Below are 55,151 nucleotides of genomic sequence, written 5' to 3'. Positions count from 1 at the left end.
CGCTGCGGCATGCGCCCTCCCATAGCCAGCATGAAGGCGACGGTGTGCGCCTGACCTACCAGCCCCTGCGCAAGGTGGGCGACGCCATCCAGCTGACCAACTCCAACAAGGATTACCTGGGCGTGCTGCGCGGCAGCGGTCCGGATACCACGGGCCTTGCCGCCGCGGTGGAGCTGGCCAGCAGCAAGCTCGCATGGGAGATCGCACAATGACCGCCCGCCTGCCTGACCAACCGGGCCTGTCCGCCGCGACGGTGGATCTCGATGCCACCTATATCTGCGTCCGTGTCGTCGACACCTTGCTGCGCGAAGATGTCCGCGCGTGCGCCAGTCGCGGCGAGCTGCACGGCGCCGATGCCGTACCGGCCGCCACGGCGCATGGTTTCGACGCCGGCCAGCAGTGGCTGCGCGTGGCGCACCTTGGCGCCGGCACGCTCTGGATTCCGGTGACGCCCACCCGCTACATGCAGGAATGGCGCCTGACCCGCCTGCCGCTGCTGCGCGAAGACGCCGGCGCGCTCGCCGACGCTTTCTCCCCGCTGCATGACATCGACACCATCCTGGCAGCCTTTGCCGGCAACCTTCCCGCGGAGGAGGCACGCCCGTTCACCGCCTACGCCGACGAATGCCGCGCGGCGGTCGAGCATCGCAAGGCGTCGATGGCCGAGCGCGCGCGCTGGTTCGCGCAGCCCGATAGTGCCAACGGCCACGCCTTGCCGGCATGGGACCGGCGCATGCTGCACTACGACCGCGCCGCGGGCTTCCTCGACCATCCCTACTACCCCACCGCGCGCGCCAAGCTCGGTTTCGCCGCCAACGATCTCGCCCACTACGCGCCCGAATTCCAGCCGGCATTCACGCTGAACTGGCTGGCGGTCCCGCGCGAGCGCCATCATCCCAGCGCCGACACGCTGCCGCCGAACTGGCCGGATTTCGCCGATGTCGGTCTCGATCCCGCGCTCGCACGCTCGCATGCGCTGGTGCCCGTGCATCCGTTCGTGTGGCAGCATCACCTGGACGGCTTCCTGGCCGAAGCCGGACTCGACGGCCAGGTCATCCGCGCCCCGCGCGCGTACCTGCGCGTGTCGCCTACCTTGTCGGTGCGCTCGCTGAGCCTGCTCGATGCGCCCGAATGGCACGTCAAGCTGCCGCTCACGATCCGCACCCTGGGCGCCAAGAACATCCGCACCATCAAGCCCAGCACCATCGGCGACGGGCACCGCATCCAGTCGCTGCTTGGCGATATCGTCCGGCGTGAACCGGGCCTCAACGGGCAGGTGCTGTTCACCGATGAGGCCAACGGCGCCCATGTGGACCAGCGCCCGTTCCTGGGCTACATCCTGCGCCGCTACCCCGAACAGCAACTGGCGCACGCCACGGTGGTATCGGTTGCCGGCCTGCTGGCCGAAACCGCCGGTGGCCTGTGCGTGGCCGAGGAACTCGCCGGTCGCTACCACGGCGGCGATCTCGATGCCTGGTTTGATGCCTACCTGGCGCTCACGCTGCAGCTGCACCTCACGCTGTGGCTGCGCTACGGCATTGCCCTGGAGTCGAACCAGCAGAATTCGATGCTGGTCTACGGCGACGACGGGCTGCGCCTGCTGCTGAAGGACAACGATGCCGCGCGCATCGACCGCGGCACGCTCGCGCGCCGCTGGCCGGCACTGGCGGCCCGCCTCGACGGGCTGGAAGACCAGCGCATTGGCGTGGCGGATGCGCTGCCGTTGGCGCAGATGTTCGTCACCATCACGCTGCAGCTGAACATTGCGGCTCTGGTGGAAGGCCTCGCGCAGCGCCGCCGGTCCGATCCCGCCACCGGCTACGCGCGCGTGCGGTGCCACGTGGAGGCCGTGCTTGCCAACCTGGCCGCCGCCGGAGAGGACACCGGCTTCGCACGCCAGGTGTTGCTCGACGACGACCGCCTGCACCTCAAGTACCTGCTGACCGCGGCGTCGCTGGTGGAGAAGGCGCAGACCGGCGCGACCGACGTCAACAAGTTCTACGGCAAGCGCGCGCCCAACTTCCTCCGGGTGCCTTCATGAGTACCGGCACGCGACAGGTGGTCGCGGTGGTCATGCTGTGCCATTTCATCGCGGCGTTCGCGGCACTGGGCATGCCGCCGTTCTTCGCGCTGATCCTGCAGCGTTCGCTGCACAACGACGTGCCGTGGCTCGCGGGTGCGTTCTACGTGGTGCCGACGCTGCTGGCAGCGGTGTCGGCGCCATGGTGGGGCCGGCTCGCGGACCGCTTCGGCAAGAAGCCGCTGCTGATGCGCGCGCAACTGGGCCTGGCGGCAAGCTTCCTGCTTGCCAGCTACGCGACCAACTCCTTTACCTTCCTGGCGGCGCTCGTGCTGCAGGGCGTGCTGGGCGGCACCTTCTCGGCATCCAATGCCTACCTGGCAACTGTCGCCAGCGGCACCACGCTCACACGCAGCCTGACGGCGATGCAGTGGTCGGCGCGCGCCGCGCTGGTGGCGGCACCCGCCTGCCTCGGCCTGTGGATGGGGGCGGAGTCGCCAATCGTGCTGTACCGCTGGCTGGCGTTGCTGCCGCTGGTCGCCGCGGCACTGATCGCATGGTTGCCCGCGGGCGATGCCGCCAGCGCCGCAAAGCGCCCGGCTGCACGCGCCGCCGGCACAAGCGCCGCGGCACCAGCCACGCCCCGGCAGATCTACGTGCTGCAGATCGCGTTCGTGTTCGCCACCGTCGTGACGTTCCCGTACTTCATCCCCGACATGCAGCAGCGCATGCCTGCCATATCCGCGGCGACGGCCGGGCTGCTGTTCGGCCTGCCACACCTGGTGTATCTGGCCGCGGCGCCATTGCTGTCACGGCGGCTGGGACTGGCCCCGTCGCTGGGGCTGCTCGCCACCGCCTACGGCACGCTGGTGATCACCCTGCTGGCGCAGGCGGCGCCGCTCGGCCTGCCGGCGCTGGTGGCCTGGCGCCTGCTGATGGGCACCGCCATGACGGTCGGCTTCATCGCGCTGCATGCGCTGGTGGCAAGCGTCGTGCACGCCGGCAACGCCGGCCGGACCTTCGGCTGGTTCGAGAGCAGTTCGAAATGGGGTGGCGTCGTGGCCGGGCTTGCCGCCGGTGCGGCAGTCAGCATGTCCGGCCAGCGTGCGCCTTACCTCCTGGGCGCCGCGCTGCTTTCGCCGGCCGTCACTTACCTGATCCTTACCGCCAGACAGCGGATGAGCACACTCTGATCGCTCCCGAGAACGAAGTCACAAGACAATGCAAGTGCAAACCAAGATGGAAGATACCGGCGCGCGCCGCCTGCTGGCGGAACTGGCTGCCGCGCGTCGCTGCCAGGAAGCGCTGTTGAACTGCTACTGCCGCGAGGTCGCGGCGCCCGCCGGCCAGCTACGCGTCGGCCCGCACGCAGGGCAGAACGACTGGCCCGCGACGATCGCCATGACGCTGCAGCGCGAGCCTGCCCAGGTCCTGGAAGTGCAGCTGCCGCATATCCATGACCGTCTGCTGGCCGTGGTCGGCGGTGCCTGGCTGACCGGCAACTACCGCTATCTGTCGCCGGTGTTCCACAAGGCCGAGAACAAGCCGTGGGCACTGCTCGACTGGGAATCGCTGGCCGCGCTGCTGTTGCGCGAGATGGCGCAGCAGCACGAACTGCCGCCCAATACCGAGCTGATGGAGCAGATCCGCAACAGCGTGGCCGTCAGCACGGAAGTGCTGTCCGTGCCGGTGTCCGCCACGATTCCGGCCGATCCGGTGGAGGCCTACATCGATTCCGAGCAGTCGCTGACCTTCGGCCATCCGTTCCACCCCACGCCGAAGAGCCGGCAGGGCTTCTCCGACGATGACCTGCTGCGCTACTCGCCGGAACTGCGCACCCGCTTTCCGCTCGCGTGGTTCGCGGTGCCGCGCGAAGACATCGCGCAGCAGTCCCTGCTCGACGCCAGCTGCGACCAGCTGATTGCGGCGAATACCCCGGCAGTCTCCGCCGACCGCGTGGCGGTGCCGGTCCACCCCTGGCAGGCGGGCTACCTGCGCGAGCATCCGCTCGTGCGCGATGCGCTGGCGAGCGGCCGCATGCAGGACCTGGGCACGCAGGGCGCGGACTTTTTTCCCACCTCGTCGATCCGCACCCTGTACCAGCCCGGCAATCCGTACTTCTACAAGCTGTCGCTGAACATCCGCATTACCAACTGCGTGCGCAAGAATGCATGGTACGAGCTGGAGAGCGCCATGCACGTCAACCGCGTGCTGCTTCCGCTACTGCCGGATCTCGGGCGACTGTTCCCGGGCCTGGCGCTGATGGAGGAGCCGGCGTTCCAGTCGGTCGACCTCAAGGACGCCGATATCGACCAGAATCGCCAGGTCATCGAAGGCTTCGGCCTGATCCTGCGCCAGAGCGTGGATACGCTGCGCACGCCGGACTGCGTGCCCCTGCTGGCCGGCTCGCTGTTCGGCAACCATTACTACGGCGAAGCCCGCATGCAGCGGCTCCTGACGGAGCTCGCCGCGCAGACGGGGACGCCTGTGGATGTCATGACGGAACGCTGGTTCTCCGCCTACGTGTCGCAACTGGTCTATCCGGTCTTCCACCTCTTCTTCGCGCACGGCGTCATCTTCGAGCCGCACCTGCAGAACGTGGTGCTCGGCCTGCGCCAGGGCCTGCCCGCGCAGCTCTTCCTGCGCGACTTCGAGGGTGTGAAGCTGACGCCCTCTCGCCATCCCGCCGCATCAATGCCAGAGCTCAGCGAGCGCGCGCAGGCCTCCCTCTGGTACGACGAAGAGCAAGGCTGGAACCGCGTGGCCTATTGCCTGTTCGTCAACAACCTGTGCGAAGTCATCGCCCAGCTGGGTGCCGGCAGGCCATCCCTGACCACGCGGCTGTGGTCCGTGGTGCGCCATCACCTGCATACCTACCAGCATCGCCATGGCAATGCGGCATCGGCCCGGCGCATCAACGGACTGCTGGGCGGCAGCCCGTTCCCGGCCAAGACCAATTTCAGCAACCGCTTTTTCCAGCGCGCCGACCGCGCTTCCACCTACGTGCCCGTCACCAATCCCATTCCTTTCGCTGGCGTGGAGGCCGCATGGCAATGACTGCCCCTGAACTGCGCTGGACGCGCGTCGCCGCCCACCTGCACGACGCGCTTGCCAAAGCCAGCGCCCCGCTGTGCACCTACGTCTACGACCTGGAAGCGCTGCGACGCCACGCCGCGGCCACGGCACGCAGCCTGCCACCCGGCTTCGAACTGTTCTACGCGATCAAGGCCAACTCCGACCTGCCGATCCTGCAGACACTGGCGCCGCTCGCGCATGGCTTCGAGATCTCCTCCGGCGGCGAGCTGGCCTGGGTGCGCGAACACTTTGCCGATGTGCCGCTGATCTTCAGCGGCCCCGGCAAGACCGATGCGGAACTGGCTAGCGCGCTCGATCTCGGCGTCGAGGCACTGCATGTGGAAAGCCTGCATGAACTCGAACGGCTGGCATGGCTCGCGCGGGAGCGCGGCGTCACTGCCCCGGTGCTGCTGCGTGTCAACCTTGCCATCGAAGGACTGCAGGCCACCACGCTGATGATGGGCGGCAGGCCCACGCCATTCGGCATCGCCGGCGACCAGCTGCCGGCCTGCCTGGCGTGGCTGGGCGCGCACCCGGAAATCCGGCTGCGCGGCTTCCATTTCCACCTGATGTCGCACCAGCTCGACGCCGCCGCCCACCTGCGCCTGCTCGACGCCTATCTGCAGCAGGTCAGGCGCTGGCGCGCGGAGTATGGGCTCGAGACGCTGGACCAGGTCAACGTCGGCGGTGGCATCGGCGTCAACTACCGCGAGCCCGAACGGCAGTTCGACTGGGCCGCCTTTGCCGACGGCCTGCCGGCGCTGTCGGCGCAGCGCGACGGGCTGACCGTGCGCTTTGAATGCGGGCGCTATATCACCGCGTTCTGCGGCTACTACGCGATGGAAGTCATCGACGTGAAACACGCCTTCGATCGCGCCTTCGTCGTGGCCTGCGGCGGCACGCACCACTTCCGCACGCCCTATGCGCAGGGGCACAGCCACCCGTTCCGCGTGCTGCCCGTGGAATCGTGGCGCTACCCGTTTGCGCGCCCCGGCGTAAGCCACGCGCGCGTCAGTGTGGTCGGGCAGCTCTGCACGCCGAAGGACATCCTCGCGCAGGACACGCCGGTGGACAGCGTGCGTGCCGGCGACATGGTGGTGTTCCCGTATGCCGGCGCCTACGCCTGGCATATCTCGCACCACGACTTCCTGCGCCACCCGCACCCGCGGCACTGCTACCTTCCGGCGGAGGATGCCAATGCTGCAGCCTAACCAGCTGAAGGCCGCGCTTGCGTCCGGGCGCGATGTGTTCGGCCTGATCAACTCGCTACCCTTGCCGCTGATGACAGAGATGATTGGCTACGCCGGCTTTGATTTCGTGATCCTGGACCTCGAGCACGTCGGCGTGAACCCCCAGACGCTGGAGAACATGATCCGCGCCGCGGAATGCGCCGGCACCACCGCCCTGGTACGCGTGCCATGCGCCGCGCCGGACATCATCCTGCGCGTGCTGGATGCCGGTGCGCAAGGCATCGTTGTACCGCATGTGCGCAGCCGGGCGGAGGCCGAGCTGGCGGTCGACAGCGCGCGCTACCACCCGCTCGGCTCGCGCGGCATCACCGGGGGCCGGACCACCGGCTTCGGCACGCTGACGTTGCCGGCCTATTTCGAGCGGGCGAACCGTGAGCTGATGGTGGTGGCCATGATCGAGGACCGCGAAGGCGTCGATGCCATCGAAGAGATCGTAGCCGTGCCTGGCATCGACATGGTGCTGGAAGGCGCGATCGACCTGTCGCAAAGCTTTGGCGTGCCCGCTGACGCGCAACATCCCTCGGTGCAGGCAGCAATCCGGCGCATCGCACAAGCCTGTCAGGCACGTGGGGTGCCGTTCTGTGCCATTCCCCGCGCCGCGGGGCAATGCGAGCACTGGCGCGAACAGGGTGTCCACGCCTTCCTGCTCGGCGACGACCGCGCCACCGCGTTCCGGGCCATGAAGCAGCTGGTGGCGGGCTATCGGCGTGAAACCTGAGCCGGATTGTGCGCGTGCCGGACCAGCCTAAGCCAGTAGTACTGCCGCGGATTGCGAATCACTATTGGGTGCACTATGCGGGTGGTGGCCGCGGACGGTGGGCCTGCGGCGGCATGCTGGGTGCGCCCCGGCCACGCGCTGCCGAGGGTTCCCCCCGCCGAACGTGTCAAGCTTTTCCAGCTTTGCACTGTCCGTACGTGGATCGGCCGTGCCAGTTCGCGTACCGTCGCTGAATGTATCGAAGTTCCATAGCTTCGCTGTTTCGCTATTGACATCGAATTTGCCGGGGCGCACAAGATCTACATAGACGTTGTGCTTCCCAACCTTGCTTCTTTAGTGAACCGCGTATTTCCTGGGAAACATAGCAAAATTCGCCGGCAATCCTCAGCCTATTGGCATGAGCATCGGGGGGAGCGCTCGCGCGCGCGGCCTTTCAACCGTCGGGGCGGGCACGCGGGGCCATTGCTCGCGGCGGCCTCGGTTGTCTCGGTGCCTGTCAGCGGATCCCAAAGCAGTGACGACGTAGCGCGATGGAAGCGAATGGGCCATAGAATGAAGGCGTCGCGCCTGGCGTTATGTAAGCACATGGACATGGGGCCGTCGGCGGTGACGACCTTGAACGCACAAGCGTCAATCCGGTCCTCTTCCAGTTTGCTCGCATCCATAAAATTGTGGATGACGAACGAGAGGGTGTGCACCCGCCCCCGACCCCTGACAACGTCCTTACTCATTGCCCAGGCCTTTCGCGTCAGCCATCCTACGACTGGCGCCCACAACGCCGGGTGCCCGCAGAACCAATGCGCCAGTCGGCAAGCGGTCGCGATGGGCCGGGTCCGCTCAAACACCACGCCGGCCGTCATGGTCTGCAGGGTAGCCACGAAGTGCAAGTCGTCAAACGCGTCGTAGAGGTTACCGTTCGCCGCCAGGCACATCCCATAGCGGCTACACGAAGGATGCCCGATCAGCGAGCTCGCAAACTGGAGCGCCGTTCCCGCCCCGCGCTCAATCTGAGCGGCCGTCGTATCGGGCGTGATGGCCGCACCACGCGCGCCTTGCACGCCCCGGCCAATGTCAGCTTGCAACTGGAACGACGCGGTACGGATCCGTCCCGCGCGCTCCCGGAAGAACGCGACGACGGTAGGAATCTCGTCGAAATTTCCATCGTGAACCGTCGTGTTAAACATCACTGATAGTGGCAGACCGGCGGCGCGCTCCAGGTAGCGCTGGCGAAGGGCATTCAGCTCCGTTTCGGTCTGGTAGCCCGGGCGCCGCTGGGTGGTATCGACATGAAAGGCGACGTCCGCCAGTCCGGCAGCCGCCAACTCGCCCAGCAGGGCGCGGGTCGCCCGAATGCCATTGGTCATCAGTGTGGCTCGCATTCCCAGCGCATGAATCCTGCGCACGATGGCGAGCAGATCGTCGCGCTTGCGCAGCGTTGGCTCGCCTCCGGTAACCTGGACGTCGGTGTTCCTCCCATAAGCATCTGAAGATGCGATCAACTCTGGCCATGACCTCTTCGAGGGGGATATCCTTGACCGCCTCCGAATTCTCGGACAGGTAGCACAACGTGCAGTCCAGATTGCAACGCTGGGTGATCTCCAGCGCCACGCAGCCGACCGGCCATCGCTGCCCCATTTGCTGGTTAGCTTGCGCAAGTCCTTGCTTGGCCATAACGGCCCGCGCGCGCGCCAGGGCGTCGGCTGGGGATCGTGGCCACGTCTCTGGCTTGTAAGCCTCAACATCCTTTCTAGACATCAAATGCATGACTTGTCCTCGTTGGGATCAGTCCGCCGGTCCTTCGCTTTGCCGGACGCAGCCGCGCCGCGGCGCATTTGGACTACCACTACTGGCTCTGTTCGCGCTATGCCCGTAAGAGTTGAAGCAACGCCCGTTTTTCCGCGGGAACGGCCTCCTCGGGGGTCAGCACCGCATCGCTTAGCGCGTGGCGACAGGGACAAGCGTCGTGGTCGGGCAATCCTGTCGACAGAATCCGGGTCAAAATCTGCCTGGCCTTGCCGACACTCTCCCCATAACGGGCGATCACCGCTGCCACGGTGGCATGCCACGCGGGATCCTCGAGCCAGCAGTCATAGTCGGTGACGATGCCCAAGGTGCAGTAGCAGATCTGGGCCTCTCGGGCGAGGAAGACTTCCGGCACGTTCGTCATGCCCACGACATCGCAGGCCATCGCGTCGCGCAGGAAATGGCTCTCGGCGCGTGTGCCAAGGCGCGGGCCGTCCACGCAGCCGTAAACCACTCTGGCATGCACAGGCAGTCGCAGCGCCCGGATGGTCGCTTCGAGTGTCGAGGCAAGCCGGGCACAAGTTGGCTCGGCCGAAGAAACATGCGCGACAAGCCCTTCCCCAAAGAAGGTCTTGGCTCGGTTGCCGCGCACCCAGTCCACATATTGGGTTGGGATGGCGAAGTCGCCAGGCGCGATCGCCTGCCGCAGGCTACCGACGGCGGACAGGCCGATGACCTGGCGGACCCCGAGTGCTTTCAGCGCGTAGATATTGGCACGGTAGTTGACCTCGTGCGGCAGCAGTTCATGTTGCCGACCATGGCGGGGCAGGAACATGACCTCCATGGCGCCGAGGCGGCCCTGGACCACGGGGGCCGACGGCGCGCCGAATGGCGTGTCGACCAGGTGCTCGTTGATCACGCTGAGCCCGTCGACGGCATAGATTCCGGTTCCGCCAATAATCCCTAGCATGGTGACTACTCCTCGTCAGTACGCAAGTTCGGCGCTGATGGAAGCAGCGCGATGGGGACATGTCGCAAATCGGCTGGTTCGTCAACGTCCGGCAGTGCAGGCAGTTCCGCCCAGCGCCAGCCAAGCTCAGTCAGGCGCTTGCGCGTTTCAGTCATGACGGTGGCAGTGCTCCAGCGAATTGCCGAGAACAGATGGGGATCAACGCGTCGCAGCCCCAGTAGGACGTACCCGCCATCGGTGGCGGGTACCAGCACCGCATCATGGCCGGCGTTCAGGATTCGCGCCGCAGCGCTGAGCTGCGTTGGCTCCAGCGCCGGACAGTCGGTGCCGATGATGAGCGCGCTGCCGGCACGTGCCAATGCCCGGCGGGCCGCCGTGGCCATTCTTTGACCGAGGTCGCCGTCGCACTGACGCGACAGCGCCACATTGAAGTCCCGCGCACAGGCCAGGAATGCCGGATGTCCAGTATCCGGCGTACAGCAGAGCTCGACCGGACCAATCTCGGCCGCACAGGCCGAGGCAAGCGTGTGCCGCAGCAAGCGCTCGGCCAGCGCCGCGGCCCCATAGGTACCCAGCGCCGGAATCAGCCGGGTCTTTGCATACCCCGGCTCGGGCGCTTTGGCGAAGACAATTACTTCGCACCGGGAGAGGCGCATGCGTGCTCCTTGCCTTCATAATGTCGCGCCAACGCTACGGCGCTGCGTCCAAAAAAGAACTGCAGCCGCAGCCACCACATCAGCAGTATCGTTCGCCAGGGTCCGCGCTGCTCCCACCGCCGCCCGGACGTGATCACGCGCTCATGTAGACACGCGGGCGGCCCGAGGCGCTTCAAGCGGCTCGATAGCACAATGTCTTCCATCAGCGGCAGATCCGGAAAGCCACCGACAGCGAAGAAGGCCTCGCGACGCACGAACATTGCGTGGTCCCCGGTGGCGATGCCGGTGAGCCGGGAGCGAAGGTTCATTGAGGCTGCGACAACGCGAAAGAGCCACAGCCCCCCCGCGATGCGGACATCGAACCGGCCCCACATCCGTTGTCCCGATTGCATGACGGCGCGGACAGCCAGGTCAGCCCCGGCTGGCAAGCGTGTGTCGGCATGGAGGAAAATCAGCAGTTCCCCGTGGGCCACAGCGGCGCCAGCATTCATCTGGCGGGCCCGGCCGCGGGCAGTGACGATGACCCGATCAGCCAGCGGCCCCGCCAGGCCAGCCGTGCCGTCCGCGCTGTCTGCGTCCACCACGATGATTTCCACGCCCTTGCGGCGCAGCGATTGCAGCGCGGCAAGGGCTTCTTCGAGATGCTCCGCTTCGTTCCAGGTCGGGATCACGATTGACAGGCGCATTAGCGTTCTCCCCGAAATCGGCCACTTGTCCTAATGAGTCGCACGGCCCCTCTCGCGGCAAAGGGCAGCACCCCGATCAGCGCGAACGAGCCGAGCAGCGCTGGCGACAAGATGTCTGCAACGTTGCTGATGCGTGCCAATTGGGTGCCGGCGTTCACGTAGACCACGGTACCGGCGAGCATGCCGACCTGGCTGACCCAGTAGAACGTGCTGGTCTTGATCGGTGTCAGCCCCATGGCCAGGTTGATCGCGAAGAACGGTACCAATGGGACCAGCCGGAGCGCGAACAGATAGAACGCACCGTCCTTCGCGAGCCCGGCATGGATCGCTGGAAGGCGATCAGCGAAGCGGCGTTGTACAGCGTCGCGGAATACGTAGCGCGAGGCGAGAAATGCCAGGGTGGCACCGATGGTTGAGGCGAACGACACGAGCAAGGTGCCGCCCCACAGACCGAAGATTGCGCCACCGGCCAGCGTCATGATCGCGGCGCCGGGCAGGGAGAGCCCGGTGACAGCGACATAGAGCAGGAAATAGCCCGACATCGCCACCGCCGGATGCGCCGCGTAGTAGGCTTGCCAAGCCGCCTGACCCGCTTTGAGCTGGGTCAGATTCAGGTAATGGCCGAGATCGAGGCCTAGATATGCCGCCACCAGCGCGACGATTGTCACCACGATCAGGACGCGGATACGGTTGACTTTCGAGGGGATTCCTGATGCCTTCATTTTCCAGGCTCCCCGCGCATTGCCACTATGCCACCGCGCCGCCAGGCATGAAAGCGTGCGAGCCATCTCAGCACCTGTTGCGGGGCGTGCGCCTGTTTCCACGCGCCGGCCGCGTACTTGTTGGCTTCGGCGAGCGTCGGATAGGTGTGGACGGTAGCGAGAATCTGATTGAGTCCCAGGCCGTGCTTCATCGCCAGCACGTATTCTGCAAGCAGCTCTCCGGCATGGTCGCCGACAATGGTGACCCCCAGGATCCTGTCCCGCCCCGCTACGGTCAGAACCTTGACGAAGCCACGGGCGCACTCGTCGGTGATCGCGCGATCCAGTTCGCCCAGGTCATAGCGGGTCACTTCATAGGGAATGCCTTGCTCCTTGCAGTCCCGCTCGCTCCGCCCCACACGGGCCACCTCCGGATCCGTAAAGGTGCACCATGGCATGACTGTGTAGTCGGCTTTGAAGCGTTTCACCCCGCCAAACAGCGCGTTGACCGTCGCGTACCACGCCTGATGGGCCGCAGCGTGGGTAAGCTGAAACGGCCCTGCGACATCGCCGCAGGCGTAGATGTTCGGGTAAAGCGTCTGCAGATAGGCGTTGGTCTCGATGGTGCGGGCCGGTGTCAGCGGGATACCCAGTGCCTCCAGGCCATAACCCGCGGTGCGCGGGCGACGCCCGACTGCGCACAACAGTGCGTCAAACTCCAGGACCATTTCCTGTTCGCCGCGGCTGACGATCAACCGCTTTAGACCACTGGCTTGCTCACAGCGCACCGCGCGGTGCTCAAGTAGAACCCGCACACCGTCCGCCGCCAGCGCCGCCGCGCTCAGTGCGCAGGCCTCTGGGTCCTCACGGACGAGGAGTCGCGGCGACCGCTGCACCAGCGTGACTTCCGCCCCAAAGCGGGCGAAAGCTTGCGCGAGCTCGCAGCCGGCCGGGCCACCGCCCAGCACAATCAGCCTTCGGGGTAGCGCACGGAGGGACCAGATTGTCTCGGTAGTGTAATAGCCGACCGCTTCCAGGCCCGGGATCGGCGGTACCTGGGGCTCCGCCCCGGCCGCGATGACGATGGCACGGGTGGCGAGCGTACGGCCGTTGACCTCCACTGTCCAGGGCGAGGTAATGGTGGCTCGCCCCTGGATAACGTCCACGCCGAGCTTGGCGTACCGCTCGGCCGAATCGTGTGGCGCGACCGTTGCAATCACCCGATGCACACGCGCCATCACCTCGGCAAAATCGAAGCTGAGCTCGGCGCTGGCAATGCCCAAGGCGGCCGCATGCTTGGCTTGCTTGACGAAACGCGCCGAGCGCAGCAGGGCTTTGGAGGGTACGCACCCGGAATTCAGGCATTCGCCCCCCATCTTGCCGCCTTCGACGAGTGTGACTTTCGCTTTCAGCGCCGCCCCAAGGTAAGCGGTGACGAGGCCGGCCGCGCCGGCACCGATGACGACCAGATTGCGGTCGAACGTCCTGGGCTTGGGCCAGCGGGCGATCAAGGGTCGGTTGGGCGGCATGGTTTGTTTCACGGATTCCGGCTCAGGCGGCCAACGCGCCACCGCAACTGCTGCCCTGACCTGCGGTGCAGCCGTAGCAATGGTCGGCCACGACGATAGGCTGACCGGCCAATTCGGCGCTCAGCAGATCGCGCAGGTGAGCCCGAGACGAAACGCCGAGCTTCAGCGGCAGGCCCAACATCTGGTTGAAATCGCAGTCGTGGAGATAGCCTTGCCAGTCAACGCTGACGAGGCTGCGGCACATCAGGCCGTCAAGATTGGCGGCGCTGAAATTAGCCTTCAACAGGCGCATGTAGTCCGCGAACTGCCCCTTCGAGACTAACGCGCTGCCAAAGCGCTGGATCGGCATGTTCGCAAGGACAAAAAGCCGGTTGAAGACAATGCCGAAATGCACATGCAACTCGCGCTTATAGTCCGCCTGGAGCTTCTCCTGATTGGGCGGCAAGGCCGGGCCTTGGGGGTTATACACGAGATGCAGCGCGAGCCCGGTATCAGGCTGGCCATAGCCGAGGCCGTTGAGGTGCCGTAGCGCCGATACGCTCTTGTCAAACGTGCCCGCGCCCCGCTGACGGTCGACGTTGTCCGCCGAATAGCACGGAAGGGAGGCCACGACTTCCACGCGTTCAGCGGCAAGGAATTCCGCGAGATCTTCCTGCCCCGGCTCGAACAGGATGGTGAGGTTGCAGCGATCGATGACGCGCGCACCAAGCGCTCTCGCACCCACCACAAGTCGGCGGAAGTGCGGGTTGAGTTCCGGGGCGCCGCCGGTGAGATCTAGGGTCGGAAGCCTGCGGGTGCGCAGCACCGCTAGCACCAGATCGACGGTGGCGCTGTCCATCATTTCCATGCGGTTCGGTCCGGCGTTGACGTGGCAATGCACGCAAGTCTGGTTGCAGCGATAGCCCAGGTTGACTTGCAAGGTCTCCAATGCCTTGCGTCGTATCGCCGGGAAGTCGGTCTCGCGTAGTAAAGGGAAGATGGCATGCATTAGCACTTCTCCTTGGGCTCGCTACTCGGCGATCTTTGCAACGCCTGTCTGGCCGCGTCGTCCGGTGGACCCGGCGGCATCCGGCAGAAGCCTTGGGCCGGAACGTGCAGCGCCGCGTTGAACTTGCTCGACAAATTCTGGAAGGCGATCAGCGCGGTGAGTTCGATGATGGCATCCTCGCTGAAATGCGCCTTGAGTTCACTCATCTGTGCGGCGTCCACGCCGCGACCGGTGGTAGTGACGGCCTCGGCATAGCGCAGGGCCGCTTTTTCGCGAGCGCTGTAGCGCGGGGAGTGGTCGAAGTCGGCCAGTTCCGAGAGTTTGGCCGCTTCCACGCTGCGCTCCAGCGCCGTCGCGGAATTGAGATCGACGCAAAACTCGCACCAGTTGATTTGCGAGATCCGCACCGTGATCAGCGAGCGCAGCGCAGGCTCGATGGGCGAAGACACCCGGTCGAGCGCGCGATAGAGCGCTGTCAAGGCGAGGAAGACTCTCGGGGAGCGGCCCCACAATCTGGCCGGCTCGAGTTCGGCACCATATTTCCTGCGTTGCAGCCACAAGATCAGGCGCACGTACCATGGATAGGTCGCGTCATCCGGCGTTGGGATCATGGACATGGCACAAGCCTCATTGCGTCAGCAGCATCCCGTACTGGGATCGCAGCAGGTGGCGCCCTGGTCGGCTGGAAGATGTAGCGCCCGCTTGCTTTCCGATGCAGATCGGCGAGTGCCAGGCGGCGCGCAGTACGGCTTGCCGGCCTGCTCGCTGACCGGTTCGATGCCAATGAAATGCGCCCGGTAGTCACCCTGCATCAGGAGCTGATAGGTCCGCTCACACACCGCCATACGCTCGCCGCGGGGAAACAGGTGACCTTCGTCGTCAGTCACCGAGGCGAATGGACCGCGGTAGATGACCGCGTGCCCCTTGTCGATACATGGTTGGCTCGACGGCTTTTGCGCCACCAGGGTGACCGCGCGGAACTCGATGCCATGGACTACCTGCCACGGCGTAGGCGCCCAGTTGTCGACCCCCACCGCGACAAAACCCGCCTGCACGAACGCTTGCAGGAACGCCGTTTCGGTGAACGCGCCGGAGATGCAGCCGCTCCATAGCTGCGGATCGGTCTTCAGTGCCGCGGGCACCGGCTCATCCGCAACGATATCGGAAATGGCCACCCGGCCATGGGGCCTGAGGACCCGGAAAATCTCCCGCACGACCGCCTGCTTCTCATGCTCGTCCACCAGATTCAAGACGCAGTTCGAGATCACCAGGTCCACCGAGTCGTCAGGCACCAGCGGTGCCCGGCGTTTCTGTTCGGCTTGCCAGGCGTGAAGCGCGGCCAGTCCGCGCGCGTCATGGACCGGGTTGCGGGCGAGCCAGGTGTCCATGGCAGCGACATCCAACGCCAGGTCCTGGATTCTCCCCTTGAGGAAGCGCACCCTGTCGCCGCCCAGTCGCTGCGCCATGTGCGGCCGGTACTTGCGCGCGAGCGCCAGCATGTCGTCGTTCATATCCACGCCAGTCACCTGGCCGGCCGCGCCGACGATCTGCGCGGCGATGTAGCAAATCTTGCCCCCGCCGGAACCAAGGTCGAGCACGGTGTCGCCGGGACGCACGTAGCGCGAGGGGTCGCCGCAGCCGTAATCCTTGTCGAGGATCTCGGGCGGGATTGCCGCCAGATAGCGGGGATCGTAGTTGACCGGACAACATAGCTGGGGTTCGGTGGCCCGGGCGCCCTCGCTATAGCGTTCGTAAACCGCGTCTTGCATCGACATGGTCGCATCCTCTCCAAGTTGCCCACTGTGAGGCCCGTCGTTAGTCCTGCTCGCCGTTGCCAAGAAATCGCACGAGCCCTACATCAGGCGCGACAGTGCCACGGCGCCTGCCGAAATCGCGCCAGCCACGGGGAAAGTGACCAGCCAGCCGTAAAGCACACCTTTGAGTGCGTCCACCCCCGCTGGCTGCCGACCGGTGTGCCAGCGGACCCCCAATAGGGCGCCGGTGCTCACATGGGTGGTGGACACCGGCAGGCCGAGCGGCGAGGCCAGCAAGACCAGCGACGAGGTGCACAGGTTGGCGGCTAGCCCCGTGTAGGCGTCGAGCGGCGCCACCCGATGCGCAAGCACGTTGAGCACCTTGCGTCCGCCCCATAACCCGCCCAGGCCCATTGCCACGGTAACTGCCACGATCGACCCGGCTGCGCCAGCCATTGGCAAGCCGGGCGGCGCTCCCGGCGACAGGGCCAGCCCCATGATCAGGATGGCCGCGATCTTGGGCACATCGTTGAGTGCCCGGGCGAAGCTGGTGGCCGCCGCGCTCATCCAGTGCAAGGCTGCCCACAGCCGGCGCACGCGCGCTGGCGTGGGGCGGCTTGCAGGGGCGGCGCAAAGGAAGGGGTCTGCCCGCCAAGCGTCGTGACTGCAGCAGTCCCCCTGCCTGACGGGCACCTTGCGCACCAGGCGATTGGCAAGCACGAGCACGCCACCGCATAGCAAGACTGCGATGAGCGGGCTCACCAGCAAAGGCAGCGCGACCTTGCCCAGGATCGAGCGCGCCAGCAGGCCCTGCGGGCCGGTGGCGGCCAGTGCCGCGCCGACCAGCCCGCCAAGCAATGCATGTGTGGTCGAGACCGGCAAGCCAAAGCGGGTGGCGCCCAGCACCCAGAGCACCGCGCCACTCAATGCCGCGAGCAGGAAGCTGAGGCTCAGGCGCATCTCGGGCCGTAACAGCCCGCTGCTGAAGGTGTGGACCATGGCAGCGCCCAGCACGACAGCGGTCAGCCCGCCCAGCACCGTCCACACCGTGCCCCACCAGAGCGCACGGCGAGCCTGTGCCACGCCTCCGCCGACCAGGCTGGCAATGCCCTTCGAGACATCGTTCGCACCGTTCGCCCAGGCCAGCAGGAGCACAACGGCCGCAATGAGTGTGATTGTCATCGAGAACCCCATTCACATCCCCCCCTGCCTGGTGGGTCAGCCGAAGCAAAGAACAGCGTGTCAGTCCGCGCCGAGGACACGCCGGCGAATCAGCCAGTCGATCGACAGCTTGCCCGGGCCGCGCGTCAGCAGCACCAGCAGCATGGCCGCCCACTGAATATGCGTGGGCCACGCCTGCGGATAGACGAACACCTGGATCACCGTCGTCATGCCCAGCAGCACTAGCGCCACAGGACGCGTCGCCAAGCCCAGCATGAGCAAGACTGGTGCGACCAGCTCGATCGAGACCGCCGCGTAGGCGGCCGGCTCGGGCGGGATCAGCGGGACGTTGTAGTCTTCCCGGAAGAGTTCCAGGGCCGACTCCCAGTTGGCGAGCTTGGCCATGGCCGAGTTCCAGAACACCGTGGCGACCGCGAGTCGCAACGGAATGGCGAGGATGGTGTGGGGAACACGATCTAGCCACGCCAGCGCTTGCCGCGCGCGCTCGGCCAGCGTCATGGATGAACCAGGAGAATGTGTGAGATTGCTCATGACGAAGGCTCCATGATTAGTCGAATGGCCGGCCGGACAGGCTGATGGCGGTGAAGCAGCCGGATGCCAGCAGCGTGGCAAGCCAGGCGTGCGTTTCGGACGAAGGGGCTTCCTGCAGCGCAGCATGTAACGGACGCCCCGCGAACAGTGCTGCCGCGAAGCGCCACTGCCATGCGCTCAGACGGTCGACTTCGACGCCGGACGGGGTCCGATTGACGAGCAGCCAGACCGGCCCGGCGCTCAGGTCGATGGCCTCCATCGCACCCTCGTCACGGCTTAGCACAGCCCGCCAGATCGCGTCGATCGGGAAGTCGGATTGCAATAGTCGCACGGCAGGATGCGGCGTGAAGCAGACATCCTCATGCTTGGCTTCCTCCCGGTGCGCGAGGCGAGCCAAGTCGAGCGGCATCGCGTCGGGCGCGTGCAGCACGGTATTGACCGCCCATTCGAGCCGGGCCGTGTCTGGTAGATAGGTCAGCGAGGCGGCCTGCGGCATCCCCGCCAGGAACTCCGGAAAGCCCTCACCATACCTGTCCAGCCATGCACTCCTTGGAGGCGATTCTTCCATGAACAGCCTGGCCGCGCCTTCGAAGAACTCGGGGCCAACCAAGGCGTGGATGGCCGGATAGGACAGGCGCAGCGCCGTCACCAGTGTGGCGATGGCGGTGTTCCGGTAGATGTCGAGCCGCGCCTGCGGCGCGAGGCCGTCCTCTGCGACGAGAGCGAGCAGGTCGCCGCCGGCCTCATGCAGCAGGCCCTGGCCGACGGCGCGCTGCAACTCAAGCAGCGTAGGGGGACGCGGATGCATGCTGTTGCCTCTCCAGAGCCGTTTCGGCGATCGCCGCCTCTTGCATCAGAATGTCGAGCGCGGGTACGTCGGTGTCCCATTCGATCAGCGTGGGCACTGGTCCGAAGCGTTGGAGCGCTGCCTCGTACAAGGCCCATACCGCGGGCGCGACGCGCGAGCCGTGATCGTCGATGCGCAGGGTTCGCCCCTGCTCGAGTTGCCGCACGCTATGGCCGGCCAGATGAATCTCACCGATCACCGCCGGCGGTAGCGCAGCCAGATATGTCATGGCGTCCCAGCCGTGGTTGCTGGCGCTGACATAGATATTGTTGACGTCGCACAGGATGCCGCACCCGGTGCGGCGTGCGACCTCGGCCAGGAATTCCCACTCGGGAATGGTCGAGTGAGCAAAGCGCAAGTAGGTCGACGGGTTCTCGACCAGGATGTGGCGCTTCAGAGAGGTCTGGGTCTGGTCAACGTGCCGGCACACGACGGCCAGCGCTTCTTCGGTCATCGGCAGCGGCAAGAGATCCGCGAGATAGGTGCCCCCGGCCACACTCCAGGACAGATGCTCGGAGACCAATCCCGGTTCGATCCGCGCCACCACCTCGCGCACGCGTGCAAGGTGGGTCATGTCCAGCCCTTCCGCACTACCTAGCGACAGGCCAACGCCGTGCAGCGAGATCGGATAATCGCGTCGAATGACCTCCAGGTAACCGGGCGCGCTGCCGCCGCCCATGTAGTTTTCGGTATGCACCTCAAACCAAGCGACCGCCGGACGCTCCTCCGCCACCACCTGGTGGTGGCGGAAGCGCAGGCCGACCCCGACTCGCGCTGGGATCGGGCCCGGCCCGCGTTGCAGTGCAACAGACGGGGCATCCATCGTTCTGCTCGATCAGACGGCCTTGAGCTTGCCGCCCTGGATCTTGCCGCAGTCGCCGGCCGGCAGCAGCACGAATGATTTCGTGTCGCGCGCCTTGGTCGCTTGTCCCGCACAGGAATGCGCGCCTTCGGCGCAGTCATTCTTGGATACGGCATTGATGCCGTAGCACTTTTCCAGCTTGCCCTTCTCCATTCTGGCCATGTTGTCCTTGACGATCTGCGGCATTCCACTCATGTCCTTCGTGGGCTGCTGCGCCAAGACCGGCGTGGCCGCCATGGCAAGGGCGAGTCCGAGGGCGGACGACAAGGTCGAAGCGGCCAACATATGCTTGCTCATCATGCATTCTCCTAGAGTTGCGGCTCGAATCCGGGGCCGTGTCAGGAAATTCGGCTGTACGCGACCAAAGGTTACGTCTCTCCCGAAATTTTTTTTGCGCGACAAACGGTTCCCCATGACGCAAAATTCAGCCATGTCTTCCCCAACGCACCGACATGACGGCAAACCGAGTTCCGTGAGTGATACGCCGGACTCGGCGTATGCAGACTTCCCGGGCGCGCCAGCGGCCCGCCGGGCAGACGGCAGGGCGGATTGGTCCGTTGCGATGGCCCGCGCGCAACGCGGCGATCGCGAGGCCTACCGGCATTTGCTCGAGGCCATTACCCCCTACGTGCGGGCGCTGGCGGCACGCCAGGTCCGGAACCGCAGTGACATCGAGGACACGGTGCAGGACGTGCTGATGACGGTACACGCAGTGCGCCACACCTATGATCCGGCACGTCCTTTCGGCCCGTGGCTGGTTGCCATTGCCAACCGGCGCATCGTCGACGGCCTGCGCCGGCGCGGACGCATCGGCTCGCATGAAACCGAGCTTGACCCTGAGCAAGAAACCTTTTGGCCCTCCGCAGCGAACTTACAAGAAGAGGCTGTGGATGCGCGCGCGGTGCGGGATGCCGTCGAACGGCTACCGGCCGGACAACGCGAAGCACTGCGGATGCTCAAGCTCGATGAAATGTCGTTGAAAGAGGCCGCCGCCGCCAGCGGGATGTCGGTTGCCGCGCTGAAGGTTGCCACGCATCGTGCCTTGAAAACGCTGCGCAAATTGTTCGAATCCCAAGGTAATCAGTCGTGAGACCCACCCCTAACCTGATCGACTCGCTGGTGGCCGACGCGGCGCCGGTGCGGCGCTTGCGCCCGCCGATGGTGCGGGCGGCAGGCTGGCTGCTGCTGGCCGCCCTGATTCTGGCGTTGGCCGCGTCCCATCATGGCCTGCGCCCCGATCTGGCGGCGAAGCTGGCGCAGCCAGTCTTTGTCACCGGCGTGGCCGCAGCAATGCTGACTGCCGTGCTGGCCGCCGTGGCAGCGTTCATGGCCAGCGTCCCCGGCCGCTCCCGGCGATGGCTGCTGCTGCCGGTGCCAGCGTTCCTGGCCTGGTTCGCGACCGTCAGCTACGGTTGCCTGACAAATTGGGTCCAAATCGGTCCGGCCGGCATCTCGCTCGGCGAGACGGCCAGTTGCTTCGCCACGCTGATGATGGTCAGCGTGCCGCTGTCGTTTGCCTTGCTGATCATGCTGCGTTATGTGGCCCGACTTTCCCCGGCGCCGGTGGCAATGTGCGGCAGCCTCGCGGTTGCCGCCATGACGGCAACCGCGCTGTCCATCCTTCACCCGCTCGACGCCACAGCGATGATTCTGATGTGGAACTTCGGCGTCGCGCTACTGTTCGTGGGCGTCAGCGGGCGGTATGGAGATCGACTCTTCAATTGGGTGGCGCTGCACTGATGCGGTAGGGCGGCGTGGGATCGCAGATGCTGGCGGCAGGCGTGCCGCCAGCCGTCGAGACCAAGCCGCACCGCCTATACGAAGCGACAATCAAAACGACGAGCAATGTAAGACACCGTGATGCCCGAAGCAGGTTGCCGAGGTCGGGAACGGCTGTAGCGCTCGCGGCTGTCCTGTCTTTCGCATCCAGGCGCAGCACGCATTCGCGCCACGGGTCGGAATCCGGCGGATAGCCCAATTTCTCGCACGCCGGGCCATAAACCTGGATCATCTGGTCGACCTCGCGTTCCGCCATGCGCGGCATGGGCTTGCGTCGCGCAGCCCGCCAGTAGTGCGGCCAAGACTAATAGGTATTGCGTCGAGCGCATTTCACCCCCGCCCGAGCGGAAGATGCTATGCGGATGAATGGGCGCGGTGACCCGGCAGGTCACCGCCCTTGTGCATTCCGGGCCAGTGGAAATCCTGCGCCCAGCCCAAATACGACGGCGTACACAAATCAATGTCCGCGCCGGTCGACGTTCAACACGTGGTCGAGGCGCAGCACCTCATTGCCATTCATGGTAATCCGAGTGCCATCTTTCGCTTCCAACACTCGACCTTCCTTCACGCTCACGGCACGGCCGAACGGATTCTCCACCGCCATTTTCCCATCCTTGAACACGTGAACGGTCGAGCCGTCGTTGAGCGCATAGGACTTCACGATGTCACTCCTGTCGGCCGCGCTTGCGGACAGCGAAACGACGGTGGTGAGCACGGCGATTGCGAGCTTGTTGTACATGGCATGCTCCTTCGGCAGGCAAGACTAACGAGGCTCCGCCTCAGACCGACGAGTGATACATTGCTTGAACATAGCGTGCGAACTACGATCCAGGCCGACTTCGGCATTTCACGACCAATTACCACTCCTCGTAGTTTGAGGGGTGTCTCGCGACTCCCTTCATTGGGACGCTGGCCTTCAAGCCATCTGTTGTTGGCCGAAGAAGTCTGGGGAAAGTTTGTGCGACGACAGCCCCCTTCCCAGAATGCGTTGCCGGGGGAAGGGGGCGTTTTGTTTCTCGTGAAAGAAACTTGACTCATTTGCACTGCATTTCAACTAGTCAAGGACTCTAGTTCGGAGCGAGTGTCCGCAGACTCTCGGCTCCGACACGTAGACGCGCAGCCAGGCTGCGCGTGGCAGATCAGACGCGGTAGCCGTAAAGTGTGCCGTCGCCGGTACGCGCGTTGTCGAGCGCGTCGGCCACAAGATCTGGCGCCGACGCCCGAGCGCCATCCGTGTAGGGGTCAAACTTGCCGCTCTTGGCGCCATCCGTAAATGGATCGCGCTTATCGCCAACCCTTGCGCCGTCCGAGTAAACGTCGAATTTCCCTGCCTTGCTGCCATCGGTGTACGGATCCCGCGGCCCCGTGACGTTGCTGCCATCCGTGTACACATCGCGCACAGTGGCCGCATAAGTTACCGCTGTGCCGAGTGCTGCGGTGGTGGCCACGACGATAGTCAATAGTCGCTTGCTCATTTTCGCGCCTCCTTTCATGAAGGACCCGGTTCTCGATCTGGGAACCCGGTAGTAGAAAATTCGCCGGCAAGCACCAAAAGGTTACAGGCCCCGCCCACGGCCGACAGCAGGGGCGGCAGGTGTTCTGGCACAACCGAGATCCAGTTGCCGCATGAGGCCGCTGGAACACCTTCTGGCCCCGCGGCCTGGCCCTGCACGAATCGCCCGAGGCGCGCGTACCGCAAGGAGGCAGAGCACCCGCTGCTGTGGGCCTTCATCGAGCGCGGCAAGACGCTGTCGTCGGGGCGACGCGTTGCCGCCGCTCGCTTGCCACGCACTTGACCACCTACCCTACCCAAGGCGGGCGCCGGGGCTATGTGGGCTAGCGCACATAGCCCCCTGGTCACTAGTCACTCCCTTCGGGTGGTCGACGGAGCTTGGTAAGCGTCGGTGCGTGGGTGGAAGGCGAACCAGGCGAACCAGTAGGCCGTCTGCGACGGGTACGGCTTGCCATCGGAGACGGCTTGCGCCGACCGGGTCGCCGGGTCAAGCCGAATTTCGAAGAGTCTGCCGCCCACCCGGTCACGCACTACATTGCCGGCCTTTGCGAGTTCGGTGAACGGATAGGCCTTGAAGCTGCCATTCGCCCCCACGCCGAGCACCCATTCCTTGGGGTGGAAGCGGTGGCTTTCCTGGCGAACGCGGAACATCACCACCGCGTTGGTCATGTAGTCCGAATAGGGATTGAAACCGTAGTTGCGCTGGTAGCCGGTACGCTCGAAAAGCACCACGGTGTGCGGATGTTCTTTCTGCCATGCTTGCCAAGTGGTATGGGTGATTGGGAAACCCATCAAGGCGGCCCCCTTGAGTGGACCCGATATCGCCTTGCCGAGCATCTGCGACCACAGCGATTGGCTCTGTTTGTCATACAACAGCAGATTGCTGTTATAGAGCAGGCCAGACACGCCAAAAGTCAATCGTTTGCCATCGACTCTTGCCGAGTGCGCAGCGCCCGTGCCGCACAGGGGGCAAAAGCTTACGACCAGCGGTTCACCATTGAACTCGTCGTTGACGATTTCGTGCCAGATCAGAATGCGCTCGGGGTAAGCCTTGGCCACGCCGTTCAACAGCACACCGAGGACGCGGTCGTCGGACCTCAAGAACGTCGCCTCGGAGGCAGCCACGAAGCGTGGCGCGATCAGCGCCGGGATCCCGTCGCGTGGCGGCCCGCCGTTGACGATTTCATCTTGCGAGACCAAAGCGCCATGTAAGTCAAAACCATTGGCATAGCGGTCGGCACACTCAGCGGGTCTGCTCCACACAAGGGCGATGACGCAAGCCATCGTCAGCAGCCAGCCGAAGATGCGGGTAACAGGGGCGATGTCCCCGACGAGTGGAGAATTCACTTGCGACAGCCTCCCGGCAATTGGCGTGTCACCGTTAAGATGAGGAAACGGTAGCTGCGATGGATGTCGTGAGCATCATGGCGGGCAGTTGCGGCCTTGTGTGTTGACGGTCCAGTCATAGGGAATGAACTCGATTTCCATGCCTTGAGGAAGCCTCACCGGCGCGTAGCGATTGATGTACGCATTCAATGTGGGGTTCCGCTTCAGAAAATCGTTCCTTGTAGAAATCGAAAATCGATGAGACCCGGACAGTGCGCCCCGCCAAGTCGACCTGAAGGTTTCGGGACTCGCTGAAGAAGCGCCGTGTGGCCTCGTCGAGTTGCGTGTCGAGGTGTTCGGCAGAAAATGGCTCGTTAGGCAGTTGAGGGCAGCCTCGCACCATGCAATTCAGCGCAAAATGCACGCGCTCATCCCCGAGCGGCCGGATCACGCTGTTCTCATAGGTGTAGAGCGTCATCGCCTTGCCACCGATCGCAAAGCGCCTGGCACCAAAAAACCGCATCCGGGTAAGCCATCCCAACTCCTTCGGCATGCCAGAGACAATGACGTTGTACATGGCAAGCGCGTTGTAGGAATTGATGTAGTAGGCAAGCGCGTCATTTCGCGTTGGGAACGCCGCTGGCATGCTTTGCGGACTCACGCGCGCGATATAGTCGAGGTAAATGCGCAGGTCAGCCGGGTCATTGGCGATTCCGCAGAAGTCCACCTGCCCGCGTTCATTCACATGCGCGCGCAGCACGCGTGCCCAGGTCGCGTCGGCCTCAGCCACCGCGACCTGCGCCGTGCATGGGACGATCCAGCCCGCCATTAGCGCGATGCAAATGGCGAGTAGAGGGTAGCGGAGTTTCTTGAGGAACATTGCAAATCTCGCCAGACGGATTTTCACTTCTCGGAGCGCGCATCGCGGCGTCCCGTCGCGCCCGACCTTTCCGTTGATCGCGTTGGCACGCGTCGCGTCACCTGACCTCAGTTCGTACAGCACACCGCATCCTGCGCGATCCTGGACCGCCCCTCCGGCCGGCAACGGGCGTCCCAACATACAGATGCCGCGCCTATCACTTCCGTGGAGCCTGCGTGTTCTGCTTGTCCGACGAAAATCCGGCCCAGGGCTTGACCATCGAACACGTCCAGCCCAGCTCACCCCAGAATTGAACGCGGGGCACGAATCAGCCCCCGCGCCGATCGGCGTTCAACGCGCTGTCGAGACGCATCACCTCGTTGCCCTTCATGGTGATCCTGGTGCCGTCTTTCGCCTCCAGCACCTGACCTTCCTTCACATTCACTGCGCGGCCGAATGGATTTTCCACTGCCATCTTCCCATCCTTAAAGACGTGCACGGTCGATCCGTCCGCTAGTGCATAAGACTTCACGATGTCACTCATGTCGGCCGCGAATGAGAACAGCGAAACGCCGGTGATGAGCGCAGCAAGCGCAAGCTTGTGGTACATGGAAAGCTCCTTCGGCAAGTCAGCCTGAGCCGAGTGTGCGGTCACACTCGGCTCAGACCGGCGGACGCGCAGGCGCGGCTGTGTTCCACCAATCAGACGCGATAGCCGTAGAGGGTGCCGTCGCCGGTACGCGCGCTGTCGAGTGCGTTAGCGGCGAGATCCAGCGCCGAAGCATGCGTGCCATCGGTGTACGGGTCAAACCGGCCGCTCTTGGCCCCGTCTGTGAATGGGTCGCGCTTGTCGCCAACCCTTGCGCCATCCGAATAGACGTCGAATTTCCCTGCCTTTCCACCATCGGTGTATGGATCGCGCGGCCCCAGGACGCTGCTGCCATCCGTGTACACATCGCGCGCTGTGGCCGCAGAGGCCGTGGCTGCGCCCAAGGCGACCGTGGCCAAGACGAAGACCCATAGTTTCTTGGTCATTTTCACACCTCCTTCCATGAGGGATTCGTTTCCCGAAGCGAAGACCATCTAAGCCGGTACTGGGAGATTCGTCGGCAAACGCAAAAAGGTTACACATCGCCGTACCCACCAAGGACGGCGGGGCGACAGGTCGACCTTCCCGGTCCATGCGGCGTCCATCCTGACCTCGCAGATTCCGTTGCGAATGGCATCGATGCATACCGAAGATGTCGCGAGTGCTAGAAACGGCACGGCGCCAGGAAATCGGCGCAAGCGGTGCCGTGGCGAGATACAGGCAATAGCGCATCCCTCGAATGAAATGACCGGACAGACAACACAATTGATGCCCCGAATGCCCGCTTCGCGATGAATGTGATTGTGTTACGATCGGTCCAGAAAGGAATCATTCATGGCACGCTCAATTGAATTTGACAAATCCCAGGCGCTTTCCGCCGCGATCGAGGCGATCTGGCATCGCGGCTATCATGCCGTGTCGACCAGCGACCTGACGGCTGAGATGGGGCTTGCCAAGTCTTCCCTGTACAACACTTTCGGCAGCAAGCGGGAAGTCTTCATGGCCGCCTTGCGGCAATACAGCACGGAGCGCGCTGCGCAATTGGCGAAAAGCCTCCAGCGACAGCCCGCGCCCAAGAGCTTGCGTGCGCTGCTGACCTCGGTCGCCGGTGATAACGATGCCGGCAAGGGGTGCCTGCTGGTGAACTCGGCAGTAGAAGTGGCCCCGCATGACCCGGACATCGCGACCATCGTGCATGACGGCTTCATCCAGATGGCGCGCGTCTTCGAAGCGGCGATTCGCGCCGGCCAGGCGCGCGGCGAGCTCCGCGCTGACGTCGAGCCCAAAGCTGAAGCGATCGCCCTGGTTTCCGGCATCGCCGGTCTGCGTGTACTCTCCAAGGCGGGTTTTGGCGCCAAGGCGCTGACGCCGACGATTGAAGCCCTGCTGGCGAGGCTTGAACCCTAGACCTTTTTTTGTCTTTTTTGGACTATCTGGTCCAGTTAGCGTCCGTAACCAGGAGGAACATGATGGAAAACCTTGCACATCTCTCCCTGCCCGCCCAAGCACTTGAGACCGCCCAAGGGCGGTCCAGGGAAGCGCTCGATACCGCCCTCAGGCAGGCGGGCATGATTCCCAATATGTATGCCAAGATGGCCAATGCCCCCGGCCTGCTTGAGACCTACCTGTTCGGCTACAACCTGTTCCGCAAGGAGTCCGGTTTTACGCCGCCCGAGCAGGAGGTCGTGCTGCTCACCATCAGCCGGCTGAACGAGTGTACCTATTGCATGGCAGCCCACAGCATGATTGCGGAGGCCGTCTCCAAGACCCCGGCGCAGGCCATTGCGGCAATCAGGGAGAACCTGCCGATTGAGGATGCCAGGCTGCGCGCCTTGGCAACCTTTACCCGACTGATGGTTGAATCACGTGGGCGCCCGACCGACCAGGACGTGCAGGCATTTCTCGCGGCCGGCTACAGTGAACGGCAGGTGCTTGAAGTCATTCTGGCCATTGCGGTCAAGACACTCAGCAACTACGCGAATCACATTTTCCATACCGACCTGGACCAGCGTTTCGAGGGACACGCATGGCAGCCTGAACACTAGCAAGCCCCGGCAAGGCGTTAATGCAGCGCGGTTGCCATGAGGGGGTGAGGCCGGTGAACTTTCCAGCATGGCACGCGCAGCACTCGGGCTGCAGAACTCGTAACCCACAGGACCTGTTGAAGATCGGTAGACGATGAGCTGTGGCGATGCCCACCGCGGCGTTCGGATCCCACTCCCGTCGCCGCTTCGGTCGGTCAGGCTAGCCCAGACCGACGGCATACGAAGTTGGGGGTCGATCATCCGGTCTTTAACCATATGTACGCACCGGCCTGACAATGGCGCATTGCCGGCAGTTGCACAATGAGGTCACGCGACCTCCGGCACGAGCTCGTGCACGGCAATACCCTCGACTGGGTCCAGTATGCTCTTCCAGGGCGCAAGCTCGATCATCCGCATGGTGGCACGGTAGCCGGCATCCCATCGCGCCTGCATTCGGGCGGCGCTGAAATCGAAATCCTTAGTGTAGTCGTCGCCGTCCATCCTGGGCGCCTTCAGTTGAATGACTTGCATCGTGGTCCCGCAACCCCATTGCAGTAATTCCTTGACCGCCGGCGATTCCCGCTCGCCCGATGGAATGTATCGGGCGAGTTCGCGAATGACGTGCCGCAACCGATGAATTTGGCGCTGCCGTGGCAGTTGGCTCTCCACTCGGCTGGCATACTGAATATCCTTTTGCCGGCTGATAACCTCCCAGATCGTTTGCGGCTCAGGACCCTCCGCAGGCCATAGCTGCACCGCAAAAATGACCGAGTCACGGCGGGGACTGTCATCCAGCACGACCTCGATCGGTGTATTGGAATAGATGCCACCATCCCAGTAGCTCTCGCCATCAATACGCACGGCCGGAAATGCTGGTGGCTGGGCGGCGGAAGCCAACACGTGCTCCAGGCCGAGCGTGGTGTCGCGGTTAGTGAAATAGCGCAGGCCGCCGCTACGCACATGCACCGTGCCCACGGTAAGCCGCGTGTGGTTTTCGTTCAAGTAGGGGAAGTCTACGAGCTTGGCGAGCGACGCGCGCAGCGGCGCCGCCGAGTAGTACGCCGCCGCCTCGGCGCCGAGCCGAACGTGTGGGCTGAGCCATGCGCTGGGCTGTGGCTCAAAAAAAGTCGGAAGACCGTTGATAAGCACGGTCAGCTTGTGGAAGGTGTCGCCGGCAGCGGAGTAAGGGCCGATCAGTGGGGACAAGCCGCAGCGTGTCACGCCGCACCAGAACCGACGCAAGCAGTCCAGTCGGTCCGCTGGTCGGTTGCCGGCGATCATGGCCCCGTTAATGGCACCGATCGACGTGCCAACGACCCAGTCCGGTTCAATGCCGGTTTCGTGAAGCGCCTGGTAGACTCCCGCCTGGTAGCTGCCCAGCGCCCCACCGCCCTGTAGCACCAGTACCACCTGCCCAGGCAGCGTCGGAGTTTCACGCAAGGTGGAACGCCCGACGGTGGTCATCGCCGCGTTGCTTTCCATCGACCATTTCCCTTGTTTTCGACCGCCAGTCCAGGCGCCAAAGGCAGATGCGTGCCGCAGCCGGGTTCGACGCAGCGAAATAGCTGGACTCGCCCCGGCAGCCAAATTGCGTGCCGTCGCCAGCCTCGCTTGCGTTGCCTGAAGGACTGGCAGCCTGCTCTAGCAAACAGGCACGCGCGTCGTCCAAGCACGGACGCGCGAACCTGAGCGTCGCCGGTGATTGGGTCGGACCGGGCCACGCCCAGCGCAACCGCATACGCGTTGGAAGTGCCCGCCTTCGCCGCTGCAAGATCAGGTCCAAGGGTTTCCATCTGCAGCACACTCGCAGTGCAGAGGATAGGTTTGGCGCCCATCTTTCGCTCCCTCAATGGCACATCTAAAGCCGTCCGAAGCCTCTCTATCTGAAAGTTCGCTCGCAACGCGGAAAAGGTTTCCGACTCTGGGCCGAACGGCGTTCCCTTTGAGGCCGCAACCAGCAATTCAGCCAATCAGATAGCCGCATCTGCGGATCCCCACCCTCAGCTGAGCCGATGCCGAGCAAGACCGCAGGAGGCGAAACAGAGTCCCCCAAACAGACGCCTGCGTGGAATAGGTGACGTATGCCTGCCGCGTCGATGAAGTCCGGACGCCAAATTCGAATTGCTGCGAGTGAAGCGCCATACACCAGGCAGCGTCAAATGGCTGCGTATGCGGCGAAGTCGTTTAAACTGACGCCGCCAATTCCGCGTGTGCCGGAAGGCACCTGAGGCCATTTTGCCGCTACACAGGAGAACCGCATGAAAGCTCTGCGTTGGTTGCTGCCGCCCCTGCTGCTGTCACTTGCCATGCCCCTGCAGGCTGCCGATGGCTTGGTCACCGTTCGAAGTCCGTTGGCGCCGAGGGCGGCCATGGACAAGCTTGAAGCAGCGGTAAAGGAGCGAGGGCTGACCGTGTTTGCGCGCATCGACCATGCGGCAGGCGCGGCGAAGATCGGCAAATCGCTGCGGCCGACTGAATTGCTGATTTTCGGCAATGCGCAGGGTGGCACGCCTCTGATGGAATGCGCGCAGTCGATCGGCATAGACCTGCCGTTGAAGGCACTCGTATGGGCGGACGCCGACGGACGGACATGGGTTAGTTACAACGATCCGGCGTTTCTTGCCCAGCGCCACGGTGTGCCTGAGTGCCCCGCTGCGGGCAATTTGCGCGAGGCCCTGTCGCGATTGATTGGCGCGTCCGTGGCGCCGTAAAAGCGTCAGACAAGTGGAGCCATGCCAATGGAGGCGCGGGCTGACTGCGAAGCGCCTCAGGTTACCGCCGGCTGCACGCATAAAAATGTCATCGCTGCGCGGGACGCCGCGGTTGGGTGGCTTGTGACTCCACCGTGGCGCGCGGCGGGCGCGCTCATTTCCTACCCAGCTGAGCGCCTGTATCGGCGCATCCATCCTGGCTAAGGCCTGTCGCATTGGGCTGGATTCGCGGCTGACCGCAGTGCCCGGCGAAGCGGGAAATCGGGCTTGACTCTGGAGTTAGCTTCAAGGTCTATCCTGATCGTGACGGGGCGGTTGCATGCGCATCGCCCTCAGCGTCACCGATGTGGAAAGGAGCCCGCAAATGACTGCCAAACGCAAGGTTGAGGTGTTCAGCGCCGGCTGCCCGGTCTGCGCGGAGGTGGTTGCCTTGGTGCAAGAGTTGGCCTGCCCGTCCTGCGAGGTCGCGGTACTCGACATGCACGACATCGAGGTGGTGAAGCGCGCCCAGGCACTCGGGGTACGCTCGGTGCCGGCCGTGGCGATCGACGGTCAGCTCGCCGGCTGCTGCGCCGGCCGCGGCGTGGACGAACAGAGCCTGCGCGCCGCCGGTCTTGGCCAGCCTTGATGCGACGCCGTGCTGACCATAGGCAAGCTGGCGCAAGCGGGCGATATCAGTCCTGACGCGCTTCGCTATTATGAGCGCGAAGGGCTGCTTGCCCCCGCTAGCAGGACCGAGCGCGGGTATCGCCTCTATGGCGAGGACGCTGTGCGGCGTATTCGCTTCATCCAGCACGCTCAAGCGTGCGGCTTCGTCTTGGCGGAAATCCGCGAACTGCTGCACTTGCGCCAGGCCGACAGCGCCTGCTGTGCCGATGTGCGGCAGCGCGCCATCGAGAAGAAGCTCCAGCTTGCCGCCAAGATTCGCGCTATGCAGGCCATGTCCGCCGCACTCGACCGGCTGATCGCCGATTGCCCCGATGGGACGCGATCGGTTGACGACTGCCCGATCCTGGCTGCTCTGGCACACGTCGATGGCGACCCGATGCGCCCGCCGCGAGGATCGCGCCGCAGGAGAATCATGAAAGGAAATGAGGTGCCCCGCCTTGACGCACTGCGCAAGACGTAGTTGTCGCGGACAAAGTAAAGAGTCGCCCGCGCTTTAGGCCTGCCGCAAAGCGGGTTCTCGAAACGGTCATTACCTCATCCCGCACAGCAGGACAACTGGGCCACATCCTTGGAGAAGGCCTGCGCGGCGAGCTTCAACCCCTCGACCATCGTCAAGTATGGGAACAACTGGTCGGCCAGTTCCAACACAGTCATCCGCGCCCGGATCGCTAGCGCCGCCGTCTGAATCAGCTCGCCAGCTTCCGGTGCCACCGCCTGCACGCCGATCAGACGGCCAGTGCCGGCCTCGGTTACCAGCTTGATGAATCCGCAGGTGTCGAAGTTGGCAAGCGCCCGCGGCACGTTGTCCAGCGTCAACAGCCGGCTATCGGTCTCGATGCCGTCATGGTGCGCTTCCGCCTCGCTGTAGCCCACGGTGGCGACCTGCGGGTCGGTGAAGACGACCGCCGGCATCGTGCTCAGATCGAGCGCCGCATCGCCTCCGGTCATGTTGATCGCCGCGCGGGTGCCGGCCGCTGCCGCCACATAGACGAATTGCGGTTGGTCGGTGCAGTCGCCGGCGGCGTAGATGTGCGGCGCCGTGGTGCGCATGCCATGGTCGATGACGATGGCGCCCTGCGCGTTGACCGTCACCCCCGCCACCTGCAGTGCCAGCTCACACGTGTTGGGCGCGCGGCCGGTGGCGACCAGCAACTGGTCGGCGCGGATTTCGCCGTGCCCGGTGGTGAGCACGAATTTGCCGTCCGCGTACGCCACCTGGCTGGCCTGCGTGTGTTCCAGCACCGTGATGCCCTCGGCTCGGAAGGCGCCTGCCACGGCCTCGCCGATGGCCGGGTCCTCGCGGAAGAACAGCGTGCTGCGTGCCAGGACCGTGACCTGACTGCCGAGCCGGGCGAAGGCCTGCGCCAGCTCCACGGCCACTACCGACGAGCCGATCACGGCCAGCCGCTTCGGCAAGGTGTCGCTCGCCAGCGCTTCGTTCGAGGTCCAGTAGGGGGTGTCCCTCAGGCCGGGGATCGGCGGCACGGCCGCGCTGGCGCCGGTGGCGATCAGACAGCGGTCAAATGCCACCTCGCGCTCGCCGCAGTCGGCCAGGCGCACGCTCAGGGCATGGCCGTTCTGGAAGCGCGCCTCCCCGCGCAGTACCGTGATGGCTGGGGTGCTTGCCAGGATGCCCTCGTACTTGGCGTGGCGCAGATCGTCGACGCGCCCCTGCTGCTGGGTCAGCAGGCGTTCGCGCAAGATCGCCGGCGGCGTGGCCGTGATGCCGCCGTCGAACGGGCTTTCGCGGCGCAGATGGGCAATGTGGGCCGCGCGGATCATGATCTTAGACGGCACGCAGCCGACGTTGACACAGGTGCCGCCAATGGTGCCGCGCTCGATCAGGGTGACCTGCGCACCTTGCTCGACAGCCTTGAGCGCCGCCGCCATCGCGGCACCGCCGCTGCCAATGACGGCAATGCGCAGGGCGCTGGCATGGTCCGCGCCCTTGTCGCCGCCGCCTGGCCAGCCTAGGGCCGTGTCGAGCAGGCTGCCGCGATTTTCCGCCGGCGGGGCCCCCGCGAGCATGGCCTGGTAGCCAAGTCCGGCCACGACGGCAGCCAGCGCATCTGGCAACATGCCGGGCTCGGTTTCGATTTGCGCCATGCCTTTCGGGTACGACACGACCGCCGACCGCACGCCGGGCACCTTCTCCAAGACATCCTTGACGCGCACGGCGCACGAGTCACAGGTCATTCCAGTGATCGTCATGTGAGTCATGCCACAGTTCCTTTGTTCATCTCGGCAGCGGCCAACGCGGTCAGCCGCGCTTGGCCGGCAGTTCACAGGCGTCCGGTGCCCCGCAGCGCTTCGCCGGCGAGACAAAGTCCCAAATCGATACCCCGAGCATGAAGGCCAGGCCGACATAGAGCAGCGCCTCGCTACGCCAGCCATAAGTCAAATACACCGCTGCCAGCACCAGGGATGGGCCAATCGCGCCGAGCGCGGTCCGGGGCCACTGCCGATGGTGGAACCAAGCGGTCGCGTTGGCGACCAGCGCGATGCCAGCGAACACCGGCAGCAGGACGGTAATGAACAGCCCTTCGTACTGGCTCAAGAAGCCCAGGCCAATGGCCGCGCCCAGGCCGGCGATGGCGGGAAAGCAACTCGCGCAACCCATCGCCGAGACGATGCCGCCGAGAGCCCCTGCCTTGTTGGCCACGCGCGTGATCCGTCCCATGGCGTCACTCTCGTGTTCGCTGCGGGGCTTACCGCTTGACGCTGGACGGATAGCCCGCGTCCTCGGTCGCCTTGGTCAGTTTCTGCACGCTGGTCTTGGCATCGTCAAAGGTGACGACGGCCTGGCGCTTCTCGAAGCGCACATCGGTCTTGCTCACGCCGTCGACCTTGGAGAGCGCCTTTTTGACCGTGATCGGGCAGGTTTCGCAAGTCATACCCGGCACGGACAGCGTGACGGTTTGCATGGCGGCCCACGCGGGAGCGACGGCGGCGAGCGCGAGGGCGGCAAACACATTCTTCATGGCGAACTCCTGATCAGTAGAAAAATGGCATGACGTAGGGGAATCCGAGCGCAACCAGAACCAGCAGGGCGACGGCCCAGAAAATGAGCTTGTAGGTGGCGCGTACCCGCGGGATAGCGCAGGCCTCGCCCGGCTTGCAGATTTGCGCCGGGCGGAAAATGCGCCGCCAGGCGACGGACAGCGCCAGCACTGCGGTGCCGAGGAACAGCGGCCGATATGGCTCCAGCGCCGTTAAATTCCCGATCCAGGCCCCGCTGAAACCGAGCGCGATCAGGACCAGCGGCCCCAGGCAGCAGGTAGAGGCGAGGATGGCGACGAGGCCACCGGCGAAGAGTGCACGACGCCCAGCTTGCGGTTGCGGCATGAGTCCTTTCGAAGTAGGAAGGGATAGCGTAACCTTACTTCCGTACTTTTGTACGGAGTCAAGCGGGATGGATCGCAGTTTGGAGAATTTGACCATCGGCGCCTTCGCCAAGGCGGCCGAGGTCAATGTGGAAACCATTCGGTTTTACCAGCGCAAGGGGTTGCTGCCGGAGCCGGACAAGCCTTATGGCAGCATCCGCCGCTATGGCGAAGCGGATGTGACGCGCGTGCGGTTCGTGAAAGCGGCCCAACGGCTGGGCTTTACCTTGGACGAGATCGCCGAACTGCTCCGGCTGGAGGATGGCACCCATTGCGAGGAGGCCGGTAGCCTGGCCGAGCGCAAGCTCAACGACGTGCGCGCAAAGCTGGCCGACCTGAGACGCATGGAGGCCGTGCTGTCCGAACTGGTGTGCGCCTGCCATGCCCGGCAGGGCAACGTATCCTGCCCGCTGATCGCATCGCTGCAAGCGGGAAACGTGCGCCAAAGGGCGTAGTGGACGCGGCTACGCTGACCCGGCTCCTTCCGGCTTCTGTTCGGCCCCCTGGTTGCAGCCGGCTCATGCGCCGTCTCGACGGGCAAGCGACCTGGCCGAGTCAGCTATCGTCGCGAGGGCGAAGCGGCTCCAGCGGGCGCAGCGCTTGCACGGCGCGTTTGAGCAGCAAGATCCAGTCGTCCAGTTCCTCTATGATGGCCTCGGCTTGGTCCACGAGGGTCGGGCCAGTGGTTGGATACGACAATGCGGCGCCGTTGATCAGAGTATGTGCCATGCCGTGCAAGCACAGCAGATCGTCGCGCAGCCCGGCTGGCTCGCAGCAACGCGCGCGGATCGCATCGAGTTGGTCCACCACGCGCAAGATGGTGGTCGTGTCGAACGACTCCTGCAGAGCCTGCAGGGCAACGGTATCGACCCTGCCGTAAGGGGTATCGGTGTCAGGCATGACGCGGTTTGCGGACGGAGTGGGCGGGGCCGGCAAAGAGGCTGTCGCGAATCCAGGCTTCCGGCAACCGCTCCAAATTGAGTTTATAGTCGCCGAAGCGCTTGATGTTGCTGGTGAGGTAGGGACTCAGGAAGCCGATGTCGGCCACGTCGACCTTGATCCCTTCCTTCACCATCGCGCGCAGGGCCTGCATCATGTCCGCCGTGTTCTGCAGAATCACGGCCGAGGCGATCAGGTCGTTGTAGCGCAGGCGCTTCTGCTGTTCGTCGGGGTCGTTTTCGGCCAGCACGTCACCGCCGAACGAGAACCATTTGGCAAAGCCATTGTAGGACTCGATCTTGTTGGTGGTCGCGGTGATCTCCTGGCGCAACTCGCGGCTGCCGATCCATTCGAGCAGGAACGCCGTGCGCACGACCTTGCCGAGTTCCTGCGCCGCCAGAAACAGGCGGTTGCGGCGGCTTTCCGAGCCGAACCGGCGCAGCAGGAGCGGCGAGGAGATTGTTCCGGCCTGAATCGACAGCGCTACCTGCATCAGGTCCTGCCAGTGGAAGGCGATCAGGTCCCAGTCCACGATGTCCGAGAACAGCCGGTCGATGTGCTTGTATTTGGTGTTGGCATCGGCTCGGTAAAGCTTCAGATCCTGCCAGTTGCGGATGCGCGGCATCAGGTTGATGCCCAGCAGATGCGTGAAGGCGAACACCGCGGCCGACTGGCCCTGAGTGTCGGCGTGCACGGTATCGGCCTCGACACTCAAGCCGGCCTTGAGCAGACCCTCGATCACGTAGATGGCTTCCCACACGCCGGGCGGAATGAAATGCCGGAACACCGCGATGTAGTTGTCGGCCACGTGCCGGTAGGCCACCGCGCCCATCTTGCGGTAGCGGAAGTGGTAGCCGGCCAGCAGGTTGTTGTCGTAGAAGTCGTACTGCGTGCCGTCCGCCGCCACGGTCTTGCCATCGCCCCAATGCTTGGGCAGATCGAGCCGCAGGTACAGCTCGATCAGTTCCCGTTGCGCAGTTTCGAGCCGTTCCAGACTCAGATGACGGCGGTTGACGAACGACATCATGTGAGGTGTCACCCGGTCTCGCATATGCCGGGCCGCCTGGGTGGGTCCAAGGTTGCAGCCCATGGCGAAGATGGTCAGCAGGTACCGCTCGGCGGCATTGCGGATCTTGGGGTCGCTGCCGGAGAGCGGGCCAAAGTGCCGCGTGAAGTGAGTCCAGTGTTCGATATTCGCCAGCACGTCCAGCAGGTTGCGTGTGGGCATGCGCCGGATCAGCGCCTGCTGCAACGCCACCGCGCTCGCCGGAATCTCGCGCGCGACAGTGCGCTTGAGCACCGGCTCGCCGTCCTGGCCGATGGTCACGTGCTGGCGTTTGTCGGGAAAACTGCTATCCAGCGTGCGTGCCGCCTCGCCCAGCCACTGGCGCAGATGCGCGACAAAGTCCTGCGCGTTGGACGGCATCTCCAGCTTGGCGCAGTACTCCGGCAGGCGCCGCTCGCATTCCCGCCAGGGCAGCAGGTGTGCCCGGTAATCGGCAAAGGCATCGGAGCCCACCACGCACAGGTCGCCGGAGCGCAGTTCGTTCACCATGTGGGAGAGCACGCACAACTCCAGATAGCGCCGGTTGGTCGGTGCGCCCTGGTCGTGCGGGCGACGCACGAGCTTCCTCCAGCGCTCCGAGGCAAAGCTGAGATCCACCTCGGCGGCGATCCACTCGCGGTGCAGCGCTTCGTTTTCCAGCACCACGTCCAGCGCGGCCAGCAGCGTGCGTGACTGGCTGGTCGACTCCCACTCCAGCACCTGCGCCAAGCGCAGCATCACCGAGCGGTGGGCCCGGAAATGCCGCCACAGCAGCGGCAGGTAATTGTTGCCGCTGAAGGCCCGCACTTCGGCGCAGCTCTCGCGCAAGGCGTCCAGATCGCCGGACGGCGCCAGGAAGCGGCGCACCTGCGCGCCGATCTGCGCATCGTCCTGCCCGTCGGCGACGATATCGACCACGCCGTCCAGTAGCGAGACGAGCTTCTCCATCTGCGCGCGCTGGCGCGACTGGATTCGCTCCATTTCGTCTTTCGCCCGCTTGTGGATGGCACCCATGCGGCGGATGAACATTTCGGCGAGATCGTCCCGGGTGCGCACGCGCATGTGGTTGAGCAAGGCGACGATCAGCGTGTAGCGCTTCTCTGACAGGATTTCCCGCAGATTGGCCGCGTCCAGGCTCATCGCCTGGCTGGCGAGGGAGCGCAGCTTCGAGGCTGGCACGCCTGCGATCGTGCCAGAGAAATCGCCAAGACCATCGAGTAAGGTCAGGTGTTCAATCAGTAGGTTGAGATGCTTGCGGGATGGGCGGCGCGCGTGCCGCTTGATGTTGTTGTAGGCGGTCAGGCGGTTGGTAAATTCTCGGGTGAGAAGCCGGTCCAGCCTCTGCTTCTCCTCATCAGACAGGCGCCGCGCGACACGCCGGAACAGCGCGGTCTGCGTGCGCGCATGCACTTGCCCGGCGATGCTGTCCAACGTGGAGAAGGCCGGCAGTTCGATCTGGTGCAGGATCAGCGCGTCAATGGTGGCATTGATGATGTCCACCGGCTGATCCATGGATTCCGCGGCCTCGCGCGCGGCGCGAATAGCGGTCTCGTTAGCATCGCTGCCGATATAGGGCTGGACACCGAGAAACTCGCGCACCGCTGTGTAATGACGGTACAGCGTGGGAGACAGCCTTCGGTCATAGCCAAACGCGGCATTGGGATCCAGCCCGGCGCTGGCGCGCACATGGTCGATCACGGCCGTCGGTATGCTGTCCAGGTTGGGAAAGTAATGCAGTTGCTGGAAGACCTTCAGTAGCACCAGCAAGCCAAGACGCGCACCCTGGCCGCGGGTGGAACGCGCGGCCCAATCCAGCTCCTCGGCGTCCGGCGTGTAGCACGCCTGCAATTCCTTGGTGGAGAAGACCTTCGGAAAACGCGGGTAAGCGGTACGCTCGACAGTAGCCATACAGGATCTCGGCAATCGCTGAAGGGCCAGCCAGTCTAGCGGAGGGTCCCGGCGGAACGCTAGTAGCGCCTCATAACCCCTGGAAATAACATCGCTAATCTATATAACCAAAAGGCTTATGGTAGCGGATTCCCGTATCTTGGCTGGAGGCCTACGGGTTCTCGTCGTCTCGGGCAAGGGACAGTGAGCACCTGCGCGAAGCAGTCCAACGAATTCGCGCTCAAGTCAGTGCAGTCTCGCTATTTCCGCTTCTAATACGGGAAAGCGCTGGCCGAATTCACTGATAAGTGGTTGATTTTCCGGAAAACGCAGCCTCACGAATTCCGGATCCTCGCACTTCAACGGGCATTGTGATGGATAAAACCGAAGGCGCCGCTTGATGTGGCACCATGACCACGGTACGCGTGCCGGGCAGCGCCGTGTCGATGCCGAACTGCTGCCTGCCGGTGGGGACTTGTCGCGCGCATCGAGCCGGCCGGTGGGCTTGCCGATCAGCCTGAACTGCTGCGGCGACTTCAGCTGCACGCTTGCTGGCACCGGCTCGGCCAAGGCCGCGGCGGCCAGCTCGCCGTACGTGGCCCGGCGGCCGTCGGGCGCGGTCACCACGCCGGCCTCGGCCTTCAGCTGCCCGGCCGGGACCCCGAAGCGCCTGGCGGCCGCCCCGAGCAGCATGGCGCGCATGCGCGCGCCGACCTCGCGATACTGGGTCCACGAGTTTTTCATGCTGGTCGCCTTGCTCCAGTCCGCGTCCAGTTCCTCGGCCACCAGCATCGGCAGTGCCGTCTGCACGCCCTGCCCGAACTCAAGCTTGCCGATCGTGACCATCACGGTGCCGTCGGCATCGATACTGACGAAGGCCGATGGCTGCACTGGCGCCTTGGGCTGCGCGGCCGCCTCCGTCTGCGCGCCAAGCGGAACGGCACAGAGCGCGAAGCCCGAGCCGAAGCTCAGTTTCAGGAAGGTCCGCCGGTCGATGCCGCCGCTTGCCTGCTGCATGAGTCTCATGGCATCTCCTCAGCCGATAGCCTTGGCTGCATCCTTGACCGCGGCATGGATGCGCGCGTAGGTGCCACAGCGGCACAGGTTGGCGCTCATGGCCTGTTCGATGTCGGCATCGGTCGGGCGCCGGTTGACCCTGAGCAGCGCCACCGCCGACATGACCTGGCCGCTCTGGCAATAGCCGCACTGCGTGACGTCGTTGCGCACCCAGGCCTCTTCGACCGCGCGCCCCACCGGGTCCTCGCCGATGCCCTCGATCGTGGTGAGCTGCCGGCCGGCGATGGAAGACACCGGTGTCACGCACGCGCGGCGCTGCTGGCCATCGACATGTACCGTGCACGCGCCGCACACGGCGATGCCGCAGCCGAACTTGGTGCCGGTCAGGCCCAGCGTGTCGCGCAGCACCCACAGCACCGGCGTGTCGCCGGGCACGTCAACCTGCTGGGTCTTGCCGTTCAGTTGAAAGGAAATCATGGCTGGCTCCCGTTGCTGGTGCCTTTCGTCTGGGTCAAGGCGCCTGATCCGGCGATAGCGCGCAGGTTCTTCAGCAAGGCTTCGTCGGCGGCGGCGCGTGTAGGACCGGCAGAGGTGCGCAACGGCTCGCGCGTATCGCACGGCGCGCCGTTGCGTATCCACTGGCGCACCTGCTCGTCGAACGCGGGCTTGTCCAGCGGCGGCAATTCACGCCCCGGCCCCGGCTGCCAGCCCCAAGCCACCAGGTGGTCGGTCACCATGTGTTCTTCGAGCATCGCCAGCGAACGGCCGCCATTGGTCCTGGTGTCCCGGAAGACCTTGCATAGCGCCGGCCCGGACAGGCCCAGCCATGACATCTTCATCTTCGCCGGCGGCATGTGCCAGCCCGGCTGGCCATTGGTATCCAGCCCGGGCGGCGCATGCGCGAGCGGGCTGTTCTGGGTGCCATGGCACGTGGCGCATTGCAGCGGCGGCACGCCCTTGCCGTCGGTGCCTCGCTGCACCGGTGGAAAATGCACCCGTTTCGCATTGCCCTGCAGCGGGCCGTCCGGCACGTGGCAATTCAGGCAGCGGGCATGCAGCAGCACACGCTCGATCTGCGCGAAGGCCTGCAGCCCCGCATTGCGGTCCGGCGTGGCCGACATCTGCGTGGGCTGGAAGGATCCGCCGGGCCCGGCAGCGAAGGCAAGCACCGGAAGCGTCAGGACCGACCCCGCCAAGAGCTGGCGAATGGCGGCGACGAGGGGGTTGCGGGCGTCATGCTTCATGGAGCCTCCTCCTTCACCGTCGTCGGCGTGCTAGATCGTTGTAGTGCCTGATGCGATCCCTGGCAAGACGAAACGGCAGCAGAGGCCCCAGGCGCCCGGATCGGCAAGCAGCACTTTTGCGGGATGGTCACCAGCGCTGCAATGTCGCGATGAAGTTCTATGATGCAGAATCATGCAGACGAAGCGCACTGCCGATCGAAGGCATGGCGCGCTCCGATCAAACGGCCTGTGATGCATATGGACCAAGATTCGCGACAAGACGCCTCTGATGGATCGGTGATGTTCGCGGACGTCTGCGACAGCACCAGGCTCTACGAGCAGGCCGGCGATGCGGCGGCGCTTGGCGCAATCCGCCAGTGCCTGGCGCTGATGAAGTCCCACTCCGCGGCCGCGCAAGGCCGGGTGGTCAAGACCATCGGTGACGAAATCATGGTGCTGTTTCCCACCGCGGAGAATGCGATGCGGGCGGCACTGGACATGCAGGAGGCCGTCGCCGGGCTGCCGCCGATCATCGGCGCTCCGCTGGCGATCCATATCGGCTTTCACCATGGCCCGATCCTGTCGGATGAATCCGGCGACCTGTTCGGCGACACCGTCAACCTTGCCGCCCGACTGGCCAGCCTGGCGTCGCGGGGCCAGATCATCACCAGCAAGAACGCGGTGGAGCAGCTCTCAGCAGGGCTGCGCCAGATGACACGCTACCTGTATCCGATACAGGTGCGCGGCAAGCACCAGGTGATCGAGCTGTACGAAGCGATCTGGCAGCAGAGCATCGACCTGACCCTGGTGGCCCCGGTGGATCTTGCATTGGCCCGCTCGGCACTGCTTTCGCTGCGGTATCGGGAAACCGTCTTCGAAATGAACACCGCCTCGCCGCCTGTCACCATCGGCCGGGACACGACCATGAGCATTGTCGTCACGGACCGGCAGGTTTCGAGATTCCAGGCCACGGTGGAGCCGCGCGGCGGCCGCTTTGTCCTGATCGACAGAAGCTCGAACGGCACCCATGTGAAGATCGATGGCGAAAGCGCGCTCATCCTGCGCCGTGACGAAATCACGCTCAGGGGTCATGGCTGGATTACCTTTGCCCAGCCGAAAGAATGCATCGACGAAGGTATCGAGTTCTTTGTCGACGAGAAGTAATGCTGGCAGGAAGGAAGCCGCGCGGCCGCAACCCATAGGAGCAGGCCGCGGCCGCGCGTGGCTGCTTACCCTCCCAGTTCCTGGAAGGCGTGCCCGTTGGCTTCCAGACCCTTCAACATGCCGGGTGGCAGTGCGCTCTCCGGAACCGTCCCTTCAAGTTGCCACTCCTTTGCGTCGGCGAGGTCCTGAAGTCCTTCCCCCTTGCGCACATAGAGACCCAGCGTCGGCTTCAGCAGATTGATGTAAAAGTCGTACTCCTGCATTTGCGAACCTCCCACGAAAGTCGTGATTGCCCTGGCTCTTGCGCTCAAGCGCTGGAGTCTCCTGCTGCGACGGTGCTGTCCGCCTTCCTGGGTGCAGCGCCCTTGGCGGCAGCTTTACCTGCCTTCGGCTTCTTGACGGCTTCCATCTTCCTGAAGACCACGGCTTCGCTTGCCTTGTCGTAGCCAAGCTCGACGCTGTCGCCTGATTTCAGCTTGTCGCCGAGGATCTCCTTGGCCAGGCCGGTCTCGACCGACTGGCGGATCTGGCGCCGCAGTTCCCGCGCACCAAACTCAGGCTGGTAGCCCACCTCGACCAGGTGATCGACCAGCTCATCGTCGGGCTTGACCGTGATGTCCTGCGCGGCGGCGGTGCGCACCACACGCTCCAGCTGGATCTGCACGATCGCGCGGATGTTCTCGCGCGACAGCGCATGGAACACGATGATGTCGTCGATTCGGTTCAGGAACTCGGGCCGGAAGTGTCCCTTCAGCACCTTCATCAGCGCCTCGCGCAAGTCCTTCTCAGGCATGCGCTTGTCCTCGGGCTGCTCCAGGTTGTCCATGATGATCGGCGCGCCCAGGTTGCTGGTGGCGATGATGACGGTATTGCTGAAGTCCACCACGCGGCCCTTGCCGTCGGTCAAGCGGCCGTCGTCGAAGACCTGCAGCAGTACGTTGTTCACGTCCGGGTGGGCCTTCTCGATCTCATCCAGCAGGATCACGCTATAGGGCTTGCGCCGCACGCGCTCGGTCAGCTGCCCGCCTTCGTCATAGCCGACATAGCCCGGCGGCGCACCGATCAGCCGGGCCACCGCATGGCGCTCCATGTACTCGGACATGTCGATGCGGATGATGGCCTGCTCGTCGCCGAACACGGTTTCCGCCAGGGCCTTGGCCAGCTCGGTCTTGCCGACGCCGGTCGGCCCTAGGAAGAGGAAGGTCGCGATCGGGCGGTTAGCCTGCCCCAGGCCTGCGCGCGACAGGCGCACCGCATCGCTGACCGCGACCACCGCGTCGTCCTGCCCCACCACCCGCTCGCGCAGCCGCGCTTCCATTTTCAGCAGCTTCTGGCGCTCTTCCTGGGTAAGGTCGGTCACCGGGATGCCGGTCAGGCGCGACACCACTTCGGCAATGGCCGCAACCGTCACCTCCAGGGTCTCCGACCCCGTCTTGCGCTGCCACGCCTCGGTCAACTCGTCAAGCCGCTTCTGCTTGTCGTTGATGCGGTCCTCGAAGCCCTTGGCCTCGTCAAAGCGCTTGCGCGACGACGCATAGTCCTGCTCGCGCTTGAGCTGGGCGATCTCGGCCTCCAGTTCCTGGATATCCGCGGGGCGTGAGGTGGCGCCGATGCGCACGCGCGCCGCGGCCTGGTCGATCAGGTCGATGGCCTTGTCCGGCAGGAAGCGCGCGGTGATGTAGCGGTCCGACAGTTCCGCCGCGGCCACAAAGGCGTCGTCGGCGAAGGTGACCTGGTGGTGCGCCTCAAGCTTGTCGCGCAGGCCGCGCAGGATGACGATGGTCTGCTCGACGGTCGGCTCCGGCACCAGCACCGGCTGGAAGCGCCGTTCCAGCGCCGCGTCTTTCTCGATGTACTTCTGGTATTCGTTCAGCGTGGTGGCGCCGATCAGGCTCAGTTCGCCGCGCGCCAGCGCCGGCTTGAGCACGTTGGCGATATCGAGCCCGCCCTCGCCGCCGCCCTGCCCCGCGCCGACGATGGTGTGCAGTTCGTCGATAAACAGGATCAGTTCGTCGTTCTTGGCGGTGACCTCGTCAATCAGCTGCTTGGCACGCTCCTCGAACTCGCCGCGGTACTTGGCGCCCGCCACCATCGAATTGATGTTCACCTCAACCAGGCGCTTGCCGCGCAGCACCTCCGGCACATCGCCATTGACGATGCGCTGCGCCAGCCCTTCCACGATCGCGGTCTTGCCCACGCCCGGCTCGCCAATCAGCACCGGGTTGTTCTTCTTGCGCCGCGCCAGCACTTCGATCGCGCTCTCGATCTCCTGCGCACGGCCCAGCACCGGATCGAGCTTGCCCTGCCGCGCGATCGCGGTCAGGTCGCGCCCGAACTTGTCCAGCGTGGGCGTGCCGGTGGGCGTATCGACGCGGCCATCCTCGGCGCCCTTGCCGACCACCTTCACCACCTTCTGGCGCAGTGCCTCGGGGGTGACGCCATACTTCTTGAGCAGCGTCCCGGCGATGCTTTCCGGGACCGAGGCCAGGCCGATCAGCAGGTGCTCGGGGCCAACGTAGGAATGCCCGAGGTCGCGCGAGGCCTGGAAGGCATACTGGAAGGCCTTCTTCAGCCGCGGCGAGATCGTCATCCGGTCGATGGCCGCGTCAGGCCCGGCGGTTCCGGTCTGCGCGTGCTCGTCGATATAGCCCCTGATATCCTGCGGCGAGAGCTTTAGCTCCTTGAGCAGCGCCGTGCAGACATCGGTATCGGCGAGCACGTAGAGCAGGTGCTCGGTGTCCAGCTCATTGCGCCGCAGCTCGTGGGCCTTCTCCGCGGCGCGCTGCAGCAGTTCCATGGTCTGCTCGCTGAAGGCATCGGTGGGGTCGACGGATTCGCGCGGGACTTCGGTGGAGAATCCGGGATGCTCGTCGTCATCCATCCCGCCTCCCATTCCTCGGAAGAAGCGGGACAGCCCGCCGCCACCCAGCAGGGAGTCGAACGGGTTGAGCATGTCCTGGTGGCGCAGCAGCTGCCGGTAGTCGTAGTCGCAGATCGACATCGTCTTGCGCTCGCCGTCCTGAACCACCGTCACCCGCGCCACGGCGGGACGTGCGTTGCAGATTTCGCATAGGGTCGGCATGATGGACTTTCCTCCACAGGTAGGTCGCATTGCTTCAACAGAGGGCCGTTGCGCGCGCTCAGGGCCGCGCACAACGGCGCTGGAAAGCGGGCATGAGCCGTGCTTACGTGATGGTGGGCTCGCCTGCCATTACGTCACCTCCGAACGCACCACGCGCACGGGCACTGACTTGTAGGACGGGGTGCCGCTGTCCTCGTCGATGTAGTCGAGCGGCACCAGCCTGTTTGCTTCCGGATAGTAGGCAGCGACGGAGCCGGGCGCAATTTCATATTCGATCGCAGTGATCTTCTCGAAACGCAGCTGCCGGCCCGCGGCGATAGTCTCGATGTCGACCAGGTCGCCATGCTCCAGGCCGCGCGCGGCCAGGTCGGCCGGGTTCATGAACAGCACGTCGCGCCGCCCGAACACGCCCCGGTAGCGGTCGTCCATGGCATAGATGGTGGTGTTGTACTGGTCATGGCTGCGGATGGTCACCAGCCGCAGCACATCGTCGGCATGGACTTGCTTGTCTTCATGCAGCCCCTTGAACACGTAGAACTCGGCCTTGCCCGACGACGTTTCCCATTTGCGCTCGGTTGGTGGCAAGGGCATGCGGAATCCGCCAGGGACCCGCACGCGCGCGTTGAAATCCTCAAAGCCGGGCACCGTCTTCTCGATCAGGTCGCGGATCCTGTCGTAGTCGGCGACGAGCTCCAGCCATGGCACCTTGCTGTCAGGCAGGGTCGCGGTGGCAATGCCCGCCACGATGGCCGGCTCGGAGCGCAGGAATTCCGACGCCGGCGCGAGCTTGCCGGCCGAGGCATGCACCATCGACATCGAATCCTCCACCGTCACCGATTGCGGCCCGGTCTCCTGCACATCCAGTTCGGTGCGGCCCAGGCAAGGCAGCACATAGGTCTCCCTGGCCACCAGCAGGTGCGTGCGGTTGAGCTTGGTCCCGACATGCACGCTCAGGTCGAGCTTGCCCATGGCCGGGAAGCACTGCTCGGGATCGGGCAAGGCGACCGCGAAATTGCCGCCCAGGCAGAACAGCGCCCTGGACTTGCCATCGATCATCGCCTGCATCGCGTTGACGGCATCGTGCCCGTGTCCGGCGGGCGGGCTGAAGCCGAAGGTGTCCTCGATCCGCTGCAGGAAGCCGGCCGACGGCTTCTCGGTAATGCCGACAGTCCGGTTCCCCTGGACATTGGAGTGGCCGCGCAAGGGGCAGATGCCGGCGCCGGGCTTGCCGAAGTTGCCGCGCAGCATCAGCAGGTCGCACAGCAGGCGCACATTGGCCGTGCCTTCGTTGTGCTGGGTCACGCCCATGCCATAGGTAACGATGGTGGCATTCGACTTGGCATAGGCCGCCGCCACCAGTTCCAGGTCCGCACGGGTCAGCCCACTGGTCTTTTCAATATCCGCCCATTCGGTCGACCGCAGATCGTCGGCCAGCGCCTCGAAGCCTTCGGTGTGGACCGCGATGAAGTCGTGGTCCAGCACATTGCCCTGGCTGGCTTCCAGGTCCAGCAGCGCCTTCATCACCCCCTTGATGGCGGCGGCGTCGCCACCGGCGCGGACCAGGAAGTAGGACGACGCAATCCGGGTGGAACCATAGGTGGCCATCTCCACCATGTTCTGCGGGTCGGCAAAGCGCTCGAGCGCCCGTTCGCGCAGCGGGTTGAACACCAGGATCGGCACCTTGCGGCGCGACGCCTCATGCAGCGTCCCCATCATGCGCGGGTGGTTGGTGCCCGGGTTGTGGCCGATCGAAATGATCAGCTCGCAGGTGTCAAAGTCCTCCAGCGACACCGTGCCCTTGCCGATGCCGATCGAGCGCGGCAAGCCCACGCTGGTGGGCTCGTGGCACATGTTCGAGCAGTCGGGGAAGTTGTTCGTGCCATATTCGCGCGCGAACAGCTGGTACAGGTAGGCGGCTTCGTTGGAAGCCCGGCCCGAGGTATAGAACTCGACCTGGTCGGGCGATAGCCCGCGCAGGATTTCGCCGATGCGGGCGAACGCGGCCTCCCATTCCACCGCGCGGAAGGTGTCGGTGGCGCGGTCATAGACCAGGGGATGCGTCAGCCTGCCAAAGTCTTCGAGCTCATAGTCGGTCCGGTTCAACAGCGACGACACCGTATTGGTTGCAAAGAACTCGGGAGGCACCCGTTTGGTGGTTGCCTCCCACGTCACGGCCTTGGCGCCGTTCTCGCAGAACTGGAAGGTCGACCGGTGCTCCTTGTCGGGCCATGCGCAGCCGGGGCAATCGAAGCCGTCGGGCTGGTTGGTCCGCATCAGCGTGATCGGCGCCTTGACGGTATCCATCTGCGTGCGGATCGCCGTGGCAGTTGCCTTCAGCGCCCCCCAGCCGCCGGCGGGACCGTCGTACTTCCTGATACCGGGCACTTCGCGTCGATTGGCCATGTTTGCTCCTTGTGCCGCGCCAGGTTGCTGGTGACGGCGTTGGGGTTAGTCACGCGAACAACTCCTGCTGCCGGTTTGCTCCCCTCGCCCGCTCGCGGGAGAGGGGTGCGTGTGCCTGGGCTCGTGGTGCGGATGCTCCTTCAGGAATAGAGCTTCGCCACCCGCTCCAGCGGCACCGGCTTGATCCGCGAGGCCTGCCCGGCGCAGCCGAAGGCCTCGAAGCGCAGCTTGACCACGCTTCTCGCCCCCTTCTTGGCCGCCAGCAGCGCCTTGCGCGGATCGAATTCGCTGCGGTCGTCGGACAAGGACTTGCGGATGGCCCCGGTCATGGCCAGGCGGATATCCGTATCGATATTCACCTTGCGCACCCCCATCTTGATGCCGCGCAGGATCTCCTCGACCGGCACGCCGTAGGTCTCCTTGATGTCGCCGCCGTACTGGCGGATGATCTCCAGCCATTCCTGCGGCACCGAGCTGGAGCCGTGCATCACCAGGTGGGTGTCAGGGATCTGCTCGTGGATCTCGCGGATGCGGTCCATCGCCAGGATGTCGCCGGTGGGCTTGCGTGAGAACTTGTAGGCGCCGTGGCTGGTGCCGATGGCGATCGCCAGTGCATCCACGCCGGTGCGGGCAACGAAGTCGCGCGCCTGGGCCGGGTCGGTCAGCATCATGTCGTGCGACAGCGTGCCCGCCGCGCCCACGCCGTCCTCTTCGCCGGCCTGGCCGGTTTCGAGCGAGCCCAGGCAGCCCAGTTCGCCTTCCACCGACACGCCGATCGCATGCGCCATCTCGCACACGCGCCGCGTGACCTCGACGTTGTAGTCGTAGTCGGAGGGGGTCTTCATGTCTTCGCGCAGCGAGCCGTCCATCATCACGCTGGTGAAGCCGGAGCGGATCGAGGCCTGGCAGATCGCCGGGCTGGAGCCGTGGTCCTGGTGCAGCACGATGGGGATGTCCGGATGGGTCTCGGCCGCGGCCAGCACCATATGGCGCAGGTAAGCCTCGCCAGCATACTTGCGGGCGCCGGCCGAGGCCTGCAGGATGACCGGGCTGTCGGTTTCCTGGGCCGCCTCCATGATGGCGTGGATCTGTTCCAGGTTGTTGACGTTGAAGGCCGGCACGCCGTAGCCGAACTCTCCCGCGTGGTCCAGCAGCTGGCGCAAGGAAATGAGTGCCATGATGAAGCTCCTTTACTGATTGCAGAATCGGTGAGGTCGGGTTCAGGCAGCGGCGCGCTGTGCCAGCACGGCCAGCGCGGGCAGCGTCTTGCCCTCCAGGAATTCCAGGAACGCGCCGCCGCCGGTCGAGATATAGCCCACGCGGTCGGCAATGCCGTGCTTGGCGATCGCGGCCAGCGTGTCGCCGCCGCCGGCGATCGAGAACGCCTTCGATTCGGCGATGGCCTGGGCCAGCACCCTGGTGCCGTTGCCGAACTGGTCAAACTCGAACACGCCCACCGGGCCGTTCCAGACGATGGTGCCGGCGGCCTTCAGTTGCTCGGCCAGCATTGTTGCGGTCCTGGGGCCGATGTCCAGGATCATGTCGTCGTCGGCCACGTCCTTGACGTCCTTGACGGTAGCCGCGGCGGTGGCGCTGAATTCCTTGGCGCACACCACGTCGACCGGAATCGGCACCGAGGCGCCACGCCTGGCCATGATGTCGATGATGGCCCTGGCATCGGCCAGCAGGTCAGGCTCGGCCAGCGACTTGCCGATCTTCAGGCCGGCGGCCAGCATGAAGGTATTGGCAATGCCGCCGCCGACGATCAGGTTGTCGACCTTGTCGGCCAGCGACTTCAGGATGGTCAGCTTGGTCGAGACCTTGGAGCCGGCCACGATCGCCACCAGCGGACGCGCCGGCTGGCCCAGCGCCTTGCCCAGCGCGTCGATCTCGGCGGCCAGCAGCGGGCCGGCGCAGGCAATGGGGGCGTACCTGGCGATGCCATGCGTGGTCGCCTCGGCGCGGTGGGCGGTGCCGAACGCGTCGTTGACGTAGACATCGCACAGCGCCGCCATCTTCTGCGCCAGTTCGTCGCTGTTCTTCTTCTCGCCCGTGTTCATGCGGCAGTTTTCCAGCAGCACCACCTGCCCGGGCGGCACCTGGAAGCCGCCCTCGATCCAGCCGGACAAGAGCGGCACCTGGCGGCCCAGCAGTTCAGACAGGCGGCGGCCCACCGGCGCCAGGCTGTGGCGCGGGTCGGGCGCCCCCTCCTGCGGCCGGCCCAGGTGCGAGGTGACCATCACCGCGGCGCCCGCCTGCAGGCAGGCCGCGATGGCGGGCACGGAAGCCCGGATGCGGGTATCGTCGGTGATAGCGCCCGCTGCATCCTGCGGGACGTTGAGGTCGGCGCGGATGAAGACCCGCTTGCCAGCCAGTCCACCGGCTGCAAGCAGTGCGGCCAGCGTGTGCGGCGCCGCCGCGGGTTTCGGTTGCGGGTTCGTAGCATGGGATAGGCTCATCATGGCGATCTGCTAGCGTGCGTGGGCCAACGCCACCGCGGTATCCAGCATGCGGTTGGAGAAGCCCCATTCGTTGTCATACCAGGCCGACACCTTGACCAGGGTGCCGTTGACCTTGGTCAGGGTGGCGTCGAAGGTGGACGACGCCGGGTTGTGGTTGAAGTCCACCGAGACCAGCGGCGCGGTGTTGTAGTCCAGGATGCCCTTGAGCTCGCCTTCTGCGGCGGCCTTCAGGATGCCGTTCACCTCCTCCACCGTGGTCGGCCGCGCCGCCACGAAGGACAGGTCGACCAGCGACACATTGATGGTCGGCACGCGCACGGCAAAACCGTCCAGCCGGCCGTCCAGCTCAGGCATCACCAGCCCGACCGCGGCGGCTGCGCCGGTCTTGGTCGGGATCATCGACATGGTGGCCGAGCGCGCCCGGCGCAGGTCTTCGTGGTAGACGTCGGTCAGCACCTGGTCGTTGGTATAGGAGTGCACGGTGGTCATCAGGCCGTTCACCAGCCCCAGCTTCTCGTGCAGCGGCTTGACCAGCGGCGCCAGGCAGTTGGTGGTGCAGGAGGCGTTGGAGATCACCGTGTCGGTGGCCTTCAGCACGCCGTGGTTGACGCCGTAGACGATGGTGGCGTCCACGTCCTTGCCGCCGGGGGCGGAGATGATCACCTTCTTCGCGCCGCCCCTCAGGTGGGCCGAGGCCTTTTCCTTGCTGGTGAAGAGCCCGGTGCATTCCATCACCACGTCCACGCCCAGCTCGCCCCACGGCAGCTCGGCCGGGTTGCGCTGCGCCAGCACGCGGATCCGGTCGCCGTTGACGCGGAAGGCATCGCCGTCGACCGAGACCTCGCCCGGGAAGCGGCCGTGGACGGTGTCGTACTGGGTCAGGTGCGCATTGGTGGCCGCGTTGCCGAGGTCGTTGATGGCGACGATCTCGATATCGTGCCGCTTGCCGCCTTCATAGTGGGCGCGCAGCACATTGCGGCCGATGCGTCCGTAGCCGTTGATGGCAACCTTGATAGTCATGCTGTCTCCTTTACTTGTCTTGGTATCCTTGCCGGTCGCGCTGGCGCGCCGGCGCAACATCAGGCGGCTGGCGCCAGCCGCGCCCGCGGCACCACCCCCCGCAACCCCCCCCCCGCGCCGGCGTCAGCAGCGCCGGCAACGCCTCCAGCGAATCGAGCAGCGCATCCGCGCCCAGCGCCGCGGGCCCGCCGGGGCCGGCGTAGCCATAGCGAACCAGGCAGACCGGGATGCCGGCCGCGCGCGCCGCCGCCACGTCCACCGCCGAATCCCCCACCAGCACGCCCTGCGCCGTATCGACGTCGAGCAGGTTGCAGGCGTGGCGCAGCGGTTCGGGATCCGGTTTCATCTGCGCGATCGAGTCGCCCGCCACCAGCACTTCCAGGTACTGCGACAACCCGGTCAGCGCCAGCAGCGGCACCGCCAGCGCGCGCGGCTTGTTGGTGACGCAGGCAAGCCGGTAGCCCTGGCGCCTGAGCGCCTCCAGGCCTGCCTCCACGCCCGGGAACACCGACCCGAGGCGGCCGTTGGTCTCGGCATAGTGGCGGTGGAACATCGCCACGGCTTCGGCGGCCTCAACCCGCGGCGTAAGCCCGGCGGTCTCGAGCACGCGCCGCACCAGGTTGGGCACGCCGCGGCCGATGAAGCCGGCCACGGTGTCGAACGGCAATGCCGGGCTGCCGAAGTCGGCCAGCATGCGGTTGGCGGCCTCGACAATATCGGGCGCGCTGTCGACCAGCGTGCCGTCCAGGTCGATCAGCACCGCGGTGCAGGGCATGGATACGGTAGCCATCACGCCTCCTCCAGCAGCACGCGCGCGGCCGCTGCGACATGCGCCGGGGTCAGGCCGAAGTGCTGGTACAGCGCCTCGGCCGGCGCGGATTCGCCGAAGGTGTCGATGCCCAGCGCCAGGCCCTGCTCGCCCACCACGCCGCGCCAGAACCAGGTGCCGCCCGCCTCCACGCTGACGCGCGGCAGCCCCGGTGGCAGCACGGTGTCGCGGTACGCCACGTCCTGCGCGTAGAACAGCTCCACGCAGGGCATGGACACCACGCGCGCGGCGATGCCGGCATCGGCCAGGTCCAGCGCCGCGCGCATGGCGATTTCCACCTCGGAGCCAGTGGCAATCAGCACCACGCGCGGCGCCGGCACATCGCGCAGCACATAGCCGCCGCGCGCAATCTCCGCGCGCTGGGCCGGATTGCGCTCGAACGGCATCAGCGCCTGCCGCGACAGCACCAGGCAGCTCGGGCCATCCTCGCGCCGCAGCGCGGCCAGCCACGCGTACGCGGTCTCGGCGCCGTCGCAGGGACGCCAGACCTGGTTGTTGGGGATCAGGCGCAGGCTGGCGGCGTGTTCCACCGGCTGGTGGGTGGGACCGTCCTCGCCGAGCCCGATCGAGTCATGGGTCAGCACGTGGACCACGCGCAGGCGCATCAGCGCCGCCATGCGGATGGCATTGCGCGAGTAGTCCGAGAAGGTCATGAAGGTGCCGCCGTAGGGGATCAGCCCGCCATGCAGCGCAATGCCGTTCATCGCGGCGGCCATGCCGAACTCGCGCACGCCGTAGCTCACGTAGTTGCCATGCCCGGCATGGTTGACCCAGACCGACGCCTTGACATTGGTCAGGTTGGACCCGGTCAGGTCGGCCGAGCCGCCCAGCAGCTCGGGCAAGGCGGGCGTGAGCGCCTCCAGGCACAGCTGCGATGCCTTGCGCGTGGCGATCTTGCCTTGCAGCGGCGACGGCGCGTCCAGCAACGCCATCAATTCGGCATCGAAGCCCTCGGGCAGGCGGCCATTGGCACGGCGCACGAATTCTTCGGCCAGTTCGGGGTGCGCGGCGCAATAGCTGACGAAGCGCGCCTCCCATTCGGCCTCGCGCGCGGCGCCTTGCGCGCGTGCATCCCAGGCGTCGGCGACATCCGCCGGCACCGTGAAGGGCTCGGCTTCCCAGCCCAGCGCGGTGCGCATGGCGGCGATCTCCGGCGCGCCCAGCGGGGCGCCGTGCACATCGTGCCCGCCGGCCTTGGCGGGCGCGCCCTTGCCGATCACGGTGCGGCAGCAGATCAGCGTGGGCCGGTCGCGCTCGGCCTTGGCCTCGTGCAGCGCGGCATCGAGGGCGTGCGCATCGTGTCCGTCGACGTCCGCAATCACATGCCAGCCATAGGCGGCAAAGCGCTTCGGGGTGTCGTCGGCAAACCAGCCGGCGACCTCGCCGTCGATGGAGATACCGTTGTCGTCGTACAGGCAGATCAGCTTGCCCAGCCTGAGCGTGCCCGCCAGCGAGCAGGCCTCGTGGCTGAGTCCTTCCATCAGGCAGCCATCGCCAAGGAAGACGTAGGTGTGGTGGTCGACGATGTCGAAGCCGGGCCGGTTGAAGGTGGCGGCCAGCAGCTTCTCCGCCAGCGCCATGCCGACGGCATTGGCCAGGCCCTGTCCCAGCGGCCCGGTGGTGGTTTCCACGCCCGGCGTCACGCCAAGCTCCGGATGGCCGGGCGTGGCCGCGTGCAGCTGGCGGAACTGGCGCAGCTGCGACATCGGCAGGTCGTAGCCGGTCAGGTGCAGCAGCGCATACTGCAGCATGGACGCATGGCCGTTGGACAGCACGAAGCGGTCACGGTCGGGCCAGGCCGGGTTGGCCGGGTTGTGTCGCAGGTGGCGCCGCCACAGCACTTCGGCCATCTCGGCCATGCCCATTGGTGCGCCGGGGTGGCCCGATTTGGCCTGCTCCACCGCGTCGGCGGCCAGGAAGCGCAGCGCGTTGGCACAGCGCGCTGCGGAATCGATGCGTTCTGGTGCGTTCATTCAGGAGATCCTCGCGAGTCGGCGTTTCACGGTCGAGTCCTTACTGCGCGGCGCGCTTGCGGCGCTCCATCATGCGCAGCACGAAGGGCGTGAAGATCAGCTGCATGGCCAGCTCCATCTTGCCGCCGGGCACCACGATGGTGTTGGCGCGCGACATGAAGGAGTCGTGGATCATGCTCAGCAGGTACTGGAAGTCGATCCCCTTCGGGTTGGCAAAGCGGATCACCACCATGCTTTCATCGGGCGCGGGGATTTCGCGCGAGATAAAGGGGTTGGACGTATCCACGCACGGCACGCGCTGGAAGTTCACATGCGTGCGCGAGAACTGCGGGCAGATGTAATTCACGTAGTCCGGCATGCGGCGCAGGATGGTGTCGGTCACGGCCTCGGTCGAATAGCCGCGCTGCTTCTTGTCGCGCCAGAGCTTCTGGATCCATTCCAGGTTGATGACAGGGACCACGCCGATCAGCAGGTTGGGATACTGCGCGACATTGACCGAATCGGTGACCACGCCGCCGTGCAGGCCCTCGTAGAACAGCAGGTCGGTATCGGCCGGCAGCGGCTCCCACTGGGTGAAGGTGCCGGGTTCCTGCCCGAACGGCGCGGCTTCCTCCGGGCTATGCAGGTAGTGCCGGTGCATGCCCGTGCCGGTTTCGGCATAGGAGCGGAACAGGTTCTCCAGCTCGCCGAACAGGTTGTTCTCCTCGCCGAAGTGGCTGAAGTTCATATTGCCGGTGCGCTCGGCCTCGGCCATCTTGACCTTCATCTCGGCGCGGTCATAGCGGTGGAAGCTGTCGCCTTCGATCACCACTGACTTCACGCCCTCGCGGCGGAAGATGTTCTCGAAGGTACGGGTCACCGACGTGGTACCGGCGCCCGAGGAGCCGGTGATGGCGATAATGGGATAACGTTCTGACATGGCCAGGCACCTCAGGCAGACGCGCGGAACAGGCTGCGCTCGTTGAACAGGGGACTCGGAAGGTCGGGATCGGTCTGGTCGGTGTGGTAGCCCTCGATCCGTTCCACTTCATTGCGCGAGCCGAAGATCACGCCAATGCGCTGGTGCAGCGCACCCGGCGCCACCGACATCAGCGTCTGCCGGCCCGTGCTGGCGCGCCCGCCGGCCTGCTCCATCAGGAAGGCGATCGGATTGGCCTCGTACAGCAGGCGCAGGCGGCCCGGCTTGGCGGGATCCTTGGAGTCGCGCGGGTACATGAAGACGCCGCCACGCATCAGGATGCGGTGCGCCTCGGCCACCATCGACGCGATCCAGCGCATATTGAAATCCTTGCCGCGCGGCCCGCTCTTGCCGGCCATGCACTCGGCGATGTAGCGCTGCACCGGCGCTTCCCAGAAGCGGCTGTTCGACGCATTGATGGCAAATTCCTGGGTATCGGCCGGCACCTGCAGGTTGGGGTGCGTGAGGAAGAACTCGCCCAGGTTGGGATCGAGCGTGAAGCCGTTGACGCCATTGCCCACGGTCAGCACCAGCATGGTGGTGGGACCGTAGAGCGCGTAGCCGGCCGCCACCTGGGCGCTGCCGGGCTGCAGGAAATCCTGCTCGGTGACGGCGCTTGCGCCCTCAGGCGCGCGCAGCACCGAGAAGATGCTGCCCACCGAGACATTGACGTCGATGTTGGATGAGCCGTCGAGCGGATCGAACACCAGCAGGTACTTGCCGCGCGGGTAGTGATCCGGGATCTGGTAAGGCGCCTCCATCTCCTCCGACGCCATGCCGGCCA

55 protein-coding genes and 1 pseudogene (2 of these 56 running past the window's edge) are annotated in these 55,151 nt (G+C 65.2%); 15 read left to right on the top strand and 41 right to left on the bottom strand.

Features of this window, described 5'->3' with window-relative positions; genetic code table 11:
• The 6 genes in view from AC3WQZ_RS01600 to AC3WQZ_RS01575 are tightly spaced (at most 28 nt apart) and all read left to right on the top strand, a layout consistent with a single transcriptional unit that may run on beyond the window.
• On the top strand, positions 1-212 hold the 3' end of the coding sequence (locus AC3WQZ_RS01600; protein ID WP_492299917.1) for an ATP-grasp domain-containing protein. 994 nt of this gene lie to the left of the window's left edge; the window shows 212 of its 1,206 coding nt (coding positions 995-1,206); the start codon falls outside the window, past its left edge; the stop codon is at positions 210-212.
• Complete coding sequence (locus AC3WQZ_RS01595) at positions 209-2,041, top strand: IucA/IucC family protein (RefSeq protein ID WP_492299915.1); 1,833 nt, start codon at positions 209-211, stop codon at positions 2,039-2,041. The genes AC3WQZ_RS01600 and AC3WQZ_RS01595 overlap by 4 nt, the downstream gene beginning before the upstream one ends.
• A complete protein-coding gene (locus AC3WQZ_RS01590) occupies positions 2,038-3,213 on the top strand; it encodes an MFS transporter (protein WP_492299914.1) in 1,176 nt (391 codons plus the stop codon). Before AC3WQZ_RS01595 ends, AC3WQZ_RS01590 begins: the two co-directional genes overlap by 4 nt.
• A 28-nt stretch (positions 3,214-3,241) precedes the next feature.
• The gene (locus AC3WQZ_RS01585; RefSeq protein WP_492299913.1) at positions 3,242-5,077 is read left to right on the top strand and encodes an IucA/IucC family protein; all 1,836 of its coding nucleotides are present in this window, start codon (positions 3,242-3,244) and stop codon (positions 5,075-5,077) included.
• The gene (locus AC3WQZ_RS01580) at positions 5,074-6,306 is read left to right on the top strand and encodes a type III PLP-dependent enzyme (protein WP_492299929.1); all 1,233 of its coding nucleotides are present in this window, start codon (positions 5,074-5,076) and stop codon (positions 6,304-6,306) included. The genes AC3WQZ_RS01585 and AC3WQZ_RS01580 overlap by 4 nt, the downstream gene beginning before the upstream one ends.
• Positions 6,293-7,063, top strand: a complete 771-nt coding sequence (locus AC3WQZ_RS01575) for an HpcH/HpaI aldolase family protein (RefSeq protein WP_492299912.1) — start codon at positions 6,293-6,295, stop codon at positions 7,061-7,063. The genes AC3WQZ_RS01580 and AC3WQZ_RS01575 overlap by 14 nt, the downstream gene beginning before the upstream one ends.
• A gap of 389 nt (positions 7,064-7,452) precedes the next feature.
• Here the strand turns inward: AC3WQZ_RS01575 and AC3WQZ_RS01570 are convergent, their stop codons facing one another.
• The 14 genes from AC3WQZ_RS01570 to bufA1 all read right to left on the bottom strand — a co-directional run bounded on the left by AC3WQZ_RS01570 (position 7,453) and on the right by bufA1 (position 19,809).
• Positions 7,453-8,805, bottom strand: coding sequence for a radical SAM protein (locus AC3WQZ_RS01570; protein ID WP_492299910.1), 1,353 nt, complete (start codon positions 8,803-8,805; stop codon positions 7,453-7,455).
• Positions 8,806-8,924: 119 nt separating this feature from the next.
• A complete protein-coding gene (mtnP, locus tag AC3WQZ_RS01565) occupies positions 8,925-9,776 on the bottom strand; it encodes an S-methyl-5'-thioadenosine phosphorylase (protein ID WP_492299908.1) in 852 nt (283 codons plus the stop codon).
• 5 nt (positions 9,777-9,781) lie between these two features.
• On the bottom strand, positions 9,782-10,432 hold the full coding sequence (locus tag AC3WQZ_RS01560) for a TIGR04282 family arsenosugar biosynthesis glycosyltransferase (RefSeq protein WP_492299906.1): 651 nt from the start codon (positions 10,430-10,432) through the stop codon (positions 9,782-9,784).
• Positions 10,408-11,118, bottom strand: coding sequence for a TIGR04283 family arsenosugar biosynthesis glycosyltransferase (locus AC3WQZ_RS01555; RefSeq protein ID WP_492299905.1), 711 nt, complete (start codon positions 11,116-11,118; stop codon positions 10,408-10,410). Before AC3WQZ_RS01555 ends, AC3WQZ_RS01560 begins: the two co-directional genes overlap by 25 nt.
• Entirely contained in the window at positions 11,118-11,840 is a 723-nt protein-coding gene (locus tag AC3WQZ_RS01550) for a TVP38/TMEM64 family protein (protein ID WP_492299903.1), read from the bottom strand. Before AC3WQZ_RS01550 ends, AC3WQZ_RS01555 begins: the two co-directional genes overlap by 1 nt.
• Positions 11,837-13,360 carry a dihydrolipoyl dehydrogenase family protein gene (locus tag AC3WQZ_RS01545; protein WP_492299902.1) on the bottom strand — a complete coding sequence of 508 codons (1,524 nt, stop codon included), beginning with the start codon at positions 13,358-13,360 and terminating at the stop codon, positions 11,837-11,839. Before AC3WQZ_RS01545 ends, AC3WQZ_RS01550 begins: the two co-directional genes overlap by 4 nt.
• Positions 13,361-13,370: 10 nt before the next feature.
• Entirely contained in the window at positions 13,371-14,336 is a 966-nt protein-coding gene (gene arsS / locus AC3WQZ_RS01540) for an arsenosugar biosynthesis radical SAM (seleno)protein ArsS (RefSeq protein WP_492299900.1), read from the bottom strand.
• Positions 14,336-14,953 carry a carboxymuconolactone decarboxylase family protein gene (locus AC3WQZ_RS01535; protein WP_492299898.1) on the bottom strand — a complete coding sequence of 206 codons (618 nt, stop codon included), beginning with the start codon at positions 14,951-14,953 and terminating at the stop codon, positions 14,336-14,338. Before AC3WQZ_RS01535 ends, arsS begins: the two co-directional genes overlap by 1 nt.
• 18 nt (positions 14,954-14,971) lie before the next feature.
• Positions 14,972-16,111 (bottom strand): DUF8838 domain-containing protein, encoded by a 1,140-nt coding sequence (locus AC3WQZ_RS01530; protein ID WP_492299896.1) that lies wholly within the window; start codon positions 16,109-16,111, stop codon positions 14,972-14,974.
• A 78-nt stretch (positions 16,112-16,189) separates the two neighbouring features.
• A complete protein-coding gene (locus tag AC3WQZ_RS01525; RefSeq protein ID WP_492299895.1) occupies positions 16,190-17,272 on the bottom strand; it encodes an inorganic phosphate transporter in 1,083 nt (360 codons plus the stop codon).
• 60 nt (positions 17,273-17,332) lie between these two features.
• On the bottom strand, positions 17,333-17,770 hold the full coding sequence (locus tag AC3WQZ_RS01520; protein WP_492299927.1) for a DoxX family protein: 438 nt from the start codon (positions 17,768-17,770) through the stop codon (positions 17,333-17,335).
• Between the two features lie 49 nt (positions 17,771-17,819).
• On the bottom strand, positions 17,820-18,611 hold the full coding sequence (locus AC3WQZ_RS01515) for an HvfC/BufC N-terminal domain-containing protein (protein ID WP_492299893.1): 792 nt from the start codon (positions 18,609-18,611) through the stop codon (positions 17,820-17,822).
• A complete protein-coding gene (gene bufB, locus AC3WQZ_RS01510) occupies positions 18,583-19,473 on the bottom strand; it encodes an MNIO family bufferin maturase (RefSeq protein WP_492299892.1) in 891 nt (296 codons plus the stop codon). The genes AC3WQZ_RS01515 and bufB overlap by 29 nt, the downstream gene beginning before the upstream one ends.
• Before the next feature lie 12 nt (positions 19,474-19,485).
• Complete coding sequence (gene bufA1, locus AC3WQZ_RS01505; RefSeq protein ID WP_492299926.1) at positions 19,486-19,809, bottom strand: BufA1 family periplasmic bufferin-type metallophore; 324 nt, start codon at positions 19,807-19,809, stop codon at positions 19,486-19,488.
• Positions 19,810-20,074: 265 nt separating this feature from the next.
• Between bufA1 and AC3WQZ_RS01500 the strand changes: the two genes are divergently transcribed.
• Together AC3WQZ_RS01500 and AC3WQZ_RS01495 are read left to right on the top strand one after the other, a co-directional pair.
• The gene (locus tag AC3WQZ_RS01500) at positions 20,075-20,602 is read left to right on the top strand and encodes a sigma-70 family RNA polymerase sigma factor (RefSeq protein ID WP_492299891.1); all 528 of its coding nucleotides are present in this window, start codon (positions 20,075-20,077) and stop codon (positions 20,600-20,602) included.
• Positions 20,599-21,252: an NrsF family protein gene (locus AC3WQZ_RS01495; protein WP_492299889.1), complete on the top strand. Its 654-nt coding sequence runs from the start codon at positions 20,599-20,601 to the stop codon at positions 21,250-21,252. The genes AC3WQZ_RS01500 and AC3WQZ_RS01495 overlap by 4 nt, the downstream gene beginning before the upstream one ends.
• Here AC3WQZ_RS01495 and AC3WQZ_RS01490 read toward each other — a convergent pair.
• The 7 genes from AC3WQZ_RS01490 to AC3WQZ_RS01460 all read right to left on the bottom strand — a co-directional run bounded on the left by AC3WQZ_RS01490 (position 21,230) and on the right by AC3WQZ_RS01460 (position 26,024).
• Entirely contained in the window at positions 21,230-21,556 is a 327-nt protein-coding gene (locus AC3WQZ_RS01490) for a hypothetical protein (RefSeq protein ID WP_492299888.1), read from the bottom strand. The genes AC3WQZ_RS01495 and AC3WQZ_RS01490 overlap by 23 nt on opposite strands.
• 192 nt (positions 21,557-21,748) lie before the next feature.
• A complete protein-coding gene (gene copK / locus AC3WQZ_RS01485) occupies positions 21,749-22,030 on the bottom strand; it encodes a periplasmic Cu(I)/Cu(II)-binding protein CopK (RefSeq protein WP_492299886.1) in 282 nt (93 codons plus the stop codon).
• Positions 22,031-22,430: 400 nt separating this feature from the next.
• A complete protein-coding gene (locus AC3WQZ_RS01480) occupies positions 22,431-22,766 on the bottom strand; it encodes a hypothetical protein (protein ID WP_492299884.1) in 336 nt (111 codons plus the stop codon).
• Between the two features lie 389 nt (positions 22,767-23,155).
• Positions 23,156-24,151, bottom strand: coding sequence for a DUF3179 domain-containing protein (locus AC3WQZ_RS01475; protein WP_492299883.1), 996 nt, complete (start codon positions 24,149-24,151; stop codon positions 23,156-23,158).
• Between the two features lie 115 nt (positions 24,152-24,266).
• Positions 24,267-25,133 carry a DUF547 domain-containing protein gene (locus AC3WQZ_RS01470; protein ID WP_492299881.1) on the bottom strand — a complete coding sequence of 289 codons (867 nt, stop codon included), beginning with the start codon at positions 25,131-25,133 and terminating at the stop codon, positions 24,267-24,269.
• Positions 25,134-25,317: 184 nt separating this feature from the next.
• A complete protein-coding gene (gene copK / locus AC3WQZ_RS01465; protein WP_492299880.1) occupies positions 25,318-25,599 on the bottom strand; it encodes a periplasmic Cu(I)/Cu(II)-binding protein CopK in 282 nt (93 codons plus the stop codon).
• A gap of 92 nt (positions 25,600-25,691) precedes the next feature.
• The gene (locus AC3WQZ_RS01460) at positions 25,692-26,024 is read right to left on the bottom strand and encodes a hypothetical protein (protein ID WP_492299878.1); all 333 of its coding nucleotides are present in this window, start codon (positions 26,022-26,024) and stop codon (positions 25,692-25,694) included.
• A gap of 388 nt (positions 26,025-26,412) precedes the next feature.
• Here AC3WQZ_RS01460 and AC3WQZ_RS01455 point away from each other — a divergent pair, with 388 nt between their 5' ends.
• Positions 26,413-26,985, top strand: a complete 573-nt coding sequence (locus tag AC3WQZ_RS01455; RefSeq protein WP_492299876.1) for a TetR/AcrR family transcriptional regulator — start codon at positions 26,413-26,415, stop codon at positions 26,983-26,985.
• A gap of 59 nt (positions 26,986-27,044) precedes the next feature.
• On the top strand, positions 27,045-27,623 hold the full coding sequence (locus AC3WQZ_RS01450) for a carboxymuconolactone decarboxylase family protein (protein WP_492299875.1): 579 nt from the start codon (positions 27,045-27,047) through the stop codon (positions 27,621-27,623).
• Between the two features lie 306 nt (positions 27,624-27,929).
• Here the strand turns inward: AC3WQZ_RS01450 and AC3WQZ_RS01445 are convergent, their stop codons facing one another.
• Complete coding sequence (locus AC3WQZ_RS01445) at positions 27,930-29,084, bottom strand: patatin-like phospholipase family protein (protein ID WP_492299874.1); 1,155 nt, start codon at positions 29,082-29,084, stop codon at positions 27,930-27,932.
• Between the two features lie 776 nt (positions 29,085-29,860).
• Between AC3WQZ_RS01445 and AC3WQZ_RS01440 the strand changes: the two genes are divergently transcribed.
• The 3 genes from AC3WQZ_RS01440 (at position 29,861) to AC3WQZ_RS01430 (ending at position 31,442) form a co-directional block, all read left to right on the top strand.
• Positions 29,861-30,313, top strand: coding sequence for a DUF302 domain-containing protein (locus AC3WQZ_RS01440; protein ID WP_492299872.1), 453 nt, complete (start codon positions 29,861-29,863; stop codon positions 30,311-30,313).
• Positions 30,314-30,677: 364 nt separating this feature from the next.
• Complete coding sequence (locus AC3WQZ_RS01435) at positions 30,678-30,941, top strand: thioredoxin family protein (protein ID WP_492299870.1); 264 nt, start codon at positions 30,678-30,680, stop codon at positions 30,939-30,941.
• A 9-nt stretch (positions 30,942-30,950) separates the two neighbouring features.
• Complete coding sequence (locus tag AC3WQZ_RS01430) at positions 30,951-31,442, top strand: heavy metal-responsive transcriptional regulator (protein WP_492299869.1); 492 nt, start codon at positions 30,951-30,953, stop codon at positions 31,440-31,442.
• 74 nt (positions 31,443-31,516) lie between these two features.
• Here AC3WQZ_RS01430 and merA read toward each other — a convergent pair whose 3' ends face one another.
• Genes merA through merT form a run of 4 tightly spaced genes read right to left on the bottom strand, consistent with a single transcriptional unit; the run spans position 31,517 to position 34,327 of the window.
• Positions 31,517-33,202 carry a mercury(II) reductase gene (gene merA / locus AC3WQZ_RS01425; RefSeq protein ID WP_492299868.1) on the bottom strand — a complete coding sequence of 562 codons (1,686 nt, stop codon included), beginning with the start codon at positions 33,200-33,202 and terminating at the stop codon, positions 31,517-31,519.
• Between the two features lie 40 nt (positions 33,203-33,242).
• On the bottom strand, positions 33,243-33,662 hold the full coding sequence (gene merC / locus AC3WQZ_RS01420) for an organomercurial transporter MerC (RefSeq protein ID WP_492299867.1): 420 nt from the start codon (positions 33,660-33,662) through the stop codon (positions 33,243-33,245).
• A gap of 28 nt (positions 33,663-33,690) precedes the next feature.
• Positions 33,691-33,963 carry a mercury resistance system periplasmic binding protein MerP gene (gene merP / locus AC3WQZ_RS01415; protein ID WP_492299866.1) on the bottom strand — a complete coding sequence of 91 codons (273 nt, stop codon included), beginning with the start codon at positions 33,961-33,963 and terminating at the stop codon, positions 33,691-33,693.
• A gap of 13 nt (positions 33,964-33,976) precedes the next feature.
• Positions 33,977-34,327, bottom strand: coding sequence for a mercuric ion transporter MerT (gene merT / locus AC3WQZ_RS01410; RefSeq protein ID WP_492299864.1), 351 nt, complete (start codon positions 34,325-34,327; stop codon positions 33,977-33,979).
• 67 nt (positions 34,328-34,394) lie between these two features.
• On the opposite strand from merT, the gene merR reads away from it, so the two are divergent.
• Positions 34,395-34,820, top strand: a complete 426-nt coding sequence (gene merR, locus AC3WQZ_RS01405; RefSeq protein ID WP_492299863.1) for a mercury resistance transcriptional regulator MerR — start codon at positions 34,395-34,397, stop codon at positions 34,818-34,820.
• 100 nt (positions 34,821-34,920) lie between these two features.
• Here the strand turns inward: merR and tnpC are convergent, their stop codons facing one another.
• The 5 genes and pseudogenes from tnpC to AC3WQZ_RS01380 form a co-directional block, all read right to left on the bottom strand.
• A complete protein-coding gene (gene tnpC, locus AC3WQZ_RS01400; protein WP_492299861.1) occupies positions 34,921-35,265 on the bottom strand; it encodes a Tn3 family transposase post-transcriptional regulator TnpC in 345 nt (114 codons plus the stop codon).
• Positions 35,258-38,257, bottom strand: a complete 3,000-nt coding sequence (locus AC3WQZ_RS01395; RefSeq protein ID WP_492299859.1) for a Tn3 family transposase — start codon at positions 38,255-38,257, stop codon at positions 35,258-35,260. The genes tnpC and AC3WQZ_RS01395 overlap by 8 nt, the downstream gene beginning before the upstream one ends.
• A 385-nt stretch (positions 38,258-38,642) precedes the next feature.
• Positions 38,643-39,262 (bottom strand): annotated as a pseudogene (locus tag AC3WQZ_RS01390) (molybdopterin cofactor-binding domain-containing protein); the annotation flags it as partial.
• 9 nt (positions 39,263-39,271) lie between these two features.
• Positions 39,272-39,730, bottom strand: coding sequence for a (2Fe-2S)-binding protein (locus AC3WQZ_RS01385; protein WP_011617196.1), 459 nt, complete (start codon positions 39,728-39,730; stop codon positions 39,272-39,274).
• Positions 39,727-40,497 carry a hypothetical protein gene (locus AC3WQZ_RS01380; protein WP_492299857.1) on the bottom strand — a complete coding sequence of 257 codons (771 nt, stop codon included), beginning with the start codon at positions 40,495-40,497 and terminating at the stop codon, positions 39,727-39,729. Before AC3WQZ_RS01380 ends, AC3WQZ_RS01385 begins: the two co-directional genes overlap by 4 nt.
• Before the next feature lie 237 nt (positions 40,498-40,734).
• On the opposite strand from AC3WQZ_RS01380, the gene AC3WQZ_RS01375 reads away from it, so the two are divergent.
• Entirely contained in the window at positions 40,735-41,640 is a 906-nt protein-coding gene (locus AC3WQZ_RS01375; protein WP_011617198.1) for an adenylate/guanylate cyclase domain-containing protein, read from the top strand.
• A gap of 65 nt (positions 41,641-41,705) precedes the next feature.
• Here the strand turns inward: AC3WQZ_RS01375 and AC3WQZ_RS01370 are convergent, their stop codons facing one another.
• The 10 genes from AC3WQZ_RS01370 to AC3WQZ_RS01325 form a co-directional block, all read right to left on the bottom strand.
• The gene (locus AC3WQZ_RS01370; RefSeq protein WP_010809303.1) at positions 41,706-41,903 is read right to left on the bottom strand and encodes a hypothetical protein; all 198 of its coding nucleotides are present in this window, start codon (positions 41,901-41,903) and stop codon (positions 41,706-41,708) included.
• Positions 41,904-41,947: 44 nt separating this feature from the next.
• Complete coding sequence (locus AC3WQZ_RS01365; RefSeq protein WP_492299856.1) at positions 41,948-44,722, bottom strand: ATP-dependent Clp protease ATP-binding subunit; 2,775 nt, start codon at positions 44,720-44,722, stop codon at positions 41,948-41,950.
• 129 nt (positions 44,723-44,851) lie between these two features.
• Positions 44,852-47,125: an FdhF/YdeP family oxidoreductase gene (locus AC3WQZ_RS01360; protein ID WP_010809301.1), complete on the bottom strand. Its 2,274-nt coding sequence runs from the start codon at positions 47,123-47,125 to the stop codon at positions 44,852-44,854.
• Between the two features lie 140 nt (positions 47,126-47,265).
• Positions 47,266-48,303: a class II fructose-bisphosphate aldolase gene (fba, locus tag AC3WQZ_RS01355; protein ID WP_010809300.1), complete on the bottom strand. Its 1,038-nt coding sequence runs from the start codon at positions 48,301-48,303 to the stop codon at positions 47,266-47,268.
• A gap of 42 nt (positions 48,304-48,345) precedes the next feature.
• Positions 48,346-49,587 carry a phosphoglycerate kinase gene (locus AC3WQZ_RS01350; RefSeq protein ID WP_081050153.1) on the bottom strand — a complete coding sequence of 414 codons (1,242 nt, stop codon included), beginning with the start codon at positions 49,585-49,587 and terminating at the stop codon, positions 48,346-48,348.
• Positions 49,588-49,596: 9 nt separating this feature from the next.
• On the bottom strand, positions 49,597-50,607 hold the full coding sequence (gene gap, locus AC3WQZ_RS01345) for a type I glyceraldehyde-3-phosphate dehydrogenase (protein WP_010809298.1): 1,011 nt from the start codon (positions 50,605-50,607) through the stop codon (positions 49,597-49,599).
• Positions 50,608-50,617: 10 nt separating this feature from the next.
• Positions 50,618-51,397 (bottom strand): phosphoglycolate phosphatase, encoded by a 780-nt coding sequence (gph, locus tag AC3WQZ_RS01340; protein WP_492299854.1) that lies wholly within the window; start codon positions 51,395-51,397, stop codon positions 50,618-50,620.
• On the bottom strand, positions 51,397-53,409 hold the full coding sequence (gene tkt, locus AC3WQZ_RS01335) for a transketolase (RefSeq protein ID WP_010809296.1): 2,013 nt from the start codon (positions 53,407-53,409) through the stop codon (positions 51,397-51,399). Before tkt ends, gph begins: the two co-directional genes overlap by 1 nt.
• Positions 53,410-53,449: 40 nt before the next feature.
• Positions 53,450-54,328, bottom strand: coding sequence for a phosphoribulokinase (locus AC3WQZ_RS01330; protein WP_010809295.1), 879 nt, complete (start codon positions 54,326-54,328; stop codon positions 53,450-53,452).
• An 11-nt stretch (positions 54,329-54,339) separates the two neighbouring features.
• A protein-coding gene (locus AC3WQZ_RS01325; RefSeq protein ID WP_439671825.1) for a class 1 fructose-bisphosphatase crosses the window boundary here: on the bottom strand, positions 54,340-55,151 show its 3' portion. 283 nt of this gene lie beyond the right edge of the window; the window shows 812 of its 1,095 coding nt (coding positions 284-1,095); its start codon lies off the right edge, out of view — the gene reads right to left on this strand; it ends in the stop codon at positions 54,340-54,342.

The sequence above is a fragment of the Cupriavidus sp. FW305-26 genome (assembly GCF_058787975.1).
This window is presented reverse-complemented; position numbering and strand designations above follow the sequence as displayed.

Bases quoted from the DNA above. Each gene is read 5' to 3' on its own strand.
- merR (WP_492299863.1), top strand. From the start codon at position 34,395: ATGGATCGCAGTTTGGAGAATTTGACCATCGGCGCCTTCGCCAAGGCG.
- gap (WP_010809298.1), bottom strand. From the start codon at position 50,607: ATGACTATCAAGGTTGCCATCAACGGCTACGGACGCATCGGCCGCAAT.
- tkt (WP_010809296.1), bottom strand. From the start codon at position 53,409: ATGAACGCACCAGAACGCATCGATTCCGCAGCGCGCTGTGCCAACGCG.
- AC3WQZ_RS01480 (WP_492299884.1), bottom strand. From the start codon at position 22,766: ATGAGCAAGCGACTATTGACTATCGTCGTGGCCACCACCGCAGCACTC.
- merT (WP_492299864.1), bottom strand. From the start codon at position 34,327: ATGCCGCAACCGCAAGCTGGGCGTCGTGCACTCTTCGCCGGTGGCCTC.
- copK (WP_492299880.1), bottom strand. From the start codon at position 25,599: ATGTACCACAAGCTTGCGCTTGCTGCGCTCATCACCGGCGTTTCGCTG.
- AC3WQZ_RS01350 (WP_081050153.1), bottom strand. From the start codon at position 49,587: ATGATGAGCCTATCCCATGCTACGAACCCGCAACCGAAACCCGCGGCG.
- merP (WP_492299866.1), bottom strand. From the start codon at position 33,963: ATGAAGAATGTGTTTGCCGCCCTCGCGCTCGCCGCCGTCGCTCCCGCG.
- AC3WQZ_RS01595 (WP_492299915.1), top strand. From the start codon at position 209: ATGACCGCCCGCCTGCCTGACCAACCGGGCCTGTCCGCCGCGACGGTG.
- AC3WQZ_RS01515 (WP_492299893.1), bottom strand. From the start codon at position 18,611: ATGCATCCGCGTCCCCCTACGCTGCTTGAGTTGCAGCGCGCCGTCGGC.
- bufB (WP_492299892.1), bottom strand. From the start codon at position 19,473: ATGGATGCCCCGTCTGTTGCACTGCAACGCGGGCCGGGCCCGATCCCA.
- AC3WQZ_RS01460 (WP_492299878.1), bottom strand. From the start codon at position 26,024: ATGACCAAGAAACTATGGGTCTTCGTCTTGGCCACGGTCGCCTTGGGC.
- AC3WQZ_RS01445 (WP_492299874.1), bottom strand. From the start codon at position 29,084: ATGGAAAGCAACGCGGCGATGACCACCGTCGGGCGTTCCACCTTGCGT.
- AC3WQZ_RS01490 (WP_492299888.1), bottom strand. From the start codon at position 21,556: ATGCCGCGCATGGCGGAACGCGAGGTCGACCAGATGATCCAGGTTTAT.
- AC3WQZ_RS01580 (WP_492299929.1), top strand. From the start codon at position 5,074: ATGACTGCCCCTGAACTGCGCTGGACGCGCGTCGCCGCCCACCTGCAC.
- AC3WQZ_RS01455 (WP_492299876.1), top strand. From the start codon at position 26,413: ATGGCACGCTCAATTGAATTTGACAAATCCCAGGCGCTTTCCGCCGCG.
- AC3WQZ_RS01395 (WP_492299859.1), bottom strand. From the start codon at position 38,257: ATGGCTACTGTCGAGCGTACCGCTTACCCGCGTTTTCCGAAGGTCTTC.
- AC3WQZ_RS01380 (WP_492299857.1), bottom strand. From the start codon at position 40,497: ATGAAGCATGACGCCCGCAACCCCCTCGTCGCCGCCATTCGCCAGCTC.
- AC3WQZ_RS01575 (WP_492299912.1), top strand. From the start codon at position 6,293: ATGCTGCAGCCTAACCAGCTGAAGGCCGCGCTTGCGTCCGGGCGCGAT.
- AC3WQZ_RS01570 (WP_492299910.1), bottom strand. From the start codon at position 8,805: ATGTTGAGGCTTACAAGCCAGAGACGTGGCCACGATCCCCAGCCGACG.
- AC3WQZ_RS01535 (WP_492299898.1), bottom strand. From the start codon at position 14,953: ATGTCCATGATCCCAACGCCGGATGACGCGACCTATCCATGGTACGTG.
- AC3WQZ_RS01560 (WP_492299906.1), bottom strand. From the start codon at position 10,432: ATGCGCCTCTCCCGGTGCGAAGTAATTGTCTTCGCCAAAGCGCCCGAG.
- tnpC (WP_492299861.1), bottom strand. From the start codon at position 35,265: ATGCCTGACACCGATACCCCTTACGGCAGGGTCGATACCGTTGCCCTG.
- gph (WP_492299854.1), bottom strand. From the start codon at position 51,397: ATGGCTACCGTATCCATGCCCTGCACCGCGGTGCTGATCGACCTGGAC.
- AC3WQZ_RS01365 (WP_492299856.1), bottom strand. From the start codon at position 44,722: ATGCCGACCCTATGCGAAATCTGCAACGCACGTCCCGCCGTGGCGCGG.
- AC3WQZ_RS01530 (WP_492299896.1), bottom strand. From the start codon at position 16,111: ATGTCGATGCAAGACGCGGTTTACGAACGCTATAGCGAGGGCGCCCGG.
- AC3WQZ_RS01590 (WP_492299914.1), top strand. From the start codon at position 2,038: ATGAGTACCGGCACGCGACAGGTGGTCGCGGTGGTCATGCTGTGCCAT.
- fba (WP_010809300.1), bottom strand. From the start codon at position 48,303: ATGGCACTCATTTCCTTGCGCCAGCTGCTGGACCACGCGGGAGAGTTC.
- AC3WQZ_RS01385 (WP_011617196.1), bottom strand. From the start codon at position 39,730: ATGATTTCCTTTCAACTGAACGGCAAGACCCAGCAGGTTGACGTGCCC.
- mtnP (WP_492299908.1), bottom strand. From the start codon at position 9,776: ATGCTAGGGATTATTGGCGGAACCGGAATCTATGCCGTCGACGGGCTC.
- AC3WQZ_RS01370 (WP_010809303.1), bottom strand. From the start codon at position 41,903: ATGCAGGAGTACGACTTTTACATCAATCTGCTGAAGCCGACGCTGGGT.
- AC3WQZ_RS01555 (WP_492299905.1), bottom strand. From the start codon at position 11,118: ATGCGCCTGTCAATCGTGATCCCGACCTGGAACGAAGCGGAGCATCTC.
- AC3WQZ_RS01500 (WP_492299891.1), top strand. From the start codon at position 20,075: ATGGCCCGCGCGCAACGCGGCGATCGCGAGGCCTACCGGCATTTGCTC.
- merA (WP_492299868.1), bottom strand. From the start codon at position 33,202: ATGACTCACATGACGATCACTGGAATGACCTGTGACTCGTGCGCCGTG.
- AC3WQZ_RS01520 (WP_492299927.1), bottom strand. From the start codon at position 17,770: ATGACGCTGGCCGAGCGCGCGCGGCAAGCGCTGGCGTGGCTAGATCGT.
- AC3WQZ_RS01435 (WP_492299870.1), top strand. From the start codon at position 30,678: ATGACTGCCAAACGCAAGGTTGAGGTGTTCAGCGCCGGCTGCCCGGTC.
- copK (WP_492299886.1), bottom strand. From the start codon at position 22,030: ATGTACAACAAGCTCGCAATCGCCGTGCTCACCACCGTCGTTTCGCTG.
- merC (WP_492299867.1), bottom strand. From the start codon at position 33,662: ATGGGACGGATCACGCGCGTGGCCAACAAGGCAGGGGCTCTCGGCGGC.
- arsS (WP_492299900.1), bottom strand. From the start codon at position 14,336: ATGCATGCCATCTTCCCTTTACTACGCGAGACCGACTTCCCGGCGATA.
- bufA1 (WP_492299926.1), bottom strand. From the start codon at position 19,809: ATGAGCAAGCATATGTTGGCCGCTTCGACCTTGTCGTCCGCCCTCGGA.
- AC3WQZ_RS01440 (WP_492299872.1), top strand. From the start codon at position 29,861: ATGAAAGCTCTGCGTTGGTTGCTGCCGCCCCTGCTGCTGTCACTTGCC.
- AC3WQZ_RS01375 (WP_011617198.1), top strand. From the start codon at position 40,735: ATGGACCAAGATTCGCGACAAGACGCCTCTGATGGATCGGTGATGTTC.
- AC3WQZ_RS01585 (WP_492299913.1), top strand. From the start codon at position 3,242: ATGCAAGTGCAAACCAAGATGGAAGATACCGGCGCGCGCCGCCTGCTG.
- AC3WQZ_RS01360 (WP_010809301.1), bottom strand. From the start codon at position 47,125: ATGGCCAATCGACGCGAAGTGCCCGGTATCAGGAAGTACGACGGTCCC.
- AC3WQZ_RS01550 (WP_492299903.1), bottom strand. From the start codon at position 11,840: ATGAAGGCATCAGGAATCCCCTCGAAAGTCAACCGTATCCGCGTCCTG.
- AC3WQZ_RS01450 (WP_492299875.1), top strand. From the start codon at position 27,045: ATGATGGAAAACCTTGCACATCTCTCCCTGCCCGCCCAAGCACTTGAG.
- AC3WQZ_RS01330 (WP_010809295.1), bottom strand. From the start codon at position 54,328: ATGTCAGAACGTTATCCCATTATCGCCATCACCGGCTCCTCGGGCGCC.
- AC3WQZ_RS01525 (WP_492299895.1), bottom strand. From the start codon at position 17,272: ATGACAATCACACTCATTGCGGCCGTTGTGCTCCTGCTGGCCTGGGCG.